The following is a 56,014-nucleotide window of genomic DNA, read 5'->3' on the forward strand; positions in this document are numbered from 1 at the left end:
TGGATCGTCGGCGCCGGCCTGTCGGGCGACTTCCTGTCCGCCGACTCGTTCACCACCGCGTCGCTGGACCTGTCCGAGGTCGCGCTGATGGCGCTGCCGATGGCACTGCTCGTCGTCGCGGCGGAGATCGACCTGTCGGTCGCATCGATCCTCGCGTTGTCCAGCGCCTGCATGGGCGAGCTGTGGAACAGCGGCCAGACGATCGAGATCATCTTCCTCGAATGCATCCTGATCGGCGCCGCGTGCGGCGCGATCAATGGCTTCCTGGTCACCCGCCTGGGCCTGCCGTCGCTGGCGGTCACGATCGGCACGCTGTCGCTGTTCCGCGGCCTGGCGTTCGTCGTGATCGGCGACCAGTCGGTCACCGACTTCCCCGCGACCTGGACCGACCGCGCGTTCGGCAACTTCGGCTCCACCGCGATCCCCAACACGATGGTGTTGTTCGGGGTCCTCGCCGTGGTCTTCGCGGTGCTCCTGCACGGCACCGGCTTCGGGCGCAAGATCTTCGCGATCGGCGCCAACGAGGAGGCCGCGCGCTTCAGCGGCGTCCGCGTCAAGCGCATCAAGTTCTGGCTCTTCGTCTTGTCCGGCGCGATCGCCGGCCTGGCGGGCGTCGTGATCTCGCTGCGCAACTCGACCGCGGCCGCCAACGTCGGCACCGGCTTCGAGCTGACGGTCGTCACCGCGGTCGTCCTCGGCGGCGTCTCGATCTTCGGCGGCAAGGGCTCGCTGGGCGGCGTGATCCTCGCGCTCGTCCTGCTCGGGTCCATCAACAAGGCCTTGACCCTCAGCGACTCGATCTCCAGCTACTGGATCCAGATCGTCACCGGCACGCTGCTCATCGGCTCCGTGCTGGTCCCCAACCTCGCGGTGCGTGCGCGGGAGGCGCGTGCCCACAGCTTCCACGGACGCCGGCAGTGGCCCTGGCGTACGCGGGTCGACACGTCCAGGCCACAGGAGGAGAACGCATGACCCTGTCACGAGCCACCCGGCTCACCGCCACCACGGCGGCCGCATTGGCGCTGTCGGTGTTCGCCGCGGCCTGCGGCGAGTCCAAGGACGACAACTCGTCGTCGGGCTCGTCGGCCGCAGCGTCCACCAACAGCAGCTCGAGCGCGGCCAACCCGAACGCGGAGATCAAGAAGGGGATCAAGGTCGTCCAGATCCCCAAGCAGCTCGGCAACCCGTACGAGGACATCGAGGACAACGGCACCAAGGAGGCCATCACCTCGGTCGGCGGCACGTTCACCCGCAAGGGCCCGACCGACGCCGGCGCCTCCACGCAGGTCCCGATCATCCAGTCCACGATCCAGCAGAAGCCCGACGCGATCATCATCGCGGGCAACGACCCGGACGCGGTCGCCCCGGCGCTGAAGCAGGCCGCCCAGCGTGGCATCAAGGTCGTCACGCAGGACTCCGACGTCGCCAAGGACGCCCGGACGCTGTTCATCAACCAGGCCTCGGTGCAGACGATTGGCGCCGACGAGGTCGCGATGCTGTCCGAGCAGATCGGCGGCAAGGGTGACATCGCCATCCTCTCCGCGACGGCCAACGCCCCGAACCAGAACTCCTGGATCGAGGTCATGAAGACCGAGCTGAAGAAGCCGGAGTACTCCGGGATGAAGCTCGTCAAGGTCGCCTACGGCGACGACGACGACCAGAAGTCCTTCCAGGAGACGCAGGGCCTGCTGTCGGCCTACCCGAACCTCAAGGGCATCATCTCGCCCACGACGGTCGGCATCTCGGCGGCGGCGCGCTACCTGAGCAAGTCCCCCAAGAAGGGCAAGGTCGCGCTGACCGGCCTCGGCACGCCGAACCAGATGCGCAAGTTCGTCAAGGACGGCACGGTCACCGAGTTCGGCCTGTGGAACCCGGCCGACGTCGGCTACCTCGGCGGCTACGCGACCGCGGCGCTGGTCTCGGGCCAGATCACCGGCAAGGAAGGCGAGAAGTTCAAGGCCGGCAAGCTCGGTGAGCGCACGATCGGCAAGGACGGGGAGATCATCCTCGGCCCGCTGACGCGCTTCAACAAGGACAACATCGACGACTTCGACTTCTAGTCGAACGCCGCGACCGGGGTGGGCGCCGAAGAGGCGCCCACCCCACCGCGACCCGATGTCCGCCGTCCTCACCACATCCCTCTCCGTCGACCGCGACGTCCCGATCGCCATGCGCGACGGCGTCACGCTCGCCGCCGACGTCTGGCGCTGCGCCGACGCGCACGAGCCGCGCCCCGTGCTGCTCCAGCGCACGGCCTACGACAAGGGCGAGCTCGTCGTCGCCGCGCACCACGCGGGCCTCGACCCGCTGCGCGCGATCGCCGCCGGCTACGTCGTGGTCATCGCCGACGTCCGGGGCCGCTTCGCCTCGGAGGGCGACTTCGAGCCTTTTGACCAAGAGACCGCCGATGGCGCGGACGCGATCGCGTGGGTACGCGATCAGCCGTTCTGCGACGGGCGCGTCTTCACCTACGGCACCTCCTACAACGGCGCGCTTCAGCTGCTGGCGCCCGACGCCGACGCCGCGGCCGTCATCGAGGTCGCCTCGCCGTTTCATGACGGGCTGACGCGCGTCGGCGGGGCAATGTCATTGAGTTTCCTTGCGGCGTGGAGCGCGAACGACCTCGCGCCGGCCGAGCTGGCACGGCGCGAGCTCGCGTTGCACGACGTCCCCCGCAACGCCGTCGCCACGCTGCGCGATGACCTGGCGGCGCGCCGCCGCCGCCCCCTTGCCGCCGCGCGTGCGCTGGCGGCCCACGACCTCGGAGCGCTCGGCGAGCTGGTCCCTTCTCTCTCCCGCTGGCTCGCCGAGCCGCCCCGAGGCGCGTTCCCGCGCGCCGACCGCCCCGTGCTGCACGTCGGCGGCTGGCACGACCTCTTCCTCGACGCGACGCTCGCGTGCTTCGCCGACGGCGGCCCGCGCGACCGGCTGGTCGTCGGGCCGTGGGCGCACGGCGTCACCGGCTCGCGGGTCGGCGAGCGCGACTTCGGCCCCGACGCGCCGCAGGCGCTGGCCGACACCATCTTGTCGTTCTTCGCCGACCCCGACGCGACCCCGCGCGTGCGCGTGTTCGTGATGGGCGCGAACGCGTGGCGCGAGGAGTCCGAGTGGCCGCCCGCCCGCGCCCGTGAGCAGCGGTTGGCGATCGCCCCTGGCGAGTACGCGCACGACCCTTCCGACCCGGTCCCCACGCGCGGCGGCGCGATCGTCTGCGACCCCGCGCTCGGCGTCCCCGGACCGTGCGACCGCGCCGCGCTCTCCGCCCGCCGCGACGTCCTGACCACGACGAGCGCGCCGCTCGCCGCGCCGCTCACGCTCATGGGCCCGGTGCGCGCGGAGCTCAACGCTTCAACCTCCGCGCCCGAGACCGACTGGTGCGTCGCCCTGGCCGAGGTCCTCCCCGACGGCCGCGCGCTCGGCATCGTCGACGGCGTCTGCCGGACCTACGACGACCGCCCCACCGTGCAGCTCGGCCACACGGCGATCACGATCCCGGCCGGCCACCGGCTGCAGGTGCAGATCTCCTCCTCCAACTTCCCGCGTGTCGACGTCCATCCCGAGCCCGCGCGCCAGCGGGTCGCGGAAGGCTCCACGCTGGTCCTGCCCGTCGTCGAAGGAGCGCTCTCTTGACCCGTCTGACCACCCGTGCCCGCATCGGCGTCTTCGGCATCGGCCTGGACACCTACTGGCCGCAGTTCGACGGCCTCCTGGAGCGCATCCAGGGCTACCAGGCGCGGGTCGAGGAGCGGCTGTCGACCGAGTTCGGCGCCGACGTCGTCTCCGCCGGCCTGGTCGACGACGCCCATAAGGCGCGCGCAGCCGGCGACCTCTTCGCCCGCGAGCAGGTCGACCTGGTGTTCTGCCATGCGGTCACCTACGCGACGTCGTCGACGGTGATCCCGGTCTTCCAGGCCGCGGGCGTCCCGGTCGTGCTGCTCGGCCTTCAGCCCACCGCGACGATCGACTACCCCAACACGGGCACCGGTGAGTGGCTGGCCAACTGCGCGGCCTGTTGCGTGCCGGAGATCGCCGGCGCGTGCACGCGCGCAGGCATCCCCTATGACACGGTCGCGGGCCTGATCGACGGCGACGACCGCGCGTGGGGCAAGATCGGCGCGTGGGTGCGCGCGGCCGCCGCGGCGCGCGACCTCAAGCGGTCGCGGATCGGCTTCCTCGGCCACGTCTACCCGGGCATGTTGGACATGTACGCCGACTTCACCGCCGTGCACGCCCACACCGGCGCCCATGTTGAAGTCCTGGAGATCGACGACCTCGGCGCGCGCGTCGCGGCCGCCGACGACGGCGCGGTCGCCGCCAAGCTCACCGAGATCCGCGACATGTTCGACTTCGCCGATCCGTCCTCCGACCCCATCGCAGGGCCGATCGAGGACACCGACCTGGACTGGTCGGCGCGCGTGGCCGTCGGCCTGGACCAGTTGGTGGAGGACTTCCAGCTCGACTCCTTGACCTACTACTACCGCGGTGTCGACGGCAACGAGGCCGAGCGCCTCGGCGCGGGCGTGATCGTCGGCAACTCGCTGCTGACCGCGCGCGGGATCATCACCTCGGGCGAGGCGGACATCAAGACCAACATCGCCCAGGTCCTGCTGGACCGCCTCGGCGCGGGCGGCTCGTTCACCGAGTGGTACGCCATGGATCTCGCCGAGGACTTCACCTTGATGGGCCACGACGGGCCCGCGCACATCGCGATCGCCGAGGGCCGCCCCACGCTGCGCAACCTGAAGCTCTACCACGGCAAGTCGGGCTCGGGCCTGAGCGTCGAGACCAAGGTCAAGTACGGCCCGGTCACGATCCTCGGCTGCACCCAGACCGCCGAGGGCAAGTTGAAGCTGATCGCCGCCGAAGGCGAGTCGGTGCCCGGCGACACGATGCGGATCGGCAACACCAACAGCCGCCTCGTCTTCCCGTTGGGCCCCGCCGAGCTGCTGGAGCGCTGGTGCGCCGAGGGCCCAACGCACCACGTCGCGCTCGGCGTCGGCCACGTGCTGGCCGAGGTGCGGGCGACAGCCAAGTTGATGGGCTTGGAGTTCGCGGAGGTGAACGCCTGATGGAGCGCGTCTGCTTCCTGCTCCAGGTCCGCGCCGACCGCCTCGACGAGTATAAGGCCCGCCATCGCGCCGTGTGGGACGACATGCAGGCCGCGCTGGCCGCGACCGGCTGGGGCAACTACTCGCTCTTCCTCCGCGACGACGGCCTGCTGGTCGGCTACCTGGAGACCGAGGACTTCGCCGCCGCGCAGGCCGGGATGGAGGCCACCGAGGTCAACGCGCGCTGGCAGGCGTCGATGGCGGAGTTCTTCGAGCTGCCCTCCGACGAGCGGCCGGACACCGGCTTCACGCGACTGGAAGAGGTGTTCCACCTTGCCTAGCCGCTTTGCCGCGATCGACTTCGGCGCATCGAGCGGCCGCGTCCTGACGGGCGCGCTGCAAGATGGTGTCCTCGACCTCCGCGAGGAGGCCCGCTTCGCCAACCGCCCGCAGCGGCTGCCCAGCGGCCTGCACTGGAACCTGATGGACCTGTTCGCCCAGGCGCTCGACGCGCTGCGCGCCGCCGGGCCGCTGAGCGGCGTCGCGGTCGACACCTGGGGCGTCGACTACGGGCTGCTCGACGACCACAACAGGTTGCTCGGCCTCCCCTACCACTACCGCGACGGCCGCTCCGACGCGATGGTCGAGCGCGCGTTCGAGCGCGTCCCCTCCGCCGTGCACTACGCGGCGACCGGCATCCAGACGATGCCGATCAACACGGTCTTCCAGCTCCTGGCCGACGAGGGCTCCGCCGCCTTCAACGCCGCGTCGCGCTTGGCGATGATCCCCGACCTGCTCGCGCTGTGGCTGTCGGGCGAGCTGGCCAACGAGCGCACCAACGCCTCGACCACCGGCCTGCTCGACGCGCGCACCGGCGAATGGGCCTATGACTTGATCGACGGCCTCGGCCTGCCCAAGCGGTTGTTCTGTGACTTGGTCGAGCCGGGCACGCGCCTGGGCACCGCGCTGCCGGGCCACGGCCTCGGCGCGCTCCCGGTCTACACCGCGCCCTCGCACGACACCGCCTCCGCGTTCGCCGCCGCGCCGATCACGGGCGAGGGCTGCGCGATCCTCAGCTCCGGCACCTGGTCGCTGCTCGGCCTGGAGCTGCCGGAGCCGGTGCTGACCAACACCGCCCACGGCTTCAACCTCACCAACGAGCGCGGCGTCGACGGCACCACGCGCCTGCTCAAGAACGTCATGGGCCTGTGGCTGGAGCAGGAGTGCGCGCGCACATGGGGCACGAGCGACCACGCCGCGCTGTTCGCGGCCGCCGCCGACGCGCCCGCGCAGACCGCGCCGCTCTTCGACCCCGACGACCCCGCCTTCCTGCCGCCCGGCGACATGCCAGGTCGCATCACCGCCGCGTGCACGGCCACCGGCCAGACGCCGCCTGAAGGCCAGGGCGCGACGATCCGGGCGATCGTCGAGTCGCTGGCCTGCAAGTACCGGCTCGTGCTCGACCTGCTCGCGCAGGCGTCCGGCCGCGAGATCACCAAGATCCACGTCATCGGCGGCGGCGCCCGCGTCGCGCTGCTGTGCCGCCGCACCGCCGAGATCACCGGCTGCGAGGTCTGCGCCGGGCCGGTCGAGGCGACCGCCATGGGCAACCTGCTCGTCCAGGCGCGTGCCGCCGGCGAGTTGTCGTCCTTGGAGGAGATCCGCGCGGTCGCGCTGGCCAGCAGCGACTGCGTCACCTACGAGCCGTCGGCCGACCGCGCCGCCGCCGACGCGACCTACGAACGCTTCCTGGACGTCACCGGCCTCGTCGCGCCGGCCGCCGCCTGAACCCCCAACGAATCCGAAGGACCTGTTGTGACACCCGCACCGTACGACCTCCTCTCCTCACAGCTCGCCGACGCAGGCGTGGACGTCGCCGCCGTCGAGAACGCGCTCGCCGAGCTGACGATCGAGACCCCGTCCTGGGGCTACGGCGACTCCGGCACGCGCTTTGCGACCTTCCAGCAGGCGGGCCGTCCGCGCGACGTCTTCGAGCGTGTCGACGACGCCGCCGAGGTCCACCGCCTCACGGGCACCGCGGGCTCCGTCGCGCTGCACTTCCCCTGGGACGAAGTCGAGGACTACGACAAGCTGCGGGAGCACATCGAGGCCGCCGGGCTGGCGGTGGGCGCCGTGAACCCCAACCTGTTCCAGGACGCCGACTACAAGTTGGGGTCGATCACGCACCCCGACGCGTCGATCCGCTCTAAGGCCGTCGCCCACCTCAAGGAGTGCGTGGAGATCGCCACGGCGCTCGGCTCCACCGCGCAGTCGCTGTGGTTCGCCGACGGCACCAACTACGCCGGCCAGGACGACCTGCGCGCGCGGCGCCGCCGCCTCACCGAGGCGCTGAGCGACGTGTACGCCATCCTCCCGCAAGAACAGGAGCTGCTGGTCGAGTACAAGTTCTTCGAGCCGGCGTTCTACGCCACCGACTTCGCCGACTGGGGCTCCTCGCTGCTGGTCTGCCAGAAGCTCGGCGAGCGCGCCAAGGTGCTCGTCGACCTGGGCCACCACGCCCAGGGCACCAACGTGGAGCACATCACCGCGATCCTCGCCGACGAGAACCGCCTCGGTGGCTTCCACTTCAACAACCGCAAGTACGCCGACGACGACCTGATCGTCGGCTCCGTCAACCCGTTCGAGCTGTTCCTCATCTTCTGCGAGCTGGCCGCGGGCGAGGGCCCGCTGCCGCGGCTCACCATCGACCAGGCGCACAACGTCGAGGCGAAGGTGGAGGCGATGGTGCTGAGCGTGGTCAACCTGCAGGAGAGTTACGTGAAGGCCCTGATCGTCGACCGCACCGCCCTCGCCGAGGCCCAGCAGGAGGGCGACGTCCTCCGCAGCCACGAGCTGCTGCTCGACGCCTACAAGACCGACGTCCGCCCGCTGGTCGCCAAGGTGCGCGAGCAGGCCGGCGCGGCCGCCGACCCGGTGCAGGCGCTCCGCGACGGCGGCTACGTCCAGAAGATCACCGACGAGCGAGGAGCCGCCGCCGGCGTGGCCGGAGGCTGGGGTCGATGAGCACCGTGTCGAACACCCCGATCGTCGCGTCCGTCGAGGACCGCTGGCCGTCTGAGGGCCTGCCCGCCGAGGCCACGCCGCTCGACGCGCTCGTCCTGGCCTCGCACCTGCTCGGCGAGGACCGCCGCGTCGCAAACTTCGGCGGTGGCAACACCTCCGCCAAGGGCACCGTCACCGACCACGTGGGCCGCGAGGTCCGCGTCATGTGGGTCAAGGGCTCGGGCTCGGACCTGGCGACCATGGGGCCGCAGCACTTCACCGGTCTGCGCATGGACGAGATGGAGCCGCTGATCGAGCGCGCCGAGATGTCCGACGAGGACATGGTCGCCTACCTGGCCAAGTGCATGGTCGATCCGGCGATGCCGCGCTCCTCGATCGAGACGTTGTTGCACGCCTTCGTCCCGGCCGACCACGTCCACCACACCCACCCCGACGGCATCAACGTGATCGCGGGCGCCGCCGACGGCGAGAAGATCATCGCCGAGATCTTCGGTGACGAGGCCGCGTGGATCCCCTACATCCGCCCGGGCTTCACGCTGGCCAAGCAGGTTGGCGAGGCCGTCCGCGACAACCCCGGCCTCAAGCTGGTGGTGTTGGCCAAGCACGGCCTGGTCGTCTGGGGCGACACCGCCGAAGAGGCCTACAAGAAGACGATCGAGGTCATCAACCAGGCCGTCGCGTGGGTCAACGAGAAGACGGCGGGCACGCAGCGCTTCGGCGGGCCGCTCACCGACACGCCGGCGCTCGACGACGACGCGCGCGCCGCGGTCCTGTCGGCGATCCTGCCGTCGCTGCGCGGCGCGGTGTCGAGCGAGACCCACAAGCTGCTGACGGTCGACACCTCGGCCGCCGCCGTGGAGTTCGTCTCCTCGCGCGACGCCGCCAAGCTCGTGACCGTCGGCGCTGCCTGCCCGGACCACCTCGTGCACACCAAGCGCGTGCCGATGTGGGTGTCGTATGACCCGGCCAATGACTCCACCGCCGACCTGATCGCCCGCATCCGCGAGCGCGCCGAGGCGTTCCGCGTTGACTACCGCGAGTACGTCGCGAAGTTCGGCGACGCGACGACGGTCCCGGCTGACCCCGACGCGCGCGTCGTGCTGATCCAGCACGTCGGCCTGGTCAGCGTCGGCGCCACGACCAAGGCCTCCAAGTTGGCCCGCGACCTCTACCACCGCGCGATCGAGGTCATGGCCGGCGCCGAGGCGCTGGGCGAGTTCGTGTCCTTGGACGATGAGGAGTCGTTCGCGATCGAGTACTGGCCGCTGGAGCTCTACAAGCTCTCGCTCGCGCCGACGCCCGGTGAGCTCCAGGGCCAGGTCGCGTTCGTCACCGGCGCGGCCGGCGGCATCGGCGCGGCGATCGGCGCGCGCCTGGCGTCCGCGGGCGCGGTCGTTGTCGGCTTCGACCTCGACGAGGCGGGCGCCGCGGAGGCGCTGAGCGCGCTCGGTGAGGACAACGGCCTGGCCGTCGGCGGCGACGTCACCAACGAGGACGCGGTCGCCGCCGCCTACGCCGCGGCGGTCGCCAAGTTCGGCGGCGTCGACATCATCGTCTCCAACGCCGGCATCGCGTCGTCGTCGCCGATCGAGGACACGTCGTTGGCCGAGTGGCACCGCAACCACGAGATCCTCGGCACCGGCTACTTCCTCGTCGCCCGCGAGGCGTTCAAGGTCCTGCGGGCGCAGGACCTCGGCGGCGGGATCATCTTCGTCGCCTCCAAGAACGCGCTCGTGGCCGGCAAGAACGCCTCGGCGTACTCGTCGGCCAAGGCCGCCGAGCTGCACCTGGCGCGCTGCCTGGCCGAGGAGGGCGGCGCCGCGGGCATCCGCGTCAACACCGTCAACCCCGACGCGGTCCTGTCCGGCTCGCGGATCTGGGGCCCGGACTCGACGTGGCGCAAGGAGCGCGCGGCGGCCTACGGGATCGCCCCCGAGGAGCTCGAGGAGCACTACCGCCAGCGCAACACGCTGAAGGTGCACGTGCTGCCCGAGGACATCGCGCAGGCGACGCTGCACTTCGCGTCGGAGTCGCGGTCCGGCAAGTCGACGGGCAACGTGCTCAACGTCGACGGAGGCGTCGCCGCGGCCTACAGTCGCTAGCGCGTCATGGAGGTCGCCCTCTTCATCACCTGCGTCAACGACACGCTGTTCCCGCAGACGGGCCGGGCGACCGTCGAGCTGCTCGAGCGGCTGGGGTGCGAGGTGCGCTTCCCGCTCGAGCAGACCTGCTGCGGGCAGATCCACGGCAACTCGGGATACGGCCATCAGGCGCTGCCGCTCGTGCGGCGGTTCGTAAAGGCCTTCGGCGAGTACGAGCACGTGGTCTGCCCGAGCGGCTCGTGCGCGGCGATGGTGCATGAGCAGTACGAGCGGCTGGCGCGCGAGTCGGGCGACATGGGGCTCTTGCGCGAGGTGGAGGCCTTGGTCCCGCGCGTGCACGAGTTGTCCTTGTTCATCACCGACGTGCTCGGCGTCGAGGACGTCGGCGCCTATTACCCGCACCGCGTCACCTACCACCCGACCTGCCACGCGCTGCGGATCGAGCAGGTCGGCGACGCGCCGCTGCGGCTGCTGCGCGCGGTGCGCGGGATCGACCTGGTGGAGTTGCCCCAAGCGACCACGTGCTGCGGCTTCGGCGGCACGTTCGCGGTCAAGAACGCCGAGACCTCGGCGGCCATGTTGTCCGACAAGCTCGCGGCGGTGCAGCAGACCGGCGCCGAGGTCTGCACCGCGCTGGACAACTCGTGCCTGATGCACATCGGCGGCGGGCTCTCGCGGCTCCAAGCGGGCGCGCGGCCGGTGCACCTGGTCGAGATCCTGTCGGCGACGGAGGATCGGGCGTGAGCGGCTCCCCCGCCGCGCGCGGCTTCACCGACGCCGCCCGCGAGGAGCTGCGCAACCCACAGCTGCGCCGCAACCTGCGCAAGGCAACGACGACGATCCGCGCCAAGCGCGCCGCAGTCGTCGGCGAGGTCGACGAGTGGGAGGCGCTGCGCGACGCGGGCGAGAACGTCAAGCAGCGCGCGATGGCCGACCTGGCGACGCACCTGGAATTGTTGGAGGCGTCGGTCACGCGCGCCGGCGGCACCGTCCACTGGGCACGTGACGCCGCCGAAGCGTGCGCGATCGTCGGGCGACTCACCCGCGCGGCGGGCAGCGACGAGGTCATCAAGGTCAAGTCGATGGCCACCGACGAGATCGGACTCAACGGCGCGCTGGCCCTACAAGGCATCACCGCGCACGAGACCGACCTCGCCGAGCTGATCGTCCAGCTCGCCGACGGTGATCGCCCGTCGCACATCCTCGTCCCCGCGATCCACCGCAACCGCTCGGAGATCCGCGACCTCTTCCGCGCGACGCTGCCGGACACGGCCGGGGTCAGCGACGACCCGCGCGACCTGGCCGAGGCCGCGCGCCGTTACCTGCGCGAGAAGTTCTTGTCCGTGAAGGTCGGCGTGTCCGGCGCGAACTTCGCCGTGGCCGAGACGGGAACCGTCGGCGTCGTGGAGTCCGAGGGCAACGGGCGCATGTGCACCACCTTGCCCGAGACGCTGATCACGGTCATGGGCATCGAGAAGGTCCTGCCCACGTTCGCCGACCTCGGGATCATGTTGGAGCTGTTGCCCCGCTCCTCGACCGGCGAGCGGATGAACCCCTACACCTCGCTCTGGACCGGCGTGACGCCCGGTGATGGGCCGCAGGACTTCCACTTGGTGTTGCTCGACGCGGGCCGCACCGCGACGCTCGCCGATCCCGTCGGCCGCGACGCGCTGCACTGCATCCGCTGCAGCGCCTGCCTCAACGTCTGCCCGGTCTTCGAGCGCACCGGCGGCCACGCCTACGGGTCGACCTACCCCGGGCCGATCGGCGCGATCCTGACGCCGCAGCTCTCGGAGTTGAAGTCCGGGACCGACCTGCCGTGGGCCTCATCGTTGTGCGGCGCCTGCTACGAGGTCTGCCCGGTCAAGATCGACATCCCCTCCATCTTGGTCCACCTCCGCGGCCGCGTGATCCGCGAGACCGGCGGCCACAAGAGCGAGTCGCTAGCGATGGAGGCCCTGGCGCGCACGTTCACGCACCGCCGCCGCTACGAGGCCGCGCAGAAGGCCGCGCGCCTCGGCGCGCTGCCGCTCTCCAAGGACGGGCGCATCGAGCGCCGCCTGCCCGGCCCGCTGAAGGGCTGGACCGCCGTCCGCGACCTGCCCGCGCCGCCGAAGCAGAGCTTCCGCGACTGGTGGCGGGAGAACCGCGGATGAGCGACGCCTCCGCCACCGCGCGCGCCGAGATCCTCCAGCGCATCCGCTCCGCGCTGAGCGACGCGCCCGCCATCCCCGCACCGCTGGCCGTCGAGCGCCCGCCGCGCGAGGCCGATGTCGGGCTGTTCGTCGAGCGCGTCGCCGACTATCGCGCCACGGTCACGCCGTGCGGCCCTTCGGATGACGAGGTGCGCGACGCGATCGCCGCCGCTTTCGCCCGCCACGGCGCCCGCGCGATCGCCGTTCCCCACGACCTCCCGGCCGCATGGCGACCCGCCGACCTCATGTACTACGAGGATCCGGCCGACCCGCGCGCGCTCGGCGTCCTGGACGGCGTGCTCACCGCCTCCGCGCTGGGCATCGCCGAGACCGGCACGATCGTCCTCAACGGCGGTCCCGGCCAGGGCGCGCGGCAGCTCACGCTGCTGCCCGACCTGCACGTCTGCGTCGTCGACGCAAGCACGATCGTCGCGGGCGTCGCCGAGGCCACGCCGCTCATGCACGCCGCGGTCGCGCGAGGCGGCCGGCCCCTAACGCTGATCTCCGGCCCATCCGCGACCTCCGACATCGAGCTTGACCGCGTCGAGGGCGTCCACGGCCCGCGGCGGCTGGAGGTCGTGGTGCGCCAGGAGGCCGAACTCGGGGTGTAACGTCTGGCCCGCTGGGCAGGACGGACCCCGATCATGACGGTCACGGACACCGCCACCCTCACGGAAGATCTCGCCGCCGCGCGGCAGCGCACGTTGGACCTCGTGTCCCACCTGCCGCGCGCGGACCTGGAGCGCCAGATCGCGCCGATCATGTCGCCGCTGGTCTGGGACCTCGGGCACATCGCCGCCTACGAGGACCTCTGGCTCGCGCACCGACACGCCGGGATGGAGCTGCTGCGCCCGGACCTCGCGGCGCTCTACGACGCCTTTGAGACGCCGCGCGCCGTGCGCGGCGACCTGGAGATCCTCGGCTACGACGACGCGGTCGTCTACCTCGCCGAGGTCCGCGACCGTACGCTGGCCGCGCTGGAGCGCTTCGGCCCCGACCCGGTCCTGCACGAGCTGGTCCTCCAGCACGAGCTGCAGCACACCGAGACGATGCGCCAGGCGATGGCGATCGCCGGGCTGCTGCCGCCGGGCGAGCCACGGCTGCCGTCGCTGGGCGCTTCCGCCAGCGTGGACGAGTGGTTGTCGGTGCCCGCCGGCACGTACGCGCTCGGCGCGCCCGAGGGCGACCGGTTCTCCTACGACAACGAACGCCCGCTGCACGCGGTCGAGATCGCCGACTTCTCGATCGCCCGGCGCCCGGTCACCAACGGCACGTGGATGGCGTTCGTCGAAGGCGGCGGCTACGTCCGTCGTGAGTGGTGGTCCGACGAAGGCTGGGCGTGGAAGGAGGAGTACGACATCACCCACCACGCAAGCGTGGCGGCCGGCGATCCTGACGCTCCGGCCTGCCACGTGTCCTGGTTCGAGGCAGAGGCCTTGGCCCGGTGGCGCGGAGCACGGCTCCCCACCGAGGCCGAATGGGAGAAGGCCCGCGAGCGCCTCGACGGTGTCGGCCTTGTCTGGGAGTGGACCGCCTCGCCGTTCGGCGGTTACCCCGGCTTCGTCGCGCACCCCTACCGCGAGTACTCCGAGGTCTTCTTCGGCGACCGGTACCGCGTCCTGCGCGGCGGCTCCTGGGCGACGCACCCGCGCGTCGCCACCACCACCTTCCGCAATTGGGACCTCCCCGAGCGCCGGCAGATCTTCGCTGGCGTCCGCCTCGCCCACGACCCCGAAGGATCTCCCCGATGAGCACGAAGGCCCTTGCCCTCACCGACCGCATCGTCGTCGAGTCGTTCCTCGACGGCGGCGACCACCGCACGCTGGCCGATGACGTCCTCGACGGCCTCACGCGGCCGTTCAAGGAGCTACCGCCCAAGCACTTCTACGACTCGGTCGGCGCGGAGCTGTTCGACCAGATCTGCGAGCTGCCCGAGTACTACCCGACGCGCTGCGAGCGCGAGATCCTGGCGACCCGGTCGGGCGAGATCGCGGCGCTCACCGGCGCGGGCGAGCTGGTCGAGCTGGGCTCCGGTACGGCGGCCAAGACGTCGTTGCTACTGGCCGCGATGCACGAGGCCGGAACGCTGGAGCGCTACGTGCCGATCGACGTCACCGAGTCGATGGTGCGCGCGTCGGCCCAGCGGCTGGTCGCGGAGTTCGACGGGCTGCACGTGCACGGGATCGTCGGGGACTTCGAGCGTCACCTCGACCGCGTGCCCCCGCCGCGTGACGGCGTCCCGCGGATCGTCGCGTTCCTGGGCGGGACGATCGGCAACTTCACGCCGGGCTCGCGACGGCGGTTCCTGCGCGGGCTCTCAACGCTGCTCGGCCCAGACGACTTCCTGCTGGTCGGCACCGATCTGGTGAAGGACCCGGCGATCATCGAGGCGGCTTATGACGACTCCGCGGGCGTCACCGCGGCGTTCAACCGCAACGTGTTGAAGGTGGTCAACCGCGAGCTCGACGCCGACTTCGTGCCGGAGTCCTTCGACCACGTCGCGTTCTTTGACCGCGACCGCGAGTGGATCGAGATGCGCTTGCGCGCGCAGCGTCCCCAGCGGGTCACGGTCGGCAAGCTCGGGCTGCGGTTGACGTTCGCGGCGGGCGAGGAGCTACGCACCGAGATCAGCGCGAAGTTCACACGCGAGCGGGTCGAGGGCGACCTCGCGGCGGCTGGGATGGAGCTGGTCGAGCAGCTGACCGATCAGAACGGGCTTTTCGCGTTGAACGTGGCTCGCATCCGTACCTGACCAAACGTTCATAGAGCTGCCCTTCCCAGAAGGTCGTTTCACTTCTATTCTGTGCTGTCCCCGGCCATGCCGCGCCAGGCACGGATGACCTGAAGTCCGCGGCGGCCGTCTAGAGCAGAAACGAACCTGGATGCAGCAGCGGCTCTTGCAGAGCGTCGAGCGGCTTGCGCGTCTCGCCCAGCGCGACGCGGGTCTCCCTGCGGTCCAACGCGCCCTCGGCGAGGAGCTGGTGCGGATCTGCGAGGTCGACCAGGCGCACGTGATCGTGCTCTCGGGCGGCCATCCGGCCTACGGCGTCGTGGTGCTGGGCGAGGGCGGCTCGGCCGAGTACGTGCTGCGGCGCGAAGAGCGCCAGGACGCGCTGCGCTGGGTCGCCGACGCCGGGCAACCGGTGACGATCGCGGACGCCAGCGTCGACGGCACGCTCCCGACGCAACTGGTCAAGAACTACGGGATGACGTGCGCGGCGGTGCTGCCGCTGCGCGCGGGCGACGCGGTCCGGGCGATCGTGGTGCTGGGCTCGCGCGCGCCCCGGGGCTGGACGCCGGAGTGCCTGCACGCGGCGTCGGCGCTGGCCGACCTAGCCGGGACGGCGATCGCGTTGAGGGACGCGCGGCTGGCGGCGGCGATCGACCCGCTGACGGGCTGCCTGAACCACGGCGCGATGCGCGAACGGCTGGCCGAGGAGATCGCGCGCGCCCGGCGCCAGCAGACGCCACTGGCGGTGACGATCCTCGACCTCGACGACTTCAAGCGCGTCAACGACACCTACGGGCACCCGACCGGCGACGCGCTGCTGCGACACGTGGCCGAGGCGCTGCGGGCGGAGTACCGCTCGTTCGACCAGGTCGCGCGCTACGGCGGCGACGAGTTCGTAGTGATCCTGCCCAACGTGCGCGGGCCGCGGGCCGACATCGCGGCCGCGCGCGCGCTGACCGTCCTGCGCGAGATCCACATCGAGCGCCCGGACGGCGGCCACGAGGGGATCACGGTGTCCTGCGGCGTGGCGGAGTGGGTCGAGCCCGAGGGGCCGGCCGAGCTGCTGGAGCGCGCGGACAAGGCGCTGCGCGGCTCGAAGGCGGCGGGCAAGGACGGGCTCGTGCGCGCGCCGACGCCGACGCCCTGAGCGACCGCCGCCTGCTCGCCGCGTAGCATCGCCGGCGTGGCCCTCTTCCCCGCTCCAACGCCGCTGGAGCCCGCGCCCCGCTTCTCCGAGGCGATCGGGCGTGAGGTCTGGATCAAGCGTGATGACGTCGGCTCGGTCGGCTACGCGGGCAACAAGATCCGCAAGTTGTCGCGGTTGGTCGCGGAGATCGAGGCGCAGGCTGCCGACACGCTGGTCATCGTGGGCGCGCGGCAGTCCAACGCAGCGCGGGCGACGGCGGCGCTGTGCGCGGCGCGCGGGTGGTCGTGCGTGGTGGTCGTGCCGGACGATCCGCCCGTGTCTGGTGCGGTCCCCGAGGCCAACGCGCTGCTCGGGGAGCTCTTCGGCGCGCGCTACGAGTACCTCGGCGCGGGGACCGTCTGGGCCGAAGCCGAGGCCGCCAGCCAGGACATCTCCGGCAACACCTACGTCTTGCCCGCGGGCGCCTCTTCCCCGCTTGGCGCGCTCGGCTTCGTCGACGCGCACCGCGAGCTGCTCGACCAACTCAATGCTGTTGAGTTGATTCCGGCCGCGATCGTCCACGCGTCGACCAGCGGCGGCACGTCCGCGGGACTGCACCTCGGCCGCGCGCGGCACGGCGGCCCGCCGATCGTCTCGATCGACGTCGGCCGGCTGTACGGCGAGGACACGCTCCCGCGTCTTGCCGCGCTGGCGACCAACGCCTCCGCCTTGCTCGAGGCGCCGCCGCACGCCTTCACGGCCGACGACCTCACGGTCTCCTTCGCGCACGTCGGCGACGGGTACGGCGTCTACACCGAGGCCGGCCTCGCCGCGATCCGCCTCCTGGCACGCACCGAGGGCATCGTTTGCGACCCGGTCTACTCCGGCAAGGCCCTCGGCGCGCTGGTGACCGGCGACCCGCTGATCCCCGTCGGCGACGACCCGCTCGTCTTCTGGCACACCGGCGGCGCGCAATCGGTCTTCGCCGACAAGCCGGCGGGAGCGCTCCTTGCCGCCTGAGATCCGCGCGGCCCGCATCGACGACCTCCCCGCGCTCCGGTCCCTACTCGCCGAGCTGCACCCCGATGACCCGTGGGATGACGCCGCCGCCCGCTTCACCTTCGACGCGATCCTCGCCGACACGCGGCGCCGCCTGCTCCTGGCCGTCGCCGACGGCGCGCCCGCGGGCACGATCGACGTGATCGTCGTCCCGAACCTCACCCGCGGCGCGCGGCCCTACGCCGTCATCGAGAACGTGGTCGTCGCGGCGCGCGCCCGACGCCTCGGGATCGGCCGCGCGCTGCTCGACGCGGCGGTCGCTCACGCCCGGAGCGAAGGCTGTTACAAGCTCCAGCTGATCTCGGCGGGGCGCCGCGGCGAGGCGCACGCGTTCTACGAAGCGTGCGGGTTCTCGTCGGCGTTCCAGGGCTACCGCCTGTACCTCTAGCGCGACCTGCTATTCTTCACTGAGTCAATGGGTAACGACAGCTCACCTATCGGATGTCCGCGCTCCCACGGCTCGACGACCCCGCGCGACTACAGGAGCTCCACGGCCGCATGGTCGAGGCGCTCCTCGACGGCGGCGGCCTCCACGCGATAGCCGAACTGGCCGCGCGCGTGGCGAACGGCCGCGTCGTGGTCGACCTCGCCCGCGACGGCCTGGCCGCGACCGGCGGTGCCGGCGACGGCACGCCCGTGCGCGTGCCGATCGTCACCGGCGGCGAGGTGGTCGGCACCGTGAGCTTCCACGGCGAGCCCTCCGCCAGCGCCGCCGACGCCCTGCACGCCGCGGCGATGGCGACGCTGACCTACGTCGCGCTCCTGCGCGACGAGGAGCCCCGCGACGACACCGGCGCCCGCCTCGTCGAAGCGGTGCTCGACGACGCCCCCGACGCCGCCGCCCGCATCGCTCACCTCACGGGCGGCAGCGCCCTCGTCGCCCTCCTCGGCGAGGCCCCGACCGGCCGCATCATGGCCGCCCTCGCCGACCACGCACCGGGCGCCGCCCGCACGATCCGCGACGGCCGCATCTACGCGCTCGTTCCGCCTGAGGTCGACGCCCTCGCCCTCGCGAGCGCCCTCCACGAGCGCCTCGGCGTCGCCGCCGCCGCGGTGCCGACGGCTGCCCCACGGCGCGCCGCCACCGCCGCCGCCGCGCCGCCCCTCGCCGCCGCGCACGCGGCCGACGGCGCCGCGGCGCTGCGCTTCGGGCTGTCGGTCGCGTCGCTCTCCGCGGCGCTGGTCGCCGACGGCACGGTCACGCCGGACGCGATCGCCCGCGGCACGTGGCGGCTGTTGGTCCGCGACGCGATCCGCGCGCCCGGCGACGTCCTCGCGCTCGCAGGCGCGCTCGGTCCGCTGCTCGACGACGAGGGCGCCCAGGCCGCCCAGCAGCGCCGCACGCTGGCGACTTACCTCGCCAACGACTGCAACATGAACGCGACCGCCGCCGCGATGCCGTCGCATCGCCACACGGTCGCGTATCGGTTGGAGCGCATCCACGAGCTCACCGGCCTCGACCCTCTGAAGGCCGAGGACCGCGAGCAGCTCGGCGTCGCGCTGAAGGCCCGCGCGGTGGCGAAGGTGACGCAGGCGTCAGCCGGATAGATTCCGCGCATGGACATCTCAGGGAGTGGGGCGCTCGTCGTCGGCGGCGCGTCGGGACTGGGCGAGGCGACGTCGCGGCGGCTGGCCGAGCAGGGCGCCAACCTGGTCATCGCCGACATCAACGCCGAGCAGGGTCAGAAGGTCGCCGAGGAGCTCGGCGCGCGCTTCGTTCAGGTCGACGTGCGCGAGGAGGAGCAGGTCCAGGCAGCGGTCGACGCCGCAGCCGAGGCCGACGGCGGCCTGCGCGTCGCGATCACCTGCGCGGGCACCGGCTGGGCGCAGAAGACCGCGAACTCCAAGGGCCCGCACCCGTTGCAGCCCTTCGAGATCATCATCGCCATCAACTTGATCGGGACCTTCAACGTCCTGCGCCTCGCGGCCGCCAAGATGATCCCCAACGAGCCCAACGCCGACGGCGAGCGCGGCGTCCTGGTCAACACCGCCTCCGTCGCCGCCTACGACGGCCAGATCGGCCAGGTCGCCTACTCCGCCTCCAAGGGCGGCGTCGTCGGCATGACCTTGCCCGTCGCCCGCGACCTCGCCCAGTACGGCATCCGCGTCAACACCATCGCGCCGGGCCTCTTCGACACCCAGCTCCTCGCCGCCCTCCCCGAAGAAGCCCGCGAATCCCTCGGCAAGACCATCCCCTTCCCACCTCGCCTCGGCCGCCCCTCCGAGTACGCCCTCCTCGCCGAGCAGATCATCATCAACCCCATGTTGAACGGGGAGACCATCCGCCTCGACGGCGCGATCAGGATGGCGCCGCGCTAGGACGGCGGCGCCAGCTCGTCCGGGAAGTCGCGCAGCAGCGCAGGCGACACGTCCCCCGCGAAGATCCGCTCGACCACCTCGAGCCAGCGGCCCGGTGGGCGGAACTCCATGCGGATGCGGGTCGGGCCGTCGGCGGCGTTCCAGGCGAGATGGGTGGTGCCGGGTGGAACCACCACGATGTCGCCCGGAGAGGCGATGTGCTCGGGCGTGTCGCCGACGGCGAAACCGGCCAGGCCCTCCAACACCTCGAAGCGCTCTTCCAGCTTCGGGTGGACGTGCGGCGAGGCGCGATGGCCGGGGCGTGGCCAGAGCGCCTCGAGCACGAGCACGTCAGGGCCCTCGGAGATCACCGTCACCTCCTCGCCGGTCGCGGCATTGACGAGGAGGTGCGGTGCGTCGCTCATAGGCCTACAGGATGGTCTTGATCCCGCCGATGGCGGCGGCGTTGCCCTTGATCAGCGCCGGCTTCAGGAACGACGGCGGCGCCGGCAGGCCCTTGATCCCGATCGCCATCGTCCACGTCAGCCGGGTCGCTGCCCCGCCGCGCAGCGGCTCCAGCAGGAAGTCCTCCGCCAGCCCGTCGAGCATCGGCCGGGTCTGGTGCGTGACGCGGAAGGTCGCCCGCTGGTTGGTCTCCCAGCGGTAGAACTCCTCCTCGATCACGTTGGCCTTCAACATCCGCAGGCGGCGGATCGACCCCGCGGCGTGCGGCCGCGGGGTGATCCACTCCACCTGGTCGATGATCGGCGCCCACGACCACATCGCGTCGGAGCCGAGCGCATCCCACACGCGCTCGACGGGCGCGTCGAGCTCAACCGCGGCGGGGACGACGAGCGGCGCGGTCTCGAACCACTCGTCGCCGATCGGCTTCAACGCATAGGCCATGACTAGTTCAGGCGCTCCACGATGAGCGCCTCGCCCTGACCCTGGGCGACGCACATGGTCTCGAGGCCGACCGTCTTGTCGAGCGTCTCGAGGTCGTTCAGCAGCGTCGTCATGATCCGGACGCCGGTCATGCCGAACGGGTGGCCCAGCGCGATCGCGCCGCCGTGCGGGTTGAGCGTGTCGAGGTCGATCCCGACCTCGGACGCGATCGGCAGCACCTGCGCCGCGAACGCCTCGTTGAGCTCCGTGACGTCGATGTCGGAGGCCGACATCCCCGCGCGGTCCAGCGCCTTCTTGATCGCCCCGATCGGCGCGACGCCCATGTACTCGGGCTCGTTGCCCCACGTGGCGGCCGTGATGACGCGGGCGCGCGGCTTCAGGCCCAGCTCGGCGGCCTTCTCGGCGGACATGATCAGCGCCGCGGCGGCGCCGTCGTTCAGCGGGCAGGAGTTGCCGGCCGTGACCGTGCCACCCGGCTTGAACGCCGGCTCCAGCGTCGACAGCTTCTCGTAGGTCGACGAGGCGCGCGGACCGTCGTCCTTGGAGACGACCGTGCCGTCGGCGAGCGTCACCGGGACGATCTCGCGGTCGAACACGCCGGCCTCCTGGGCGGCCACCGCACGCTCCTGCGAGCGCTGCGCGTAGCGGTCCTGGTCCTCGCGCGAGACGCCGTAGCGCTCGGCGACGTTCTCGGCCGTGAGGCCCATCGCGATGTACGCGTTCGGCTGGCCGTTGTTGCCCTGGAGGTTCTCGTTCTGATCCTCGGGGTGGGCGGCCTCCTGCGCGGCGTTGTAACGCGAGACGAACTCGACGCCGCCGGCGATGTAGATGTCGCCCTGGCCCGCGACGACCGCGTTGGCGGCGTTGCGGATGGCGTCGAGGCCGGACGCGCAGTAGCGCGAGACCGTCGAGCCGTTGGTGCTCTGGCCGAGCTTGTCGCTCAGCAGGACGGCGATGCGCGCGATGTTGTTGGCCTGAAGGCCCTGCGGCAGGCCGCAGCCGGCGATCAGCTCTTCGATCTGCGAAGGATCGACGTCGGGGTTGCGCTCCAGCAGCTGGTCCACCACGAACGCGAGGGTCTCGTCGGGGCGCAGCGAGGCAAGCGAGCCCTTGAAGGCTCGGCCGACGGGCGTCCGGACGGCGTCGACGATGACGGCTTCGGGCATTTGAGTATGGGTCCTCTCGGAGATGAAGCCCGGCGGTCGCACACCACGGGCAGGTTTATCCCCCGGCGGTCGCACTCCACGGGGCCTACGTATCCCGATGAAGGATAGAGGATCGATAGCCCGATCGGGCTACGAGGCGCGGTACTCGTCCCAGTACGCGCGCGCGACCATCCGCCGCGTGAAGACCGTCGCCGGCGACGGCAGCGCATCCCACCGCGCCCAGCAGACCGCCTCGATCTCGGCCACCGACGGCGTTACCGCCACCCCCGGCGCGACGTCGACCGCGAACACGTTGATCCGCTCGCGCTTGTGGTCAAAGCGCGACGCCACCTCGGCGATCGGCGTGATCGTCGCCGGCTCGATCCCGAGCTCCTCCTCCAGCTCGCGCGCCAGCGCGACCTCCAGATCCTCGTCCGGCCGCACGAACCCGCCCGGCAGGTCCCACAGCCCGCGCCGCGCGTAGGTGTGCTTGACCAACAACACGTCCTCGCCACAGCGCACGACGACCTTCATCCCGTACGTGTGCGGCCGCGTGACGAACCACCACGGGCGCAGCACGCGGTAGCCGACGCGGTACGCGGCACGCAGGGCGCGGGGCGAGACGTGGCGGCGCAGCTGCGCCTCCACGGCTTCGACCACGCGCGGGGTGAGGTCCTCGCGATCGGCCATGCGGAAGAGCGCTGAAGGCTACGGATTTCCCCACGCCGCCTTCGCCAGTCGCCCTCATGGCGCGACGCCGCCGCGCCGGTCATGCTCCGTTCAGTCGTGTTGCGCCGCATCGTCCAACTCCCCCTCACCGCCACGCCGTGGAAAGACCTGGCCTACGTCTCGCTCGGCCAGCTCTCCGGGATCTTCGGCCTGACGTGGTTCTGCCTCGGGCCGATCACGTCGCTGGCGTTGATCATCACCTTGATCGGGATCCCCAAGTTGTACGGGGATCTCTGGGTCACGTGCTGGTGGGCCGACCTGGAGCGGATGCGCGGCGCGCTGGCCGGCGTCCCGCTGCCGCGCTCGACGCGTCCGTGGCGCGGCGACGGCTTCCTAGCGCGCCTGCGCTCCGCGCTCACCGACCCGATGACGTGGCGCGAGATGGTGTGGTTGGTCCTCTCGTTCGGCGTCGGGACCGCGTGCTTCGTGGCGGGCCTGACCGCCTGGTCGATCGGCCTCGGCTTTCTAACCGTGCCGCTGTGGGGCTGGGCACTGCCCGAGGGCGTCGAGTTGGGCGTCACGACGATCCACTCGATCGGATGGCTGATCCTCTTCGCCGTGGTCACCGGCCCGCCGCTGACGATCCTCGGCGCATGGGGCCTGCGCGGCAGCGCCTGGGGACAGGCCAAGCTCATCGAGGCCCTGCTGGAGGGCCGCGAGGAGGAGCGGATCGCCGAGCTGCAGGTCTCCCGCGCGGGCGCGGTCGACGCCGCCGCCATCGAGCTGCGCCGCATCGAGCGCGATTTGCACGACGGCGCGCAGGCGCGCCTGGTCGCGCTGGCGATGGAGATCGGCATGGCGCGCGAGCAGATCGAGCGCGACCCACAGGCCGCTGCGCAGATGCTCGCCGACGCCCATGAGGACGCCAAGACCGCGTTGGTCGAGCTGCGCGACCTCGCGCGCGGCATCCACCCCGCGATCCTCACCGACCGCGGCCTCGACGCGGCGATCAGCGCGCTGGCCGCCCGCTGCCCGGTGCCGTGCACGGTCGCGATCGACTTGCCGGATCGGCTGTCGGCGGCGATCGAGTCCGCCGCCTACTTCACGGTCGCCGAGGCGCTGGCGAACGTCGCCAAGCACAGCGGCGCGTCGCGCTGTGAGATCAGCGGGAGAATCGAGCAAGGCATGTTGGTGGTCAAGGTGCACGACGACGGCGCGGGTGGCCTGGACGAGACGCGCGGCACCGGCATCGGTGGCCTGCGCGGGCGCGTCGAGGCGCTCGACGGCAAGCTGCTGGTCGCCTCGCCGAAGGGCAAGGGCACGCTGCTGCGCGCGGAGCTGCCATGCGGATCGTGATCGCCGAGGACCTCGTGCTGCTGCGCGACGGGCTCGTACGGCTGCTGGTCGCCCACGGCCATGAGGTCGTCGCCGCGGTCGGCGACGGACCGTCGCTGGTCGAGGCGATCGACGAGCACCGGCCCGATATCGCGATCGTCGACGTGCGCCTGCCGCCGTCCCAGCGCGACGAGGGGCTGCGCGCGGCGCTGGAGGCCCGTCAGCGCGTCCCCGGCACGCCGGTGCTGGTGCTGTCGCAGTACGTCGAGGAGTCCTACGCCGCCGAGCTGCTGGCCGATGGCGCCGGCGCCGTCGGCTACCTGCTCAAGGACCGCGTCGCCGACCCGTCGGACTTCGTGGCACAGGTCGACCGCGTCGCGGCCGGCGGAACGGCGATCGACCAGGAGGTGGTCAGCCAGTTGCTCGCACGCCGCCGCGCCGACGACCCGCTCCAAGAGCTGACCCCGCGCGAGCGGGAGGTCATGGAGCTGATGGCCCAGGGCCTTTCCAACTCTGCGATCGCTCAGAAGCTCGTCGTGACCGACGGCGCGGTCGAGAAGCACGTCACGAACATCTTCGGGAAGCTCGGCCTGCACACCGCAGCGGGCGGCAACCTCCGCGTTCTTGCCGTGCTGGCATGGCTTCGTTCTGAAAACGGGACCGCACAGTAACGCTTAGAGCCGTTCAGCGCTCTTCTCTGGTTTCTGGTGGCCGATTCTGCCCTTGACTCAAGACTTGCGTTGTCCTTACAGTCGAACCGAATCGATGAAACGCCTTGGACGAACGTGTCGCCCAAGAGCAACTAGGACCACCAGGACGGGGACTCGCAATCCCGCGATGGGCACTGGGCGGCCGCGGCCTTGCCGCGATCCACCAGCGCGACGAGGCGGTGCTCGCCGGACGCGGAAGCCGGCGAGCACATATACACGTAGGACTTGATCACGGATCCGGGAACGGCAGGATTGGAAGGCCTGTCGGGACCTCCCGCATCCCCAGCTCATAGGTGCCGCCGTAAGCGGTACGCAGCACCTGCGAGGTGCGGCCGTCGGGGATGACGACGGCCTCCAGGTCGGCAATCGAGCAGTTCGCAACGTGGTGCTCATGGCCGTCGGGGTCGGCGTAGCGCCAGACCGCGATCTGATCGCGCGGGCTGTGCGCGGTGAGGCGCAGCTGCGCGTCAGGGCCGCCGACGCGCAGGTCCAGCGCGCTGGGCTGCTCGTGCACGCGCGGGAGCGTCGCCACGCCGCCGATCCGCAGCCGCTCGCCGTTCAGCGAAACCACCCCGTTGGCGACCCACGGCGTCTGAACCGGGCCGATGCGCACGCGGCCGAGCGCGATGTCCAGCCAGTCGTCAGGACGATCCTCGAACAGGGTGCCGTGCAGCCAGATCCAGCGCTCGGCGTGCTGGGCGCCCCAGTTGTGCCCCACCATCCCCGGCCAATCGTCAAGGGTCACGGTGGTGTTGTTGATGGTGACGCGGCCGGACACCTTGACGGCCGGATGCGGCGACTCGAGCTTGGTCTTCGGCAGCGGCGCGCTGTACATGAAGGACTTGGGCAGGTGCCGCAGGACCGGCTCGTCGCCGCGCCAGTCGAGGTCCCACTCGGCCGGGCCCGCGGAGCCGTGGACACCCGACGGGCCGAAGACGCTGTCGCCGACCTTCAGCCAGCCGTCTGTGCCCGGCTCGGTCTCCGAGGCCTTGTAGGCCAAGGGCTCAGGCCTGGAGGCGTCGAAGATCGTCAACCAGGTCGAGCCGATCGGCGGACCGTTAGGGGCCTTCAGGACGGTGTGGCGCAGCCACACCGAGCGCGGGCCGTTCGGGTCGACGGCGCGGACGTAGAACGACTCGTACCCGCCGTCGTCACCGAACGACGGGAAGCGCGCCGTTAGTCCCGGCCGTGTCGCAGACCCAGCCATAGCCACAGAGGATAGGTGGCGAAGGCCGCGCCGGAAAGCAGATGCGTCGGCGTGCCGGCCTTGTCGGGGTCGAGCTTGAAGACGCCCGAGTTGAGCATCCAGTCGCGACCGGACCGCGCGCGGCAGAGGCGCCAGATCGGCTTGGTCCAGCGGGCGTCGAGGTAGAGGCTGACGCTGGTCACGATGAAGACGCCGAGGGTGGCGGCGGCGAGCTTGTCCCGCTGGGACGGCTCGACGTGCTCGGCGAGGATCCGGCCGTTGGCGTACAACCAGGGCGGATCGATCAAGAACGACATGTCGGTGCTCCTTGTCTCAGGCGCTCGGCCAGCCTGAGGGCGAGCGCGTAGATCGTCATCTGCGGGTTGACGCCGAGCGGGCCGGGAACGGCCGAGCCATCGGCGACATGAAGGCCTTCGACGCCGCGGACCGTGCCGTGGACGTCGGTTACCCGGCCCATCTGCGCGGTGCCGAGCGGGTGGAAGGCCATCAACTTGAGGTCACGGGGCCTCACCGACGCGTCGCGGAGCGGGGCGAGGTCGCCGTCGCACAGCTCCGGAACCGTGGCGATCGGGAGGATCACGCGCTTGGCGCCCGCGGCGAAGAGCAGCTCGGCGAGCCGTTCGACGCCGCGCTTGACCGTCTGGGCGTCGCGGTCGTTGAGGTCGTAGCGGACCAGCGGGCGACCGCCGCGGCGCGCCAGCGCACTGGTCGCGACGTGGCCGCGCGAGGTCTCTTTGAGCATCAGCCCAAACTGCGCGACGTTGCGGTAGCTGAGCATCAGCTCGCGGTGGGCGTCGCCGCTGAAGGGCACCGCCATCGCCAGGTAGTCGGGCGGCCCCGCGATGCCTTCGAGCATCAGGCCCTCATCGGCGAACTCGTCGATGCCGTAGGACTGCGGGACGCCGCGGGCCATGTCGACGACCTCGTCCATGATCGCCCAGGCAGCGGTGCACGGGTGGATCGTCAGGTGGCGGCCGAGGTCGGGGTGCGTGACGCCGGAGGCGGCGAGCAGGAGCGGGGTGTGGAGGGCACCGGCGGCGAGGACGACCTCGCTCGCAGTGACGCTGACGCGGCCGCCGGCGCGCGTGCGGGCCTCGACGCCGCGGGCACGGCCGTTGTTGATGATGACGCGCGTCGCGCGCGTGCAGGCGTAGGTGATCGCGCCAGCCGCGTGGGCGTCCTCCATGTAGGCGGCGCCCGCGTGCTGCTTGGCACCGGTTGGGCAGCCGAAGGCGCAGACGCCGGAGCCGACGCAGCCGCGCGCGTTGCGATGCAGGAAGTCGCCGGACCAGCCGAGGGCCTCGGCGCCGCGCTTGGCGATGCGGGCGTTGGCGCCGGCAAGTTGTTCAGGAACTTGCGCGACGTGGAGCGTCTGCTCCGCGCGCTCGTAGAACGGGGTGAGGTCGTCTTCGAGTCCTAGCTCTTGCTTCCATTGCCGTTGCAGCGCGTCGGGCGCGCGGAAGCAGGTGCCGGAGTTGATCAGCGTCGTGCCGCCGACCGCGCGGCCGGTCGGGAGCATGATCGGAGGCGTGCCGAGGGTGGAGAACTGGCCGGCGTCGCGGTAGAGCGTCGCGGTCATGTCGCGCGGGCGGGCGGTCAGCTGCGCGGTGTGGAAGGCCTGGCCGTCTTCGAGGACGACAACCTTGGCGCCGGCTTGCGCGAGCAACGCCGCGACGGGCGCGCCGCCCGCGCCGGAGCCGATGACGCAGACGTCGGCGCGCAACCGGCGCTCGCCGGTGAGGTGGCGGCCGTCGATGACGCCGCCGGCCGGGGCTCTGGGCTCGGCGATCAAGGTCATGGCGTAGGCCTTGGCTCGTAGCCGAGCAGCGCGGCGACGCGGGCGTCGCCGTAGTAGGAGACCGCGGCGGCGGCGCGCAGCGCTTCGACGATCCCGCGGCCGGCCGGACCACGCTTGGCCGTGCGCTCGATCCCCGCGAGCCGCTGCGCACGCGGCTTGCGCGGCCAGCGCGCCGCGGCCAGCGTCAGCAGCAGGGCACGCGCGCCAAGGCGGTTCAGGCGTGGCGCCTTGGTGAGCCAGCGGTCGAACGCCTCGACGGCGTCGGTCGCAGTGATCGGCGGCAACGGCGGCAGCGGCGCCAGAAGGGTGTCGGCCAGGCACGCGAACGTGCGCGCCTCCCAGCGCGAGAGCACCGCGCTCATCCGTCCGCCTCGACCATGCGGCGTTCTTGATGGGCGGAGAGCTTCTCGATCGCGTTTGCCGCGCGAGTGGCGTCGCCGTTGTCGATCGCCTTAGCCACGCGGCGATAGAGCGGCAACAGCTCCTCGCGATCGACGACCAGCGGCCGGAACCGCTCCAAGTTGGACAGGTACAGCTCGCGGATCGAGTTGAGGATCAACGAGAACACCAAGTTGTCGGACGCGTCGATGACCGTCGCCATGAACATCAGGTCGGCCATCTGCGCCGCACCATCGTCCGGCGCGTTCTCGACCCCGTCCGCGAGGCTGTTCAAGGCCTTGACGTGCCCATCCGTCCGCCGCTCCGCCGCCAGCCGCGCCGCCTCCACCAGCAACAGCCGCCGCGCCTCGAACAACGCCTTCGTCAGCGCCGGATCGACCGTCACCGCATGCGCGAGGACATCAAGCCCCGCCGACACCTTCCAGTCGGTGACCCGCATCGCATCGCCATGGCGAACCTCGACCAACCGCAGCTGCTCCAGCCGCTTGATCCCCTCGCGCAACGACGCCATGTTGACGCCGAGATCCTGCGCGAGAGCGCGCTGCGGCGGCAGCCGCTCCCCCGGCTCATAGCGACCGTCGAGGACGGCGGCGACAAGCTGACGGAACACCTGCTCGGGAACATTCGAGCGCTCGACCGGCATGCGACGGGAGTGTTCCGGTGTTCAGAACAGTTGTCAAGCGGTGCCGGCTCAGGAGCCAGCGATGAGCGCGGCGCGCGTCTCGATGACGTCGACCACGGCGTCGACGACCGGCGCCCACCAGCCCTCCTCGCGCGCCACCACTCGCAGCGCCGCGGCCTCCAACAACACCCGTCCCGCCAGCTGGCGTCGCCGGCGCTCGAACGCCACCGGGCGCAGACCCAGGTCCTCGGCGAAGTCCGACCACGCGAGCGGGTTCAGCTCCTCGACCGCGAACGCGGTGCCGATGCCCAGCGCGAGGTCTTGGTTCAGGTCCGGGTAGACGGCGGTCGAGACGACGTCGTACAGCGGCGCGAGACGCACTCCGTCCTCGACGTGAAGCAAGGACATGTTCTTGGCGTGTGCGTCGGCATTGCCCACGAGCAGGTGGAAGACGGCGTGGTCAGCGACCGCCAGGCGATCGCGACCAGGCTGCACAGCGTGAGCGTCGAGCAGCCGCGCGAGGCCTTTTCATGCGTTCGTCGGCCATATGCGTGTGCGCGATCGCGCATGCGATTGCTCAATCCAGCACGATCGCGCGCGATATGCGTGATCGCGCACAATGTACGCGATCGCGCGGAAATACCCTTTGACATGCGCGATCGCGCACGCGTTCGTGCGTACGCCGTGCGTGTGAAGAACGCGCGGGTCGCGTGCGGCTACAGCCCCAGGTCCCGAACGCCCAGCTCGTCGAACCCGATGTGATGCGCGAGTTCGTGGCGGACGGTCACGGTGACCTGGTGGCGGAGGAGGTCGGCGTTGTGGCCGAAGTCGCGACGGAGGGTGTCGCGGAAGATGATGATCTTGTCGGGGTAGTCGTCGCGGGTGGCACCGTCGCCGTTGTAGAGGCCGTAGGCGTTGTGGCGGCGGCCCTGGTCGCTGATGACGACGGCGACGTTGCGGTCCAGCGCGGCGCGCAGGAGGTCCGGAAGGTCGTCCATCGCGTCGCGGACGAGCTCCTCGAAGTCATCGTCGTTGTACGGGTCCAGCTCGAGGAACTGGTCCTCGGTCGGCTCGGCGGCGGTGCCGTCGCGGGCGAGGCGCTCGGCGCGCATCACGACGCGGTCGAACTCGGCCTCGCTCTCGGGCTCGGTCCAGCCGGCCATCTTCACGCCGACGATCGCCATGGCGCCGAGCAGCGCCGCGGCCGCGACGATCAAGATCCCCACCGCCTCGAGGATCCGGAACATCCGGATCGTCGAGAACCGGCCTTCCAACAGGACGATCACCGTGAGCCCGAGGCTCGTGGCGATCACAGCGGCGAAAAGCGTGCGGCGCAGGGGCATGGGCGTCTTCGCCCAGCTTAGTGCCCCGCGCACCGCAGCTCGCGACGACTACTTGGCCAGCTGGCGCGCAATGACCACGCGCTGGACCTCGTTGGTGCCCTCGTAGATCTGGGTGATCTTGGCGTCGCGCATCATCCGCTCGACCGGATACTCGGTCACGTAGCCGTAGCCGCCCAGCACCTGGACCGCCTCGACGGTCACGTACATGGCGGTGTCGGAGGCAAACAGCTTGGCCATCGACGAGTACATCGCCTTGTCCGCCTCGCCGCGGTCCATCTTCGTGCAGGCCTTGTAAAGCAGCTCGCGCGCCGCGGCGGTCCGCGTCTGCATGTCCGCGAGCTTGAACTGGAGGCCCTGCAACTCGAGGATCGGCTTGCCGAACGCCGTGCGCTCCTTGGCGTACTGGACCGCGTAGTCGACCGCACCCTGCGCGATCCCGACTGCCTGCGCGGCAGCCCCCAGCCGGGTCCGCTCCAGCGTGCCCAGGGCGACGCTCATGCCGCGCCCGACCTCGCCGATCACGTTCTCCGGCGGGACGCGGACGTCCTCGAAGACCGGCTGGCCCGTCGGCGACCCGTGGATCCCGAGCTTGTGCTCGTACTTCGGCACCGAGAACCCTGGACGGTCCTTCTCCACGACGAACGCCGTCACGCGCCGGTTCTCGCGATCGGTCACCGCGAACACCACGTAGAAGTCGGCGATCCCCGCGTTCGTGATCCAGGACTTGGTCCCGTTGATCACCCACTCGTCACCATCCAGCCGCGCGGTCGTGCGCATCGCCGCGGCGTCGGAGCCCGACTCGGACTCGCTCAGGCAGAACGCCGGCGACCACTCGCCCGTGGCGCACCTGGGGAGGAACCGCGCCTTCATCTCGTCGCTTCCGAACAGCGCGATCGGCAGCGACCCCAGCTCCTGGACCATCAGCATCAGCGCGACCGACGCGCTCTGCTTGGCCAGCTCCTCGACCGCCATCTGCAACATCAACGTGCCGGTTCCGGTCCCGCCGAACTCCTCGGCGTAGGGCAGCGCCAGGATGTCGTTCTCGGCCAGCAGCTCCCGCAGGTCCCACGGGTACTCGTCCTTAGCGTCGATCTCGGCCGCTCGCGGGCCCACGCGCTCGACGGCGATCTGCCGGACGAGGTCGCGGAAGTCCTTCAGCTCTTGGGGGATGTCGTAGACGTCGCTCACGGTCGCGCTCATAGCGCGTTGAAGCGTATTGATCGTGGGGTACACCCGGCTCTATGGGCATCGGAACGTCCCTCTTCCTGATCGCGGCCGGCGCGATCCTCAAGTTCGCGGTCACGGACTCGATCAGCGGCGTGGACCTCACGACCGTCGGCTTGATCCTGATGATCGTCGGCATCATCGGGCTGGTCCTCTCGCTGGTCCTGCTGCTCGCGCCGCGTCGATCGGAGACCGTCGTGACCCGCGACCGTTACCCGGACCCGCCACCGCCGCGATACTGAGCCCGCTGGGCTAGATTCCGGCCGGTGCGGCTTGCCTCGGCCATCCGACCGGCCATGGACCGCGAGGTGCCCCTCGCGGTCGATGTCCTGCGCCGTGCTGGGTTCGGCTCCCAGGTCGCGCGGCTGCTGGAGTACCCGCGCAACGCGCCCAACGGCGCGATCCTCGTCGCCGAGGGCCCGGGCAACTCGGTCATCGGCGTCGCCTGCACCGCGGCGTTTGCGACCTCCGGCTGGATCGGCGCGGTCGGCGTCGCCCCTGAGGCCCGCCGTCGCGGCCTCGGGACCGCGCTGACCGAGGCCGCCGTGCGTTGGCTGCGCTCTCACGGCGCCGCGACCGTCCTGCTCTACGCGACCGAGGCTGGGCGCCCGGTCTACGAGCGCCTCGGCTTCGTCAGCGAGGAGCGCGCGGTCGCCTGGCGCGGCGTGGCCGGCGCGGCGCCGCCGCTGGACCTCCAGCGCCTGGCCGACATCGACCGCTCCAAGATCCGCGCGCTCGACCTCGCCGCCACGGGTGAGCGACGCGACGCGGTCCTGGACGCGATCCACCCGCTGGCGGGCGTCGGCGCGCCCGGGGGCGTCCACGGCCTGGCGGGCTACGCGATCGCCTCGCCCTGGGGTGCGGGGACCGCGATCGCGGCGAGCTCGCCCGAGGTCGGCGTCGCGCTGATGGCCGCGGCGACCTCCGGCCCGGCCGCCGGGACCCTGATCGTCCCCGACGGCAACCTCGCCGCGACCGACGCGCTGCACGCCTGGCGGTTCGTGCGGCTCAACGACGCGCTGCGCATGCGGCTCGGCCGCGAGGTCGCGTGGAGGCCCGAGCAGCAATTCGGGCTTTTCAACCTGTTTTGGGGTTGAGGATCGGAGTCCACCGCTCAAGAGTCATGTCCGTTTGCCGACGACCGGGATATGACCGAGGTGGAGGGGACCCACAAGGTCAGTCGTTTCGCGTCCACGCGGACGCGAATCGTGCTGGCCGTTATCGCGCTGCTCGTATTCATGAGCGCGGAGATCACGATCGTGCTGGGGAAGATCTCCAGCATCGACCCGAAGCACCCACAGCCGGGTATTGACGCGGCTCAGAACTGGTTCCTGGGCGGAACCGTCTTCTTCCTAGTGGGCGTCGCCGCGATGGCGCTGTGGTCGCAGCTGGAGATCAAGAAGCGGCTGAGCGCGATCTCGCGCGCCGCGAACTCGATCGCCGACGGCGACCTTCAGCCCGACGTCGCGCTGCTCGTCCACGACTACGACGAGGTCGGCCGCTCGGCCGGCGCCGTCGAGCGCATGCTCGTCGAGCTGCGGGTGATCGCGGCCCACGCCGGCCGTGTCGCCGAGGGCGATCTTTCTGAAGAGCTGCCGCCGCGCTCCGACCGCGATGAGCTGCGTCGCTCGCTCGCCGCGATGACCGCCGGCCTGCGCCGGATGGTCACGGACCTGACGGTGGCCGCTGAGACGGTGGCAAGCGTCTCCGGCCGAGTGGTTGTTGATGCTGATGAGGCTGGCCGCGCGGTCGACGAGATCGCCCGGGCCGTGGCCGACGTCGCGTCGGGCGCCGAGCGCCAGGTGTCGGCGGTCGTGGACGTCCGCGGGCTGTCGTCCGACGTGGCGACCGCGACGGGCGAGTCCGCCCGTGGCGCAGCCGAGGCTGCCGGCCAGGCCGGGCGCGCCCGTGAGCTGGCGCATGCCGGGGCCACCGCGGTGGGCGCGGCGTCTGAGGCGATGATGGCCGTGAGCGGCGCGTCCGCCGAGGTCACCGCGACGATCCGCTCGCTGGGCGAGCGCTCCTCGCGCATCGGCTCGATGGTCGACACGATCGGCGGCATCGCCGAGCAGACCAACCTGTTGGCTTTGAACGCGGCGATCGAGGCGGCCCGTGCCGGCGAGCAGGGCCGGGGCTTTGCCGTTGTGGCCGAAGAGGTTCGCAAGCTGGCCGACGAGTCGCAGCAGGCGGCGTCGTCGATCGCGGGGCTGATCGCCGAGATCCAGACCGAGACCGACCGCGCCTTGACGGTCGTCGAGGACGGCGCGGCGCGCACGTCTGAGGGCGTCGCGACGGTCGAGGCCGCCCGCGCGTCCTTTGCCGAGATCGGCGAGGCCGTCGAGGTGACGTCCGGTCGCGTGGCGGAGATCGCCGCGTCGATCGGCGCGATCGCCGAGGGCTCCTCGAAGGTCGACGCGGACGTCGGCGAGGTCGCCACGGTGGCCGAGCAGTCCTCCGCCGCCGCCCAGCAGGTCGCGGCGTCGTCTTCGCAGACCGTCGTCTCCACCAAGCAGATCGTCGCGTCGGCCCAGGAGCTGACGCGATCCGCCGAGGAGCTGCACCGCCTCGCGGGCCGCTTCGTGTTGGCGAAGCCGTAGGGGATTCTCCACCCGCGCGCCGGAGTTTCTAGACTCCGGCGCGTGAGCGAGAACGAGATCGAAGTCACACCCGCCGAGACCCAGCGCCGCTTCGAGGCCGGTGAGGTCCAACTGGTCGACGTCCGCGAGCAGTCCGAGTGGGACACGTCGCACATCCCGGGCGACGTGAAGCACATCCCGATCGGCGAGCTGCAGTCCCGGGCTTCGGAGATCGAGCAGGACAAGCCCGTCGTCTTCCAGTGCCGCGTCGGCGGCCGCTCCCTGATGGCCGCCCAGGCCTTCCGCGCCGCGGGCTTCGAGGCCTACAGCTTGGCCGGCGGCCTAATTGACTGGAGCGAGCAGGGACTACCGGTGGAGCCTGACGGCGCGCCGGTCGCCGACCACTAGGCGGCCCACCAGTCGCGCCGGCCTTCGACGTCCTCGCGCTGCGCCTCGCCGAGGCTGGGCGCGCCGATGACGAGGATCTCAAGGCCCTCGGGTCCGGCCTCATAGCCGCGCCACACACCGGGCGGGACGCGCACCGCGTCCCACTGCTTGAGCTCGACGACCTCGTCATCGAGCTTCATCCGCCCACTCCCGCCCACGACCACGAACACCTCTTCCTGCGTCTTGTGCGTGTGGCCGTACGGAAAGCGATAGCCGGGCGGGATGGACTGGTAGCTCAGACCGGACTGCTCCAGCCCGAGCGCATGGGTCGCCATGCGGAACTCAAGGCCAGGCGCGCCATCGAAGTTGGACCCGACGTCGTCGAGGTCCTGCTTGAGGTTCTTGTGCGTGAACGACACGGCGCGATCCTAAGCGCGGCGCGTGGTCAAGAAAGTGGAGTGGTACTCGGCGTGACGATTTGAAGGCAGGGGTAGACCGAGTCCATGTACATCGGACTCGGCACCCTGTTACTCATCATCATCCTCGTGATCCTGCTCACGTAGAGCAGGACGAGGCCGGCGACCTACTAGCTGCGCTGGACGTTGATGGCCTTGGGACCCTTGTCCCCGGCCTCTTCCTCGTAGGTCACCTGCGCGCCCTCAGGGAGGGAGCGGTAGCCATCGGCGATGATGGCGGAATGGTGGACGAACAGGTCTTTGCCGCCCTCGTCGGGCGTGATGAAGCCAAAGCCCTTGTCGTCACTGAACCACTTCACGATTCCGCTGGCCATGTCAGCGAGTTCCTCCAACTACCTGCTTACGCCGGATCTCATCCCCGGCCGGTCGCCGGGAACGTACCAGGAACGCGCCGGTTCGTCAGTGAATGGACCGTGAAGCTCAGCGCTCGGGCGCCCGAAAGGGCGCCCTTACGCTGTTCAGTGGACCGACTTATGCAGTATCGGCCTTCGCCGGCACGTCGATCTCGCGCTTGAGGATCTTGCCCGTCGGGCCCTTGGGCAGCTCGTCGACGAACCAGATCGAGCGCGGGTACTTGTAGGCCGCGACGTTCTCCTTCACGTACGCCTGGAGGTCTTCGGCGCTGACCGACTCACCGTCCTTGAGGACGACGGCAGCGCCGACCTCCTCCCCCAGATCGTCGTGCGGCACGGCGACGACCGCGGCCTCGCGCACAGCCGGGTGCTCGTACAGCACTTCCTCGATCTCGCGCGGGTACACGTTGTAGCCGCCGCGGATGATCATGTCCTTCTTGCGGTCGACGATGAAGAAGTAGCCGTCGTCGTCCACCTTGGCCATGTCGCCGCTGTGGAACCACCCGTCCTTGATGGCGTCGGCCGTCGCGTCCGGACGGTTCCAGTAGCCCTTCATGACGTTGTGGCCCTTGATGACGATCTCGCCGACGTCGCCGAGCGGGACCTCCTTGCCGTCCTCATCGACGACCTTCATCTCGACGCCGTTGATCGGCGTGCCGATCGACCCGGGCTTGCGCTCCTTGTCAGGGTGGTTGAACGACGCCACCGGCGACGTCTCGCTCAGCCCGTAGCCCTCGAGGATCTTGCACTCGAACGCCTCGTCGAAGCCCTTCAACAACTCGACCGGCAGCGCGGCGCCGCCCGAAGCGCACAGCGACAGCGACGACGTGTCGTACTTCTCGCGATCCGGCAGGTGCAGCATCGCGCCGTACATCGTCGGCACGCCCTCGAAGACCTGGACCTTGTCGCGCGCGATGATCTCCAGCGCCTTGGCCGGGTCAAAGCGCGGGATCAGGGTCAGGCAGCCGCCGCGCGAGATCGTCGCGTTCATCCCGCACGTCTGCCCGAAGGAGTGGAACAACGGCAGCGCGCCGAGCACGACCGCCGTCTCCTTCAAGTCGAAGAGGTTGGCCGCCTCTTCCGCGTTGCGCTTCAGGTTGGTGTGGGTCAGCTCGGCGCCCTTGGGCTGCCCGGTCGTCCCCGACGTGTACAAGATCACCGCGGTGTCGGACTCCTCGACCGCGGCCACGTCGAAGTCCGGCTCGTGCTCGAAGATCAGCGGCTCGATCTCGCCCGGCTTGACGTTGATGATCTCGGCGCCGGCCTCTTCAGCTCCGACAGAAGCGGCGTCAAGGAAGTCGTGCCACGCGAACAGGATCTTCGCGCCCGGATCCTTCAGGTAGAACCCGACCTCGCGCGCCTTGAGCAGCACGTTCATCGGGACGACGACGCCGCCGGCGCGCAGCACGCCGTAGTAGGCCACCGGGAAGTACGGGACGTTCGGGAGCATGATCCCGACGCGATCACCGGGCTGAAGTCCCTTGGCCTTCAGCATGGCCGCCACCCTCGCGGCGGCCTGGTCGAGCAACTCGTAGTTGAACTCGACGTCGTCGAGCTTGATGGCCAGGCGGTCGCCGAACTGGGCGGCCGAATCGGTCAGGATCGAGGCAAGGTTGCCGCTCATGGCAAGACCCTATCCCGAACGACCTGAACGGGAACTGACTGGTTCGTCACCAGGCGGCGGGTCAGACGTCGCCGCGCGCCGCCGACAGCTTGGCGATCGCGCCGCGGATGATCCGCGAGACCTGCATCTGGGAGACCCCGACGATCTTGCCGATCTGCTCCTGGGTCATGTCCTCCTGGAACCGCAGGCGCAGCACGTGCTGCTCGCGCTCGTCCAGCCGCTCGAAGAGGCGGGCGATCGTCGCGCGATGCTCGGCCCGCATCAGCTCAGGATCGAAGCTGCCGTGCGCGTCGGCCAACGTCGCGTCGTTGTCCTCGCCGCCCCCGCGCGGCGCATCCAACGACGCGGCGCGCATGCCCTGCTGGGCCTGCAGCGCCTCCAGAACCTGCTCGTCGTCGAGCTCGAGGGCCTGGCCGATCTCGCGCACCGACGGGGCGCGCCCAAGGCGCGTGGTCAGCTCGGAGCGGTACTTGTCGACCTCCAGCGCGCGCTCTTGCAGCTCGCGGGGAGGTCGGACCGACCAGCAGCGGTCGCGGAAGTGCCGACGCAGCTCGCCGACGATCGTCGGCACGGCGAAGGACGAGAACGCGATGCCGCGGTCAGGATCAAAGCGGTCGACGGCCTTCAACAGCCCGAGGCTCGCGACCTGCAAGAGGTCGTCAAACGGCTCTTCCGCCTTGCGGTAACGCTTGGCGATCGAGCGAGCTAGGGGCATGAACCGCTCGACGAGCGCCGCCCGCAGCTGCGGGTCGCGGGACTCGGCGTACGCGGCGAGGAGCTGGGCATCGGTCCGTGGCGCGTGGGTGACTGCCGTCATGCGATTCATGTTCCCGCGCGGACGGACCGGTAAACGGTGTTGGCAAGTGTCCGCACCCAGTCATCGCTGCTCAAGCCTCCCGGCCCTGGCGACGATGCGTCCTTTTAGCCGTGCCGTCGGGACCCTCCACCCCACGCGCGCTCTCGCCGGAGGGCCGCACCGCCGCGCTCGCCGACCTGTTGCGCCAGGCGACGCAGGCCAGCCTCGACCCGGACGCGGTCCTGGAGGTCGCGGTCCGCTGGTGCGTGCGCGTGCTCGGAGACCGCGCCACGGTGTGGACGTTCTCGCACGACCACGAGACGCTGCGAGCAGGTCCTCGCGCGCACGCGCGCGAGGACGACGAGCGCGACGCGGGGCTGGACGGCACGCTGGCCGAGCGTGCGATCGAGCGCCACACGGCGGTTGCCGACGGCGGCCGGATGGTGGCGCCGCTGCGCAGCCGCGGCCGCATCCTCGGCGTCTTGGCCGTCGAGCACGAGAACCCGACCCGCGCCTACCGCCGCGAGGACCTCGAGCTGCTCGGCGAGGTCGCCGCGCGCGTCGGCCTCGTCCTCGACAACGCCCGCCTCTACGACCGCGTGCGCGTCCAAGCGACGACGCTGGAGCACGTCGACGCCGCCGTCTGCGCGATCGACGCCGACGGCCGCATCACCTCCTTCAACCCGGCCGCCGAGCGGATGTTCGGCTACAGCGAAGCCGAGGTGCTCGGTCATTCGCCGCTAGACCTGCTCAACGCCGAGCCGCACCAGCGGATCGAGGCCGCCCGCGACGCGGTCGTCGCCGATGGCCGCCACGCCTCCCCGTGGCGGCTGCGGCGCAAGAGCGGCGAGCAGTTCGACGGGCACATCCACACGGTCGCCGTCGCCGACGACCACGGCGGCATGACCGGCATGGTCGCCGTCTACCAGGACCTCAGCGAGCGCCTCGCGCTGATCGCCGCGCTGGAGCGCAAGGCCGCCCAGCAGGCCGCGGTCGCCGCGCTCGGCGAGCGTGCGCTGGAGGCCGAGCACCCGACCGCGCTGGTCGACCGCGCGGTCGAGATGGTCCGTCAAACCCTTCAGGTCGAGTTGGTGGCCTTGTTCGAGCTGGTCGACGAGGGTCGCATGCTCGCGCTCGCCGCGGGCGCCGGGTTCCCGGACAACTACGTCGGCCACACGACCGTCCCGGGCGGCTGGGCCGACGGCCAGGAGGGCTTCACGCTGATTCGCCGCGAGCCGGTGATCGTCGACGACGCCCGTCGCGAGCGCCGCTTCGTCCAGGCCGCGCTGGTCGGCGACCTCGGCGCGATCTCCGGCGCGAGCGTCGTCGTCCAGGGCCACGGCGGCACGCACGCGGTGCTCGCCGCCTACTCCGACCGCCCCGGCGCGTTCACGCCCGACGACGTCACGTTCCTGCAGTCGATGGCAAACGTCCTCGGCGACGCGCTGGATCGCTTCGCCGGCGAGGAGGAGATCCGCCACCGCGGCCTGCACGACCCGTTGACCGAGCTGCCGAACCGGACGCTCGTGCTGGAGCGTCTCGCGCAGGCCGTCGCCCGCATCGACCGAAGCGGTCCCACCCAACCCCGCATCGCCCTGCTGTTCCTCGACCTCGACCACTTCAAGAACATCAACGACGGGCTCGGCCACCGCGCGGGCGACGACGTGCTCTGCCAGGTCGCCGACCGGCTGCGCGCCGCGGTCCGGCCGGTCGACACCGTCGGGCGCTTCGGCGGCGACGAGTTCGTGGTGCTCTGCGAGGACGTCATCGACGAGGCCATGGCGCGCGCGATCGCCGAGCGCCTGGCCGAGGCGTTCGAGAAGCCGTTCCGCGCGGGCGGCGACGACCACGTGCTGGGCGCGTCGATCGGCGTCGCGCTGATGGACACCGGCGCCGACGCCGTCCTCGATCCCGACGCGCTGCTGCGCGACGCCGACGCCGCGATGTACCGCGCCAAGGAGGCCGGCCGCTCGCGGATCGAGGTCTTCGACATGGGCATGCGCGCCTGGGCGGTCGACCGCCTGGCGACCGAGGCGGCGCTGCGCCGCGCGCTGGAGACCGAGGACGAGATCGTCGTCCACTACCAGCCGATCGTGGACCTGGGCGACGGCTCGATCGCCGCGGTCGAGGCGCTCGTGCGCTGGCAGCATCCCGAGCGCGGGCTGCTCGGGCCGGACGCGTTCGTCGGCGTCGCCGAGGACAGCGGGCTGATCGTGCCGCTCGGCCGGCGCGTGCTGGAGCTGGCGTGCGCGCAGGCAGCCGCCTGGGCGGCGGGACGCGGGGACGATCGCGCCGTGCTGCCGGTGCACGTGAACCTCTCACCACGGCAGCTGCACGACCAGTGGCTGGTCGACACGGTCGTGGCGGCGCTCGGCGACGCGGTGCCCGGCTCGCTGGCGCTGGAGATCACCGAGGGCACGCTGATCGACCGCGGCGTGGACCGCGTCGCGTTGTTGGAGCAGTTGCGCGACCGCGGCGTCGCGCTCGTGCTCGACGACTTCGGGACCGGCTGGTCCTCCTTGGCGCGGCTGGCCGAGCTGCCGATCGGCGGGCTGAAGGTCGACCGCTCGTTCGTCGCCGACATCGACGGCCGCGGCGGGCCGATCGTCGACGCGATCGTGCGCCTGGCGCGCGCGTTCGACCTCCCGGTCGTGGCCGAGGGGATCGAGACGACCGAGCAGCTCGAGGCGCTGGGCCGGCTGGACTGCGGCCTCGGCCAGGGCTTCTTGTTCGCGCGACCGCTACCGGCCGAGGCGCTGACGCCGCTGGTCCTGGGGCGAGAGCCCGCGTACGGCGAGATCGTCGCGCGCGCTCCGCGCGTCTAGTCGTCGCCGCTGCTGGGCCGCCGCCGGTCGCGCTTGACCGACGAGCGCTGCGACTTGGCCTCCAGGCGGCGCTTCTTGGAAGCCTTGGTCGGCTTGGTCGCGCGGCGCGGGCGCGGGACGTGCAGCGCCTCGGCGAGGCGCTCCTCGAGACGGCGCAAGGCGAGCTCGCGGTTGCGGATCTGGCTGCGAGCGTCCTGGGAGATCGCGCGGACGACCGGGCCGGTCTTGGCCATGACGCGGCGCTTCTGGTCCTCGCTCAGGTGCTCGGAGGCCGCGACGTCGAAGGACACCTCGATGCGCGACGCGGTGACGTTGGCGTGCTGGCCGCCCGGGCCTGAGGAACGCGACGCGCGCACGACGACCTCGTCGAGCGGGATGCGCACGGAGCGCGTGGGATGAAGGGCGTCCTCGGGCATGGGCGTGAGCGGCGGCGTGTCAGGCTAGCGCCGAACGTCCTCGCAATCCGAGGCCACGCGGTCGGCACCGTCGGCCAACACGGTGTCCTTGCCCGATCCGCAGCGCACGACGTCGACCTCGCCGCGGACCACGTTGATGCGGTCGTTCCCGGAGCCGCCCGCGACGACGTCTGGCCCGAGGTTGCCGAACAGCGCGTCGTCACCGGCGCCGCCGGAGATGCGATCGGCGCCGCGGTCGCCGGTGATGCGGTCGTCGCCGTCCTCTCCGAAGATGCGGTCGTCGCCGGAGCGGCCGGCCATCGTGTCGTCGCCGGCCCCGCCGTGCAGCTCGTCGTCGCCCCACTCGCCGTCGACGTAGTCGTCGCCCCCGCCGCCGAAGAGCTTGTCCTTGCCCTGCTTGCCGAAGAGCGAGTCGGGGCCGTCGGTGCCGCGCAAGATGTCGTTGTTGGGCGTGCCACGGATGATCGAGGTGGTGGTGTCGGTCGTGGCCATCTCCGGCGGGATCGGGATCACGGACTCGCAGGAGACGAGGCGGTCGCGCGTCGGCGAGGTCGACTCGACGTAGACGGTGTCGTTGCCCTCGCCGCAATCGACCTCGTCGGCGTTCTCGTCCGCGACGCGGACGGTGTCGTCGCCGGCGCCCGCGTCGACGAGGTCCTGCCCGGGGCCGGCGGTGATCGTGTCGGCGCCGTCGCCGCCGACGAGCTGGTCGGTGTCTGCGCCGCCGTCCAGGACGTCCGCACCCGCGCCGCCGTCGAGGTCGTCGTCGCCGGTGCCACCGGCGATCGTGTCGCTGCCGTTGTTGCCTTCGAGCAGGTCGCGCGCGGCGCCACCGTCGATCAGATCGTCGCCGTCGCCGCCGAGGATGTGCTCGGTGCCGGACTCGCCGTAGAGCTTGTCGTTGCCGTCGTTGCCCTTGATCAGGCGGTCGGAGCCGCGACCGCCGTGGATCGTGTCGTCGCCCGCGCCGCCGTAGAGGCGCGCGTCGTTGCCGAAGGCGCCGCCGTTGATGATGTCGTTGCCATCCTCGCCGTAGATGCGATCGTCGCCCTCGCCGCCGTCCAAGTTGTCGTCGTCGGGCCCGCCGTGGATCGAATCGTTCCCCGTGCCGCCGCGCGTGGTGTCGGCGCCGGGCCCGCCCTGGACGCGGTCGTTGCCGGACGAGGCGTTGATGATGTCATTGCCTTGCTCGCCGTCGAGCCGGTCGTCGTAGGGACCCCCGTTGAGCGTGTCGTCGCCATCACCGCCACGCAGGATGTCGTTGTCGCGACCGCCGTCGAGGACGTCGTTGCCGGCGGCGCCTTCAAGGAGATCCGGGCTGCGCGTGCCGAGCAGGTGATCCGGGCCGTCGGTGCCCAGCACGAGCGCCAGGCCCGGCTGCACGACGACCTGCGCGGCCGCGTAGGCCAGCGTGCCGGTGCGGTGGTGGGAGAACGCGGAGACGAGCGAGAGCGTGCGGCCGTCGGCGACGTAGACGCGCCCGCCGTCGGGCGACCACGCCGGGTGGCCCGGACCGGAAGAGGAGCGAAAGGCGTGGACGTCCTGGGTGGCGAGATCAAGGATCGCGCCGCGCCGGCTACCGCCGACCGCGAGGTGCGCACCGTCCGGCGATGGCGCGAGCGCGCCGCCGGCGAAGGGCAGCTTGAGGCCCTTGGTCGCCTTCTTGGCGCCGTCGGGGATCGTGCGCAGCCGGTGCTTGGCGGCTGTGACCCACGCGCGACCGCCGGCGAACGCGACGCCGGTCGCGCCGGGGACACGAACGCGCCGGGTCAGGCGCGGTCCACGCAGATCGACCATCGCGACACGGCCTCGGAGCACGACCGCCGCCCGCGTCCCGCCGCTCGACACCGCCAACGCGCGCGCCGGGCCGTGCAGCGCGATCGACCGCCGCACCGCCAGCGTCGCCGCGTCGAGGACGTAGAGGCGCGTGCCCGACGTCGCGTAGAGCGTGCCGCCCTGCGGCGAGACCGCCAGGCCGGAGATCGGCGCGCCCGTGCCCAGCCGCTTCGCCGCGCCCACGCCGCCCGCCGCGGGTCCCGCGGAGACGCCGCCGCCCGGCGCCACGACGCCCTCAGGTGCGACGGCCGCGCGCAGATCGACGGCGACGAGCGCGCCGCCGCCGGCCACGAAGCCCGCGCGGCCGTCCCGCGTGACGGCAACCGCGGTCGTCGGGCCGGGCAGCGTGACCTTCCGCACCACCTTGCCCGTCGCGACGTCGACGAGCAGCGCGTCATTTGCGTTCGTCGCGACCAGCGCCACGCGCGCGGAGGCGGCCGGCGCGAGCGCGAGGCACGCAAGCAGGGCGAAGAGCGCGCAGCGCGCGGAGGGCATGCCCTCCGGGTTCTCTACGCCGCGGGCTGCTCCTGCACATCGCGGGCCGCGCACACCGCGCGGACGACCGCGTCAGGGTCGTCGGTGACCATCAGCAGGCGGCCTTCCTCAGGCCTGGCCATGCCCTCGGCGATCAGCCGGTCGCGGATCCAGTCCAGCAGCCCGCCCCAGTACTCCGTGCCGAACAGGACGATCGGGAAGTCGCGGATCTTGTCGACCTGCTCCAGCACCAGCGCCTCGAAGAGCTCGTCGAGCGTGCCGAAGCCGCCGGGCAGGACGACGAAGGCGGTCGCGTAGCGCACGAACATCATCTTGCGCGTGAAGAAGAACGAGAACGTCAGCGCGATGTCCTGGTAGGGATTCGGCGCCTGCTCGAACGGCAGCTCGATGTTCAGCCCGACCGACGTCACGCCCGCGTCTTGGGCGCCGCGGTTGGCGGCCTCCATCAGCCCGGGTCCGCCGCCGCTGATGATCGAGAAGCCCGCCTCCCCCACGCGCCGCGCCAGATCGCGGCCGGCGGCGTAGCGCGGGTCGTCCTCGGGCACGCGCGCCGAGCCGAAGAACGTCACCGCCGGCCCCAGGTCGCGCAGCGCGGCGAACCCCGCCGCCAGGTCGCGCTCGATCCGGTCGATCCGCTCAGCCTCCGTGCGCTGCGCGATCACCGCGCGGCGTTTGGTGCCGAGCAGCTCCTCGTCGGGCGTGGCGGGCGGATGCGGGCGTTTAAGTGGCTGATGCGGCGTCATCTTCGACGCCGCATCATGCCGCACGCACCCCTGCGTGAAGTTGGTGCTCTAGAGCCCGGGCGGGTGCACGACCGTGTACCCGCTGGAGGAACGCGACGAGGTGTGCCAGCGCGAGCCGTCCTCGGCGCGACCGGAGGTGTCGAAGCGGATGCCCGCGACGACCGCGTACATGTGGCTGCCCTTGGCGTAGAGCGTGATCCACTGGCCGGGGCCCTTCTCGCCCCAGGACATGAAGTTGCCGGACGGCAGCGGCGCGTCGAGCAGGCCCGCGGCGTGCAAGCCGTAGGACACGCTGCCGGAGCAGTCATAGCCCTTGTCTTCCCACTTGCCGTGACCGCCGCCGTAGATGTAGGGCTTCTTGGCGATCGCGTTGCCGGCGGCGATGAACTGCTTGACCGCGTCGGGCGCGTCGGCGGGCGCGACCGCGAGGCCGTCAGCGCCGACCGTGGCCTTGGAGCCCGGCGTGGTGGCGGCGGGCGTCGAGGCGCCCGCGGTGGTGTCCTCGCCGTCGACCAGCGAGCGCAGCAGGTCGATGTCGGCCGCGTCGATGACGCCGTCGGTCGCGACCTGCTGGTCGGTCTCGAAGAGCTTGACCGACTTGACGGTGCCGGTGCCGTACTCGCCGTCGACCGACGTGTCGAACCCGGCGCGCTCGAGGTAGTCCTGGAGGATCTTGACGTCGTGGCCGCTCATGCCCTTGCGCAGCGGGATGCGGTCGCCGAGGTGGTGCGACGACGTGCCGGTCGCGCGGACGTCGTAGCCGCCGGACGTGTTGGACGCCGCGGAGCCGTCGGTCGCTGCCTTCAGCGCGATCAGCGTCTTGGCGTCGGCGACGCCGCTGGCCTTCAGGTTCGCGGCGCGCTGGAAGCGCTTGACGACCGCGACCGTCGAGGAGCCGAACTGGCCGTCGCTCGCCGTCTTGAAGCCCGCGGAGGTCAGCAGCGCCTGCAGCGCCTTGACGCGCGTGCCGCGCATGCCCTTACGCAGGGTCTTCGTCCCCACCTGCTTGGCGGCGGCGGTCGTCGCGGCGGCTGTGGTGGTGGTGCTCGTGGAGACCGCGGTGGTGTCCGCCTCGGCGAGCGCGGGGACAAACAGCGTGGCGGCAGCCGCGAACGTGGCCGCGACACCTACCAGGGACGAACGGAACGACAGCAAAACGGTGGAGCCCTCTCTTTTCAGGCGCCTACGGGGTTAGCTGTCGGGCTCGCGCCAAGAGAGTGGCGCTACTCCGCCTGGATGACAGGCGGTGATTCGCCCCTGGTCCGGTCTCCCAGACCCATGGGTCCCCCGCTCCCTGACGATGGCTCGCCAAGGATTCGGCTGTGCAAAACGACGGCGGAAGCGTAGCGAAGGCGACGGACTTATGTCGTCCTAACAGTGGTCCGCACGCTTACCGAGCCGCTGTCAGAGCGGCAAGGGCGAGCGCGAGCGCGACTTCCGCCCGGGTTTGCAGCGACGAGACCAGCACGAACTCCCCAGGGTTGTGCGCCGCGCCACCGCGCGGGCCCAGGCCGTCGACGGTCAGCGGGATCGCCGCAGCGAAGTGCGAGGCGTCGGACGCGCCGCCGCGGTTGGCGGCCACGATCGGGCGTCCGAGCAGGCTGGACGCCTGTTCGAGCAGCGGCGCCGTGGCGACCCGTGCGTCCATGCCTGGCCACTCGCGCGCGAGGCGGGAGGTGAGCGTGGCGCCGCCGACCTCGTCCGGGATCGCGTCCAGCACGCGCGCGAACGCGTCCAGGCGATCCGCGCGGACGTCGGCGATCAGCGTCCCGTCCGCCGGGACCACGTTGAAAGCATCGCCGGAGCGCACGACGGTCGGCACCGCGGTGAGGTGGTCCTCGCCGTCGGGGTCATGCTGGGCGGCGACCGCCTGCGCGGCGGCGGCCAGCGCCAGCAGCGCGTTCTTGCCCTTGTCCGGCGCCGCGCCCGAGTGGGCCGCACGCCCGTGTGCCGTGACCTCGATGGTCCCGGCCGCCTTGCGCTTGACCACGACCGCGTCGTCTCCGTCCGGAGTGAGCTCGCCGGCCTCGAAGCACAGGCACGCGTCGAAGCCCGCGAAGCGTTCGACGTGCGCGAACGGCCCGACGCGCCACTCCTCGTCGACGACGAGCAGCAGCGCGACCTCCGCGAACAGCTCGGGCCGTTGGGCGAGCGCGCGCAGGACGCCGAGCGCGAGGACGTCGCCGCCCTTCATGTCGACCGTGCCCGACCCGTACAGCTTGTTCGCGTTCTCGGGATCCGGCGTCAGCGGCCGGTGGGACTCGTGCGCGACGACCGTGTCGAGGTGGCCGAGCAACAGGATCCGCCCGCTCCCGGATCCGGTTACGCGCGCCAGGAAGTCAGGCGCGTGATCGGGCGATGAGCACTCCGGCCGCTCGACGACCGCGTGGTCGGGCAGCAGCGCCCCGGCGATGGCCGCGGCCTCGTTGGCGCCCTCGACATCCCCGGACGGCGTCGACACCCCGACCAGCGCTTCAAGCTCGCGCACGGCGCGGTCGGCGATGGCAACTGAACTTTCGGCGATCCACTTCTCCACTGGCCGGGTAGATTGGCACGTCATGGCCAAGGGACCGCGCGTCGGCGATATCGCCCCCGATTTCGAGCTGGACGGCACCGAGGGGCGCTTCAAGCTCTCTGAGCATCGCGGCAAGCGCGTCGTGCTGCTCTTCTACCCCGGCGACGAGACCCCGGTCTGCACCCGCCAGTTCTGTTCTTATAGGGATCGTTCCGACGAGATGTCCGCCTTGGACGCAGTCGTCGTCGGCATCTCCGGCCAGGACGTCGAGTCCCACCGCGACTTCACGACCAACCACGGCCTCACGGTCCCGCTGCTGGCCGACCCCGACAAGGCCACCGCCCGCGCCTACGGCGTCACCCGCCCGGTGCTCGGCACCCAGCGCGCAACGTTCATCGTCGACGAGAACGGCACCGTCGCCTGGTGCAAGATTCACGCGCTCGGCCTGGACTACGTCGACGTGGACGAGCTGAAGACGACGCTGACGGCGCTGAGCCCCGCGACCGCGGGCTAGGCGGCGAGCGTGCGGCGGTCTTTGCTGGCCGTCGTCACGCTGCTGGCGGTCGCCGTCGCCGCTCCCGCGCGCGCCGACGTCAGCGGGCCCGACATCGTCTCGTTCCTCAACGCCCAGCGCACGGCCAACGGCATCCCGGCCGGGATCGTCGAGGACCCGACGCTCTCAGACGGCTGCGTCAAGCACAACAACTACGGCGCGCTCAACCACGTGTTGATCCACGACGAGGACAGCACGAAGCCCGGGTACACGGCCGCGGGCAAGCAGGCCGCGGAAACGTCGGTGCTCTACGCGGGCGGCGGCCCGTGGACGGCCGCGCGCAATCCGTTTGAGACCGCGCCGATCCACTTGCATCAGCTGCTCGCGCCGCGGATCGATCGCATGGGCGCGGCCGAGACCCAGGGCTACGGGTGCGCAACGACGCTTGCCTCCCGCAACCGCCCGGCGCCGCCTGTCGACATCACCTACACCTACCCGGGCGCGGGCGCGACCGGCTGGGTGACCGCGCAGACCGCGGCCGAGGGCCCGTACACGCCGGGCGAACAGCTCGGGATCCCGGCCGGGACGCAGACCGGGCCGTACTTGTACGTGATGTTCGACGGTCCGGACATCGCGCCGTGGAGCAGCGCGCACGCGACCGCCGCGTCGCTGACCGGCCCGTCCGGACCCGTTGACGTCGCGATCGCCGACAACACGACCAACGGCCTCGTCAACTACCTGCCGCCCGGGATGGAGCTGATCCCGCGCGCGCCGCTGGCCACCGGGACGACCTACACCGCCGCGGTGACCGCCGACGTCACGCCGGGCGGCGGCGGGCCCGCACGGGCGTTCTCCTACACCTGGTCCTTCACGACCTCCGGCATCCGCGACAACAAGGTCAAGGTCACGTTCGCGCAGGCGCTCGGGCGCGCGGTCGCGATCTCGGTGACCAGCGACGCGCCGGGCGCGGTGGTCGAGGCCACGGGGCCGGGCGCGACCACGTCCGCGGCCGTCGGCGCTGACGGCTTCGCGCGGATGGTCCTGCCCGCCGACGGCACGTGGCAGGTCTGCGCGCGCTCGGGCGGCGGCGCGACCGGCTTCACCGCGGTGTCGGACTGCACGAGCGTCAGCGTCGCGGCGCCGCCCCCGATCGTCGGCGGCGGCAACGGCCCTGGCGACGGCAACAGGACGACGACCGGCGTCGCCTACACGGCGAGCGCGGCGCTGAAGGGCCACACGGTGCGCGTCACGGTCAAGTGCCAGGCGGCGTGCCGCGTCCGTGCTTCGGGCACCGTGCGTCGCGGCGGCCTGAAGGTCACTCTGCCGGCCAAGCGCGCCACGCGCAGCAAGGCGGGGACCGTCGCGGTCGCGCTGACGATCGCCAAGAAGCAGGCCGCGCGCCTGGCCCGCCGCTCCGGCAAGCGCGTCATCACGATCAAGCTGACGGTGGCCGACGCCAAAGGCGCCGGCGGCAAGACCAAGACGCTCACGCTGCGTTCGCGCTGAGAACGACGACGGCCGCCCCGCGAGGGACGGCCGTCAAAGCGAAGCGGTGGTGCGCGACGGTGGGTGTTACGCAAGCACCTCGGTGAGGCGGTGCTCGATCGCCTCAGCGATTGCGGTGCGGATCGGGCCCTCGTCGTAGCGCTCGACGATCGCGCCGAGGAAGCCCTCGACGATCAGGCGGGCCGCGGTGGACTCGCTGAGGCCTCGGGAGCGCAGGTAGAAGACCTGGTCCGGGTCGATCTGGGCGATGGCCGCGGCGTGGGTGCAGCGGACGTCGTCGGCGAGGATCTCCAGGCCGGGGATTGCGTCGGCGTGGGCCTTCTTGCCGAGCAGGAGGTTGCGCGCCTCCTGGAAGGCGTCGGTGCGCTGGGCGCCCTCGTCGACCTTGATCATGCCGCGCCAGACCGTGGAGGACCGGCCGGCGATCAGGCCGCGGAAGGCGAGGTCGCTGACGGTGTCGGGCGCTGCGTGCTCCTGCAGCGTGTCGTAGTCGACGTGCTGGCGGCCGCGCGTGGCGTAAGCGCCGGTGACCTTGGCGGTGGAGCCCTGGCCGTCGAGCGTCGACTCCAGGAAGACCTTGCCGTTGGCGCCGCCGAAGGCGAGCGTCGTCCAGTCCAGCTCGGCGTCGCGGGCGACGACCGCGCGCTGCGCGCCGAAGACCCACGTCTTCTCGTTGACCGACTGCGCGCCGATGTACTTCAGGTTGGCGTTGTCGCCGACCACGATCTCGACGACGCCGTTGATCACGGCCTCCTCGTCGTGCGCGGAGGAGACCTGGTCCCAGACCTCGGCCTCGGCGCCCTCCTCCAGCACGATCAGCGTGCGGTGGTGCAGCGTCGTGCCGGGCTGCTCCTGCACGGTCGTGATCAGGATCGGCGCGTCGACCTTGACGTTGCGCGGGACGTAGACGAGCGTGCCGTCGGTCCACTGGTCGGCGTTGGCCTTGGCGAAGAAGCCCGGGCGCACGACGGTCCCGAAGTGGCGGCCGACGACGTCGGCGTGGCGCTCCAGCGCAAGCCGCAGCGGCGCGACGATCGGGCCTTCGGACGTCATCTCGCCGGCAGACGCGATGACCGCGCCCTCGGGCGAGAAGAGGCCGTCGACCTCACCCGCGGCGGCGGGCGCCGCGGGGAACTTCTCCAGGTCGAGCTTGTCGAGCGGCGTGAACTCCCAGCCGGGAACGCCCTTGTGCTGCGGCAGCTCGACCGAGACCTGCGGCACCGAGGCCGCCGTCGCGACGGAACTAGCCAATGGAGCCCTCCATCTGGAGCTCGATGAGGCGATTCATCTCGATCGCGTACTCCATCGGCAGCTCCTTGACGATCGGCTCGATGAAGCCGTTGACGATCAGCTTGCCCGCCTCTTCCTCCGTGAGGCCGTGGGCCATCAGGTAGAAGAGCTGCTCGTCGCCGACCTTGGAGACCGTGGCCTCGTGCCCGACGTCGACGTCGTCCTCGCCGATGCGGATCGTCGGGTAGGTGTCGCTGCGCGACTGCCCATCGAGCAGCAGCGCGTCGCAGACGACCTTGGACTTCGAGCCGTGCGCGCCCTTGGCGACCTCGAGCAGGCCGCGGTACGAGGAGCGCCCGCCGTCCTTGGAGATCGACTTGGCGAAGATGTTGGACGTCGTGTTCGGCGCCGCGTGCACGATCTTCGCGCCCGCGTCCTGGTGCTGGCCCTCGCCCGCGAAGGCGATCGACAGGACCTCGCCGTGGGCGCGCTCGCCCATCAGGTAGACGGCCGGGTACTTCATGGTCAACTTGGAGCCGAGGTTGCAGTCGACCCACTCGACCGTCGCGTCGGTCTCGGCGATCGCGCGCTTGGTGACCAAGTTGTAGACGTTGTTCGACCAGTTCTGGACGGTCGTGTAGCGGATGCGCGCGCCGGGCTTGGCGATCAGCTCGACCACCGCGGAGTGCAGCGAGTCCGACGACCACGTCGGCGCCGTGCAGCCCTCGACGTAGTGCACGTAGGAGCCCTCGTCGGCGATGATCAGCGTGCGCTCGAACTGGCCCATGTTCTCCGTGTTGATGCGGAAGTAGGCCTGTAGCGGCATCTCGACGTGGACGCCCGGCGGCACGTAGACGAACGACCCGCCCGACCAGACGGCGCTGTTCAGCGCGGCGAGCTTGTTGTCGTTCGGCGGGATGATCGTGGCGAAGTACTCGCGGACGAGGTCCTCGTGCTCACGCAAGCCCGTGTCCATGTCCATGAAGATGACGCCCTGCTCCTCCAGGTCCTCGCGAACCTGGTGGTAGACGACCTCGGACTCGTACTGGGCGCCGACGCCCGAGAGGAACTTGCGCTCCGCCTCCGGGATGCCCAGGCGGTCGAAGGTGCGCTTGACGTCGTCGGGGACGTCGTCCCACGAGCGCGACGGGCGCTCCGTGGAACGCACGAAGTAGTGGATGTCGTCGTAGTCGACCTCGGCCAGCATTGGCGAGCCCCACGTCGGCTGCGGACGGTCGAGGAAGTTCTGAAGCGCCTTGAGACGGAACTCGAGCATCCACTCGGGCTCGTTCTTCATCCGGGAGATCGTCTCGACGACCTCGCGGTTGATCCCCTTCGGCGCCTTGTAGAGGTAGTTGTCGGCCTCATGGAACCCGTAGCGCTCGGTGTAGTCCGAACCCAGGGTGCGCAGCGCCGCCTCTTCAGGCGTGAGGATCTTGGTGCTTTCAGGTGTGGCGGCCAATCTAATCCCTACTCTCGCAGTCGGTGTTGTCAGTCTAGCGAGGCGGACTACCGGACCTCCCTCCGGCGGCACCTAGGTCGTGGGGTACGCGGAAATGCGTACCGGGGCAGGACGTTCACCCGCTGAAGTCTCCGCACCGGCTTACGGTGCCTCGCCATGCGCCCTTCTGCCGTCGCCCTGCTGTTGACCGCGTCGCTCGTGGCCGTCGCACCAGCGTCCGCCGCCACCGTGGCCCCTGGCGCGGCTCCGGACGCCGCACCCGAGCTGTCGTCGCCAACGGTCCTCGTCAAGACCTCCTCCGAAGAGGTCGCCGAGGCCGTCGCGCGCCGCCACGACCTGACCGTCTCCCGCGGCTTCCCGTGGATCGGCTGGTACGAGCTGGCCACCGCTCCGGGCACCACGGACGCCGGCGCCGCCCGGACCGCGCTGGCTCAGGACCCGGACGTCAAGGGCACGGACGCGATGACCTCCGACGAGGACGTCGTCCTGGCCTACCAGCCGAAGGACCCGATCTGGAACGGCGGCACGCTGGCCACCGGCGAGCAGCTGCCGTGGCACCTGTCCAAGACCAACCTCCCAGCCGCGTGGGACCGCACGACCGGCGCGGGCGCCCAGATCGGGATCATCGACTCGGAGTTCGACACCCAGCACCCCGACCTGCAGGCGAAGGTCCGCAATCCCTACAACACGGCCAGCGGCACGCCGAACTACCACACGGGCAACGTGCGGGCTGCCGACTCCGACAGCCCCAACGTCCTGCACGGCACGCACGTCGCGGGCATCGCGGCGGCCTCGACCGACAACGGCCTCGGCACCTCCGGCGCCGGCTTCGACGCGACGTTCGTCCCGGTCCGGATCAGCACGTCGTTCACGCCCGGCGGCGGCAACCCGGTCGACGCGCAGTTCGTCGGCGACCTCACCGAAGCGCTGGGTTACATGGCCACCCAGAGCGTCGGCGTCGTGAACATGTCGCTGGGCACGACGCGCAACCACCCGCCGCTGGAGGCCGCGATCGCCCAGCTGCGCGCCAAGGGCGTCACGATCGTCGCCTCGGCCGGCAACTTCCAGGAGTCCAACCCCAACGCGCCGATCTACCCGGCCTCCTACAACGGCGTCATCGCGGTGGCCAACACGCAGAACAACGACACGGTCGCGCCGTCGTCGTCGAACGGCAACTGGGTCGACATCGCCGCGCCGGGCACGAACATCCTGTCGACGTGGGACACCCGCAACTCGCAGGGCAGCTTTCCCAACAACGACGTCGGCTACAACGTCATCAGCGGCACGTCGATGGCCTCGCCGCTGGTCACGGGCATCGTCGCGCTGATGAAGGCGGTCCGCCCGGACCTGTCGCCCGACGAGGTCGAGACGATCCTCAAGGGCACGGCGCGCGACCTCGGCTCGCCGGGCGCCGACCCGCAGTTCGGCGCGGGCCTGATCAACGCCGCGGCGGCGGTCAACGCGGCCGCGTCTTACGTGCGTCCCGCCCCGCCCGCTCCGGCGCCGGTCCCGGTCCCGGTCCCGGCCGCGCCGCCCGCCGACACGCTCGCGCCGAAGGTCTCGATCAAGGGCCTGGTGACCGTCGCCGGCCGCAGCGTGACCGTGCGCTTCGCGTGCGCCGAGGCCTGCAAGGGCACCGCGCGGCTGCGGTCGACCAAGCGCAAGCTGCTGGCGTCTAAGTCCTTCACCGGCAAGGCGGGCAAGTCCGTGACCGTGCGCCTGAAGACCAAGAAGAAGCTGAAGGCGCGGTCGACGGTGATCGTCGAGATCGCGGCGCGCGACGCCGCCGGGAACCTGGCGACGAAGGCGGAGCGCCGCAAGCTGCGCAAGTGAGCCGACGCTAGTCGACCTCGACGCGGATGACCCCGTCGTCGCCCACGGCGACGGGGAAGACTTCGATCGGCTCGTAAGCCGGGAGCGTGATCGGCTTGCCGCTGGTGAGGTCGAACAGCGAGCCGTGCCGCGGGCACTCCAGCGTGCACTTGGCCTGGTCCAACTCGCCCTCCGCGAGCGGCCCGTCGTCGTGCGAGCAACGGTCCTCGATGGCGTACAACGTGCCCGCGCAGTTGACGACCGCGATCTCCAGGTCCTCGTGCTCGAAGACCTTCATCGCACCGGGCGGAAGCTCGCTCAGCGGACAGACGTCAACGGTGTCGGCCATGGGACGGACAGTACGCGAGCAGTCTGTTCTAGGCCCGACCCCCTACCCTCCCCTGCCGCATGCCCGCCTCCGCCACCAAGAACACCGCTACCCGCGAAGACCTCCGCAACGTCGCGATCATCGCCCACGTCGACCACGGCAAGACGACGCTGGTCGACGCCATGCTGCGCCAGTCCGGCGCTTTCCGAGAGGGCGCGGCGCTCACCGACCGGGTGATGGACTCCATGGACCAGGAGCGCGAGCGCGGGATCACGATCCTCGCCAAGAACACCGCGGTCCAGTACGGCGAGACCAAGCTGAACATCATCGACACGCCCGGCCACGCGGACTTCGGCGGCGAGGTCGAGCGCGGGTTGACGATGGTCGACGGCGTGCTGCTGCTCGTCGACGCGTCCGAGGGCCCGCTGCCGCAGACGCGCTTCGTGCTGCGCAAGGCGCTGGAAGGCAAGTTGCCGGTCGTGCTGGTCGTCAACAAGATCGACCGGCCGGACGCGCGCATCGACGAGGTCGTCCACGAGGTCGAGGAGCTGTTCCTCGACCTCGACGCCGACGAGGACCAGCTCGAGTTCCCGATCGTCTTCACCAACGCGAAGGCCGGCACGGCCTCGCTGGACCAGACGACCCCGGGCGAGTCCTTGAAGCCGCTGCTGGACCTGTTGGTGGAGACGGTGCCGCCGCCGTCCTATGACCCGGAGCATCCCGCGCAGGCGCTGGTCACCAACCTCGACGCCGATCCCTACCTCGGCCGTCTCGCGATCTGCCGCGTGCGCCAGGGCACGATCCGCAAGGGCGACATCGGCTGGTGCCGCCACGACGGCGAGACCGTCGTGCGCGCGAAGATCGGCGAGCTGTACGTCACCGACGGCCTGCACCGCGTCTCCGTCGAGGAGGCGGGCCCGGGCGAGATCTGCGCCGTCGCCGGCATCCCCGAGGTCACGATCGGTGAGACGCTCGCCGACGTCGACGACCCGCGCCCGCTGCCGGTCATCCACGTCGACGACCCGTCGATCGGCGTGACGATCGCGACCTCCACGTCGCCGTTCGCCGGCCGTGATGGCAACAAGCTGACCGCGCGACAGATCCAGGCGCGCCTGGACCAGGAGCTGATCGGCAACGTGTCGATCCGCGTCGTGCCGACCGAGCGCCCGGACGCCTGGGAGGTCCAGGGCCGCGGCGAGCTGCAGCTGGCCGTCCTGGTGGAGACGATGCGCCGCGAGGGCTTCGAGCTGCTCGTCGGCCAGCCGCGCGTGGTCACGCGCGAGATCGACGGCACCGTGCACGAGCCGATGGAGCGCATGTCGATCGACGTGCCCGAGGACTACGTGGGCGCCGTCACCCAGATGCTCGCGCTGCGCAAGGGGCGCATGGAGCAGATGTCCAACCACGGCACCGGCTGGGTTCGCATGGACTACCGCGTGCCGGCTCGTGGCCTGATCGGCTTCCGGACCGAGTTCCTGACCGAGACGCGCGGGACGGGGATTGCCCACAGCGTGTCCGATGGCATGGAGCCGTGGCACGGCGAGCTGCGCACGCGGCCGAACGGCGCGTTGGTCGCCGACCGCCAGGGCGCGGTCACCTCGTACTCCTGCTTCCAGCTCCAGGAGCGCGGCACGCTGTTCGTCGCGCCCGGCGACGAGGTCTACAACGGCATGGTCGTTGGCGAGAACGCGCGCGCCGAGGACCTGGACGTGAACATCGTCCGCGAGAAGCACCTGACCAACGTGCGGTCGGCGACCGCCGACGAGCTCGAGCGCCTGGTGCCGGCGCGCATCCTGTCGCTGGACCAGGCGATGGAGTGGCTGCGCGAGGACGAGTGCGTCGAGGTGACGCCCAAGGCCGTGCGCATCCGCAAGTGGCTGCTGGACTCCAACGAGCGCACGAAGGCCGCCCGCCGCGCCAAGGCCGGCGCGGCGCCGCGCTAGGGCCGGCGCGGGCTACTTGTAGCCCTTGATCCGCGCCGCCGTGCCGAGCACGGCGAGCGCGGTGCGCTCCAGCGGCGCGGGGATCGCGAGCTGGAACTCCGCTCGGTGGCGCTGGAGGATCGGCGCCACCGCGACCGGCGTCAGCACCCCGCCCTTCCCGGTCGGCCGCACACGCCGCGCCGCATCCATCGCCCGCCAGAAGTCGAGCGTGCGCTGGGCGGGCACGGTCTGCCACGTGGCTCTCGCGGTCGTCGCGCCGGAGTTCCACATCCGGTGCGCGGTGCCCTTCGGGATCTCCAGCGTGTCGCCGGTCTCGAGCGTTCGCTGGTCGCCATCGAGCTCCACCGTCAACTGACCTTCGAGGATCGTGAACGTCTCGTCCTGGCTCGGGTGCAAATGCGCCGGCGGCGCCTTCGCCCCGGCGTCCCAGGACGCCTCGACCTCCAACAGCTCATACGTGTCGACCGTGACGGTCAGCGTCTCGTGGCCGGTCAGCTGCAAGGTCTCGGGCATCGTCCCGCGATCCTTCCAGCGGCGCAGGGCGAGCGCGGTGGTGCTGGCTCTACCTCCGTCGGGCGGCAGGCGAGGTGGCGAGCTCGCGGAGGATCTCGGCGCGCTGGTCGATGAGCTCGATGACGCGTTCAAGAACAGGGGCGTCCCAGCCGTCCGCCTTGAAGGCATCGCGCACCTCTCGACCAACGCGCGGGGCGGCCTCGGCGTGCCCGAGTAGCCGGCGGCGAGCGGCAGCCGCGCCGAGACCGGCGTCGGCGAGCAGGCGGTCCAGGTGGCGCGGGGCGAGGTAGTCGGGGCGGTACTCGCCGCCGATGCTCATCGCCATCTTGCGCGAGAGGTTGTGCTTGCGGTGGTAGGCGAACGTGCTCAGGACGTCGTAGGCGGGCGCGAGGACCGCGCTGGCGTCCTCAGGCAGGTAGAGCAAGGAGTAGTTCTTGCCGTGGGCGTCGTGATTGCCGACCAGGAAGCTGAGCGCGATGGCGTCGAGGAGCTTGACGATCTCGCGGGCGGGAACGGCGGCGGCTGAGCGCAGCAGCGCAAAGCAGTCGGCCAGCGACGGGCCGCCCTCGGCCTGGTATTTGCGTTGGGTCGGGATCCCGAAGGCCTGGCAGAAGTCCTCCTGGTGCAGACGCAGGACGCCGGTCTCGTCGTCGCGGCGGTCGTAGCGCGTGACCAGGAGGAACTCACGGCCTCTGACCCGGCGAGGCGTCGCGGTCGCCACGTCGAGGCCTAGCGCTCGCCCGA

At 71.1% G+C, this 56,014-nt stretch carries 55 protein-coding genes and 1 riboswitch (2 of these 56 running past the window's edge); of the genes, 29 read left to right on the forward strand and 26 right to left on the reverse strand.

Annotated features, from left to right (window positions below; genetic code table 11):
• The 18 genes from ACT01A_RS09295 to ACT01A_RS09380 all read left to right on the forward strand — a co-directional run.
• Window positions 1-972, forward strand: partial view of an ABC transporter permease gene (locus tag ACT01A_RS09295; RefSeq protein WP_445151963.1) — the 3' portion only. The gene continues 78 nt to the left of window position 1, outside the view; 972 of the gene's 1,050 nt are visible here — the last part of the coding sequence; its start codon lies off the left edge, out of view; the stop codon is at window positions 970-972.
• A complete protein-coding gene (gene rhaS / locus ACT01A_RS09300) occupies window positions 969-2,060 on the forward strand; it encodes a rhamnose ABC transporter substrate-binding protein (protein WP_445151964.1) in 1,092 nt (363 codons plus the stop codon). The genes ACT01A_RS09295 and rhaS overlap by 4 nt, the downstream gene beginning before the upstream one ends.
• A gap of 55 nt (window positions 2,061-2,115) precedes the next feature.
• On the forward strand, window positions 2,116-3,630 hold the full coding sequence (locus ACT01A_RS09305; RefSeq protein WP_445151965.1) for a CocE/NonD family hydrolase: 1,515 nt from the start codon (window positions 2,116-2,118) through the stop codon (window positions 3,628-3,630).
• Entirely contained in the window at window positions 3,627-5,069 is a 1,443-nt protein-coding gene (locus ACT01A_RS09310; RefSeq protein ID WP_445151966.1) for an arabinose isomerase, read from the forward strand. The genes ACT01A_RS09305 and ACT01A_RS09310 overlap by 4 nt, the downstream gene beginning before the upstream one ends.
• On the forward strand, window positions 5,069-5,389 hold the full coding sequence (locus ACT01A_RS09315) for an L-rhamnose mutarotase (protein ID WP_445151967.1): 321 nt from the start codon (window positions 5,069-5,071) through the stop codon (window positions 5,387-5,389). Before ACT01A_RS09310 ends, ACT01A_RS09315 begins: the two co-directional genes overlap by 1 nt.
• Entirely contained in the window at window positions 5,382-6,836 is a 1,455-nt protein-coding gene (locus ACT01A_RS09320) for a rhamnulokinase (RefSeq protein ID WP_445151968.1), read from the forward strand. The genes ACT01A_RS09315 and ACT01A_RS09320 overlap by 8 nt, the downstream gene beginning before the upstream one ends.
• A 27-nt stretch (window positions 6,837-6,863) precedes the next feature.
• Complete coding sequence (gene rhaI, locus ACT01A_RS09325) at window positions 6,864-8,072, forward strand: L-rhamnose isomerase (protein WP_445151969.1); 1,209 nt, start codon at window positions 6,864-6,866, stop codon at window positions 8,070-8,072.
• A complete protein-coding gene (locus tag ACT01A_RS09330; protein ID WP_445151970.1) occupies window positions 8,069-10,174 on the forward strand; it encodes a bifunctional aldolase/short-chain dehydrogenase in 2,106 nt (701 codons plus the stop codon). Before rhaI ends, ACT01A_RS09330 begins: the two co-directional genes overlap by 4 nt.
• Window positions 10,175-10,180: 6 nt before the next feature.
• A complete protein-coding gene (locus ACT01A_RS09335; RefSeq protein WP_445151971.1) occupies window positions 10,181-10,918 on the forward strand; it encodes a (Fe-S)-binding protein in 738 nt (245 codons plus the stop codon).
• Window positions 10,915-12,330, forward strand: a complete 1,416-nt coding sequence (locus ACT01A_RS09340; RefSeq protein WP_445151972.1) for a LutB/LldF family L-lactate oxidation iron-sulfur protein — start codon at window positions 10,915-10,917, stop codon at window positions 12,328-12,330. The genes ACT01A_RS09335 and ACT01A_RS09340 overlap by 4 nt, the downstream gene beginning before the upstream one ends.
• Complete coding sequence (locus ACT01A_RS09345) at window positions 12,327-12,980, forward strand: LutC/YkgG family protein (protein ID WP_445151973.1); 654 nt, start codon at window positions 12,327-12,329, stop codon at window positions 12,978-12,980. The genes ACT01A_RS09340 and ACT01A_RS09345 overlap by 4 nt, the downstream gene beginning before the upstream one ends.
• Window positions 12,981-13,013: 33 nt before the next feature.
• Window positions 13,014-14,120: an SUMF1/EgtB/PvdO family nonheme iron enzyme gene (locus ACT01A_RS09350; protein ID WP_445151974.1), complete on the forward strand. Its 1,107-nt coding sequence runs from the start codon at window positions 13,014-13,016 to the stop codon at window positions 14,118-14,120.
• Entirely contained in the window at window positions 14,117-15,121 is a 1,005-nt protein-coding gene (gene egtD / locus ACT01A_RS09355) for an L-histidine N(alpha)-methyltransferase (protein ID WP_445151975.1), read from the forward strand. The genes ACT01A_RS09350 and egtD overlap by 4 nt, the downstream gene beginning before the upstream one ends.
• Window positions 15,122-15,251: 130 nt before the next feature.
• The gene (locus tag ACT01A_RS09360) at window positions 15,252-16,247 is read left to right on the forward strand and encodes a diguanylate cyclase domain-containing protein (protein ID WP_445151976.1); all 996 of its coding nucleotides are present in this window, start codon (window positions 15,252-15,254) and stop codon (window positions 16,245-16,247) included.
• 36 nt (window positions 16,248-16,283) lie between these two features.
• Window positions 16,284-17,246, forward strand: coding sequence for a pyridoxal-phosphate dependent enzyme (locus ACT01A_RS09365; protein WP_445151977.1), 963 nt, complete (start codon window positions 16,284-16,286; stop codon window positions 17,244-17,246).
• Window positions 17,236-17,673: a GNAT family N-acetyltransferase gene (locus tag ACT01A_RS09370; protein ID WP_445151978.1), complete on the forward strand. Its 438-nt coding sequence runs from the start codon at window positions 17,236-17,238 to the stop codon at window positions 17,671-17,673. The genes ACT01A_RS09365 and ACT01A_RS09370 overlap by 11 nt, the downstream gene beginning before the upstream one ends.
• Before the next feature lie 53 nt (window positions 17,674-17,726).
• A complete protein-coding gene (locus ACT01A_RS09375; protein WP_445151979.1) occupies window positions 17,727-18,833 on the forward strand; it encodes a helix-turn-helix domain-containing protein in 1,107 nt (368 codons plus the stop codon).
• 9 nt (window positions 18,834-18,842) lie between these two features.
• Window positions 18,843-19,604: an SDR family NAD(P)-dependent oxidoreductase gene (locus tag ACT01A_RS09380; RefSeq protein ID WP_445151980.1), complete on the forward strand. Its 762-nt coding sequence runs from the start codon at window positions 18,843-18,845 to the stop codon at window positions 19,602-19,604.
• Here the strand turns inward: ACT01A_RS09380 and ACT01A_RS09385 are convergent.
• The 4 genes from ACT01A_RS09385 to ACT01A_RS09400 all read right to left on the reverse strand — a co-directional run bounded on the left by ACT01A_RS09385 (window position 19,601) and on the right by ACT01A_RS09400 (window position 22,324).
• Window positions 19,601-20,008: a cupin domain-containing protein gene (locus ACT01A_RS09385; protein ID WP_445151981.1), complete on the reverse strand. Its 408-nt coding sequence runs from the start codon at window positions 20,006-20,008 to the stop codon at window positions 19,601-19,603. The two genes, ACT01A_RS09380 and ACT01A_RS09385, sit on opposite strands and share 4 nt — an antisense overlap.
• Before the next feature lie 4 nt (window positions 20,009-20,012).
• On the reverse strand, window positions 20,013-20,489 hold the full coding sequence (locus tag ACT01A_RS09390; protein ID WP_445151982.1) for an SRPBCC family protein: 477 nt from the start codon (window positions 20,487-20,489) through the stop codon (window positions 20,013-20,015).
• 2 nt (window positions 20,490-20,491) lie between these two features.
• Window positions 20,492-21,655 carry an acetyl-CoA C-acyltransferase gene (locus ACT01A_RS09395; RefSeq protein WP_445151983.1) on the reverse strand — a complete coding sequence of 388 codons (1,164 nt, stop codon included), beginning with the start codon at window positions 21,653-21,655 and terminating at the stop codon, window positions 20,492-20,494.
• A 129-nt stretch (window positions 21,656-21,784) separates the two neighbouring features.
• Window positions 21,785-22,324: an NUDIX hydrolase gene (locus tag ACT01A_RS09400; RefSeq protein WP_445151984.1), complete on the reverse strand. Its 540-nt coding sequence runs from the start codon at window positions 22,322-22,324 to the stop codon at window positions 21,785-21,787.
• Between the two features lie 81 nt (window positions 22,325-22,405).
• Between ACT01A_RS09400 and ACT01A_RS09405 the strand changes: the two genes are divergently transcribed.
• Window positions 22,406-23,659 (forward strand): sensor histidine kinase, encoded by a 1,254-nt coding sequence (locus tag ACT01A_RS09405; protein WP_445151985.1) that lies wholly within the window; start codon window positions 22,406-22,408, stop codon window positions 23,657-23,659.
• A complete protein-coding gene (locus tag ACT01A_RS09410) occupies window positions 23,647-24,309 on the forward strand; it encodes a response regulator (protein WP_445151986.1) in 663 nt (220 codons plus the stop codon). Before ACT01A_RS09405 ends, ACT01A_RS09410 begins: the two co-directional genes overlap by 13 nt.
• A gap of 268 nt (window positions 24,310-24,577) precedes the next feature.
• On the opposite strand, the gene ACT01A_RS09415 is transcribed toward ACT01A_RS09410, so the two are convergent.
• The 8 genes from ACT01A_RS09415 to ACT01A_RS09450 form a co-directional block, all read right to left on the reverse strand.
• Window positions 24,578-25,555, reverse strand: coding sequence for a hypothetical protein (locus tag ACT01A_RS09415; protein ID WP_445151987.1), 978 nt, complete (start codon window positions 25,553-25,555; stop codon window positions 24,578-24,580).
• A complete protein-coding gene (locus tag ACT01A_RS09420; RefSeq protein ID WP_445151988.1) occupies window positions 25,525-25,851 on the reverse strand; it encodes a hypothetical protein in 327 nt (108 codons plus the stop codon). Before ACT01A_RS09420 ends, ACT01A_RS09415 begins: the two co-directional genes overlap by 31 nt.
• Window positions 25,839-27,353, reverse strand: coding sequence for an FAD-dependent oxidoreductase (locus tag ACT01A_RS09425; RefSeq protein WP_445151989.1), 1,515 nt, complete (start codon window positions 27,351-27,353; stop codon window positions 25,839-25,841). Before ACT01A_RS09425 ends, ACT01A_RS09420 begins: the two co-directional genes overlap by 13 nt.
• Window positions 27,350-27,715 (reverse strand): hypothetical protein, encoded by a 366-nt coding sequence (locus ACT01A_RS09430; protein WP_445151990.1) that lies wholly within the window; start codon window positions 27,713-27,715, stop codon window positions 27,350-27,352. Before ACT01A_RS09430 ends, ACT01A_RS09425 begins: the two co-directional genes overlap by 4 nt.
• On the reverse strand, window positions 27,712-28,362 hold the full coding sequence (locus ACT01A_RS09435) for a FadR/GntR family transcriptional regulator (RefSeq protein WP_445151991.1): 651 nt from the start codon (window positions 28,360-28,362) through the stop codon (window positions 27,712-27,714). Before ACT01A_RS09435 ends, ACT01A_RS09430 begins: the two co-directional genes overlap by 4 nt.
• Before the next feature lie 81 nt (window positions 28,363-28,443).
• Complete coding sequence (locus tag ACT01A_RS09440) at window positions 28,444-28,887, reverse strand: HipA domain-containing protein (RefSeq protein ID WP_445152817.1); 444 nt, start codon at window positions 28,885-28,887, stop codon at window positions 28,444-28,446.
• Between the two features lie 203 nt (window positions 28,888-29,090).
• Window positions 29,091-29,717: a metallopeptidase family protein gene (locus ACT01A_RS09445; RefSeq protein WP_445151992.1), complete on the reverse strand. Its 627-nt coding sequence runs from the start codon at window positions 29,715-29,717 to the stop codon at window positions 29,091-29,093.
• 48 nt (window positions 29,718-29,765) lie between these two features.
• Entirely contained in the window at window positions 29,766-30,917 is a 1,152-nt protein-coding gene (locus ACT01A_RS09450) for an acyl-CoA dehydrogenase family protein (RefSeq protein ID WP_445151993.1), read from the reverse strand.
• Window positions 30,918-30,958: 41 nt separating this feature from the next.
• On the opposite strand from ACT01A_RS09450, the gene ACT01A_RS09455 reads away from it, so the two are divergent.
• The 4 genes from ACT01A_RS09455 (at window position 30,959) to ACT01A_RS09470 (ending at window position 33,925) form a co-directional block, all read left to right on the forward strand.
• Window positions 30,959-31,183 carry a DUF6458 family protein gene (locus ACT01A_RS09455; RefSeq protein ID WP_445151994.1) on the forward strand — a complete coding sequence of 75 codons (225 nt, stop codon included), beginning with the start codon at window positions 30,959-30,961 and terminating at the stop codon, window positions 31,181-31,183.
• A gap of 54 nt (window positions 31,184-31,237) precedes the next feature.
• On the forward strand, window positions 31,238-32,038 hold the full coding sequence (locus ACT01A_RS09460) for a GNAT family N-acetyltransferase (RefSeq protein ID WP_445151995.1): 801 nt from the start codon (window positions 31,238-31,240) through the stop codon (window positions 32,036-32,038).
• A gap of 141 nt (window positions 32,039-32,179) precedes the next feature.
• On the forward strand, window positions 32,180-33,538 hold the full coding sequence (locus ACT01A_RS09465; protein WP_445151996.1) for a methyl-accepting chemotaxis protein: 1,359 nt from the start codon (window positions 32,180-32,182) through the stop codon (window positions 33,536-33,538).
• A 42-nt stretch (window positions 33,539-33,580) separates the two neighbouring features.
• A complete protein-coding gene (locus ACT01A_RS09470; protein WP_445151997.1) occupies window positions 33,581-33,925 on the forward strand; it encodes a rhodanese-like domain-containing protein in 345 nt (114 codons plus the stop codon).
• Here ACT01A_RS09470 and ACT01A_RS09475 read toward each other — a convergent pair.
• The 4 genes from ACT01A_RS09475 to ACT01A_RS09490 all read right to left on the reverse strand — a co-directional run bounded on the left by ACT01A_RS09475 (window position 33,922) and on the right by ACT01A_RS09490 (window position 37,174).
• Window positions 33,922-34,323, reverse strand: coding sequence for a cupin domain-containing protein (locus tag ACT01A_RS09475; RefSeq protein ID WP_445151998.1), 402 nt, complete (start codon window positions 34,321-34,323; stop codon window positions 33,922-33,924). The two genes, ACT01A_RS09470 and ACT01A_RS09475, sit on opposite strands and share 4 nt — an antisense overlap.
• Window positions 34,324-34,490: 167 nt before the next feature.
• Complete coding sequence (locus tag ACT01A_RS09480) at window positions 34,491-34,694, reverse strand: cold-shock protein (RefSeq protein ID WP_445151999.1); 204 nt, start codon at window positions 34,692-34,694, stop codon at window positions 34,491-34,493.
• A 157-nt stretch (window positions 34,695-34,851) separates the two neighbouring features.
• Window positions 34,852-36,357, reverse strand: coding sequence for a long-chain-fatty-acid--CoA ligase (locus ACT01A_RS09485; protein ID WP_445152000.1), 1,506 nt, complete (start codon window positions 36,355-36,357; stop codon window positions 34,852-34,854).
• Window positions 36,358-36,418: 61 nt separating this feature from the next.
• Window positions 36,419-37,174, reverse strand: a complete 756-nt coding sequence (locus ACT01A_RS09490) for a SigB/SigF/SigG family RNA polymerase sigma factor (RefSeq protein WP_445152001.1) — start codon at window positions 37,172-37,174, stop codon at window positions 36,419-36,421.
• Window positions 37,175-37,284: 110 nt separating this feature from the next.
• On the opposite strand from ACT01A_RS09490, the gene ACT01A_RS09495 reads away from it, so the two are divergent.
• Window positions 37,285-39,978, forward strand: a complete 2,694-nt coding sequence (locus ACT01A_RS09495; protein WP_445152002.1) for an EAL domain-containing protein — start codon at window positions 37,285-37,287, stop codon at window positions 39,976-39,978.
• Here ACT01A_RS09495 and arfB read toward each other — a convergent pair.
• The 5 genes from arfB to ACT01A_RS09520 all read right to left on the reverse strand — a co-directional run bounded on the left by arfB (window position 39,975) and on the right by ACT01A_RS09520 (window position 46,004).
• Entirely contained in the window at window positions 39,975-40,394 is a 420-nt protein-coding gene (arfB, locus tag ACT01A_RS09500; protein ID WP_445152003.1) for an alternative ribosome rescue aminoacyl-tRNA hydrolase ArfB, read from the reverse strand. The genes ACT01A_RS09495 and arfB overlap by 4 nt on opposite strands.
• A 24-nt stretch (window positions 40,395-40,418) precedes the next feature.
• On the reverse strand, window positions 40,419-42,725 hold the full coding sequence (locus tag ACT01A_RS09505) for a hypothetical protein (RefSeq protein ID WP_445152004.1): 2,307 nt from the start codon (window positions 42,723-42,725) through the stop codon (window positions 40,419-40,421).
• A 14-nt stretch (window positions 42,726-42,739) separates the two neighbouring features.
• Complete coding sequence (locus ACT01A_RS09510) at window positions 42,740-43,468, reverse strand: LOG family protein (RefSeq protein WP_445152005.1); 729 nt, start codon at window positions 43,466-43,468, stop codon at window positions 42,740-42,742.
• A gap of 48 nt (window positions 43,469-43,516) precedes the next feature.
• Window positions 43,517-44,623, reverse strand: coding sequence for a peptidoglycan-binding domain-containing protein (locus ACT01A_RS09515; protein WP_445152006.1), 1,107 nt, complete (start codon window positions 44,621-44,623; stop codon window positions 43,517-43,519).
• A gap of 9 nt (window positions 44,624-44,632) precedes the next feature.
• A riboswitch (cyclic di-AMP (ydaO/yuaA leader) is annotated at window positions 44,633-44,800 on the reverse strand.
• A gap of 58 nt (window positions 44,801-44,858) precedes the next feature.
• On the reverse strand, window positions 44,859-46,004 hold the full coding sequence (locus tag ACT01A_RS09520) for a M20/M25/M40 family metallo-hydrolase (RefSeq protein ID WP_445152007.1): 1,146 nt from the start codon (window positions 46,002-46,004) through the stop codon (window positions 44,859-44,861).
• A 22-nt stretch (window positions 46,005-46,026) separates the two neighbouring features.
• On the opposite strand from ACT01A_RS09520, the gene ACT01A_RS09525 reads away from it, so the two are divergent.
• The gene (locus ACT01A_RS09525) at window positions 46,027-46,497 is read left to right on the forward strand and encodes a peroxiredoxin (protein WP_445152008.1); all 471 of its coding nucleotides are present in this window, start codon (window positions 46,027-46,029) and stop codon (window positions 46,495-46,497) included.
• A 9-nt stretch (window positions 46,498-46,506) separates the two neighbouring features.
• Entirely contained in the window at window positions 46,507-47,982 is a 1,476-nt protein-coding gene (locus ACT01A_RS09530) for an Ig-like domain-containing protein (RefSeq protein WP_445152009.1), read from the forward strand.
• 66 nt (window positions 47,983-48,048) lie between these two features.
• On the opposite strand, the gene sufD is transcribed toward ACT01A_RS09530, so the two are convergent.
• Together sufD and sufB are read right to left on the reverse strand one after the other, a co-directional pair.
• The gene (gene sufD, locus ACT01A_RS09535; RefSeq protein WP_445152010.1) at window positions 48,049-49,233 is read right to left on the reverse strand and encodes a Fe-S cluster assembly protein SufD; all 1,185 of its coding nucleotides are present in this window, start codon (window positions 49,231-49,233) and stop codon (window positions 48,049-48,051) included.
• Window positions 49,226-50,674, reverse strand: a complete 1,449-nt coding sequence (gene sufB, locus ACT01A_RS09540) for a Fe-S cluster assembly protein SufB (protein ID WP_445152011.1) — start codon at window positions 50,672-50,674, stop codon at window positions 49,226-49,228. Before sufB ends, sufD begins: the two co-directional genes overlap by 8 nt.
• Window positions 50,675-50,830: 156 nt before the next feature.
• On the opposite strand from sufB, the gene ACT01A_RS09545 reads away from it, so the two are divergent.
• Window positions 50,831-52,507 carry a S8 family peptidase gene (locus ACT01A_RS09545; protein WP_445152012.1) on the forward strand — a complete coding sequence of 559 codons (1,677 nt, stop codon included), beginning with the start codon at window positions 50,831-50,833 and terminating at the stop codon, window positions 52,505-52,507.
• Window positions 52,508-52,514: 7 nt separating this feature from the next.
• On the opposite strand, the gene ACT01A_RS09550 is transcribed toward ACT01A_RS09545, so the two are convergent.
• The gene (locus tag ACT01A_RS09550) at window positions 52,515-52,835 is read right to left on the reverse strand and encodes a Rieske (2Fe-2S) protein (protein WP_445152013.1); all 321 of its coding nucleotides are present in this window, start codon (window positions 52,833-52,835) and stop codon (window positions 52,515-52,517) included.
• A gap of 59 nt (window positions 52,836-52,894) precedes the next feature.
• Here ACT01A_RS09550 and typA point away from each other — a divergent pair, with 59 nt between their 5' ends.
• Window positions 52,895-54,757 carry a translational GTPase TypA gene (typA, locus tag ACT01A_RS09555; protein WP_445152014.1) on the forward strand — a complete coding sequence of 621 codons (1,863 nt, stop codon included), beginning with the start codon at window positions 52,895-52,897 and terminating at the stop codon, window positions 54,755-54,757.
• Between the two features lie 12 nt (window positions 54,758-54,769).
• On the opposite strand, the gene ACT01A_RS09560 is transcribed toward typA, so the two are convergent.
• Window positions 54,770-55,270 (reverse strand): cupin domain-containing protein, encoded by a 501-nt coding sequence (locus ACT01A_RS09560; protein WP_445152015.1) that lies wholly within the window; start codon window positions 55,268-55,270, stop codon window positions 54,770-54,772.
• A 49-nt stretch (window positions 55,271-55,319) separates the two neighbouring features.
• On the reverse strand, window positions 55,320-56,014 hold the 3' portion of the coding sequence (locus tag ACT01A_RS09565; protein WP_445152016.1) for a type II toxin-antitoxin system HipA family toxin. It continues 595 nt past the right edge of the window; only the last 695 of its 1,290 coding nucleotides appear in the window; the start codon falls outside the window, past its right edge; the stop codon is at window positions 55,320-55,322.

This window comes from Baekduia sp. Peel2402 (genome assembly GCF_052567285.1).

Coding starts and splice junctions, on each gene's coding strand:
- rhaS (WP_445151964.1), top strand. CDS start 969: ATGACCCTGTCACGAGCCACCCGGCTCACCGCCACCACGGCGGCCGCA.
- ACT01A_RS09305 (WP_445151965.1), top strand. CDS start 2,116: ATGTCCGCCGTCCTCACCACATCCCTCTCCGTCGACCGCGACGTCCCG.
- ACT01A_RS09315 (WP_445151967.1), top strand. CDS start 5,069: ATGGAGCGCGTCTGCTTCCTGCTCCAGGTCCGCGCCGACCGCCTCGAC.
- ACT01A_RS09330 (WP_445151970.1), top strand. CDS start 8,069: ATGAGCACCGTGTCGAACACCCCGATCGTCGCGTCCGTCGAGGACCGC.
- ACT01A_RS09335 (WP_445151971.1), top strand. CDS start 10,181: ATGGAGGTCGCCCTCTTCATCACCTGCGTCAACGACACGCTGTTCCCG.
- ACT01A_RS09345 (WP_445151973.1), top strand. CDS start 12,327: ATGAGCGACGCCTCCGCCACCGCGCGCGCCGAGATCCTCCAGCGCATC.
- ACT01A_RS09350 (WP_445151974.1), top strand. CDS start 13,014: ATGACGGTCACGGACACCGCCACCCTCACGGAAGATCTCGCCGCCGCG.
- egtD (WP_445151975.1), top strand. CDS start 14,117: ATGAGCACGAAGGCCCTTGCCCTCACCGACCGCATCGTCGTCGAGTCG.
- ACT01A_RS09360 (WP_445151976.1), top strand. CDS start 15,252: ATGCAGCAGCGGCTCTTGCAGAGCGTCGAGCGGCTTGCGCGTCTCGCC.
- ACT01A_RS09375 (WP_445151979.1), top strand. CDS start 17,727: ATGTCCGCGCTCCCACGGCTCGACGACCCCGCGCGACTACAGGAGCTC.
- ACT01A_RS09380 (WP_445151980.1), top strand. CDS start 18,843: ATGGACATCTCAGGGAGTGGGGCGCTCGTCGTCGGCGGCGCGTCGGGA.
- ACT01A_RS09385 (WP_445151981.1), bottom strand. CDS start 20,008: ATGAGCGACGCACCGCACCTCCTCGTCAATGCCGCGACCGGCGAGGAG.
- ACT01A_RS09390 (WP_445151982.1), bottom strand. CDS start 20,489: ATGGCCTATGCGTTGAAGCCGATCGGCGACGAGTGGTTCGAGACCGCG.
- ACT01A_RS09395 (WP_445151983.1), bottom strand. CDS start 21,655: ATGCCCGAAGCCGTCATCGTCGACGCCGTCCGGACGCCCGTCGGCCGA.
- ACT01A_RS09400 (WP_445151984.1), bottom strand. CDS start 22,324: ATGGCCGATCGCGAGGACCTCACCCCGCGCGTGGTCGAAGCCGTGGAG.
- ACT01A_RS09405 (WP_445151985.1), top strand. CDS start 22,406: ATGCTCCGTTCAGTCGTGTTGCGCCGCATCGTCCAACTCCCCCTCACC.
- ACT01A_RS09410 (WP_445151986.1), top strand. CDS start 23,647: ATGCGGATCGTGATCGCCGAGGACCTCGTGCTGCTGCGCGACGGGCTC.
- ACT01A_RS09415 (WP_445151987.1), bottom strand. CDS start 25,555: ATGGCTGGGTCTGCGACACGGCCGGGACTAACGGCGCGCTTCCCGTCG.
- ACT01A_RS09420 (WP_445151988.1), bottom strand. CDS start 25,851: ATGTCGTTCTTGATCGATCCGCCCTGGTTGTACGCCAACGGCCGGATC.
- ACT01A_RS09425 (WP_445151989.1), bottom strand. CDS start 27,353: ATGACCTTGATCGCCGAGCCCAGAGCCCCGGCCGGCGGCGTCATCGAC.
- ACT01A_RS09430 (WP_445151990.1), bottom strand. CDS start 27,715: ATGAGCGCGGTGCTCTCGCGCTGGGAGGCGCGCACGTTCGCGTGCCTG.
- ACT01A_RS09445 (WP_445151992.1), bottom strand. CDS start 29,717: ATGCCCCTGCGCCGCACGCTTTTCGCCGCTGTGATCGCCACGAGCCTC.
- ACT01A_RS09450 (WP_445151993.1), bottom strand. CDS start 30,917: ATGAGCGCGACCGTGAGCGACGTCTACGACATCCCCCAAGAGCTGAAG.
- ACT01A_RS09455 (WP_445151994.1), top strand. CDS start 30,959: ATGGGCATCGGAACGTCCCTCTTCCTGATCGCGGCCGGCGCGATCCTC.
- ACT01A_RS09460 (WP_445151995.1), top strand. CDS start 31,238: ATGGACCGCGAGGTGCCCCTCGCGGTCGATGTCCTGCGCCGTGCTGGG.
- ACT01A_RS09465 (WP_445151996.1), top strand. CDS start 32,180: ATGAGCGCGGAGATCACGATCGTGCTGGGGAAGATCTCCAGCATCGAC.
- ACT01A_RS09480 (WP_445151999.1), bottom strand. CDS start 34,694: ATGGCCAGCGGAATCGTGAAGTGGTTCAGTGACGACAAGGGCTTTGGC.
- ACT01A_RS09485 (WP_445152000.1), bottom strand. CDS start 36,357: ATGAGCGGCAACCTTGCCTCGATCCTGACCGATTCGGCCGCCCAGTTC.
- ACT01A_RS09490 (WP_445152001.1), bottom strand. CDS start 37,174: ATGACGGCAGTCACCCACGCGCCACGGACCGATGCCCAGCTCCTCGCC.
- arfB (WP_445152003.1), bottom strand. CDS start 40,394: ATGCCCGAGGACGCCCTTCATCCCACGCGCTCCGTGCGCATCCCGCTC.
- ACT01A_RS09505 (WP_445152004.1), bottom strand. CDS start 42,725: ATGCCCTCCGCGCGCTGCGCGCTCTTCGCCCTGCTTGCGTGCCTCGCG.
- ACT01A_RS09510 (WP_445152005.1), bottom strand. CDS start 43,468: ATGACGCCGCATCAGCCACTTAAACGCCCGCATCCGCCCGCCACGCCC.
- ACT01A_RS09525 (WP_445152008.1), top strand. CDS start 46,027: ATGGCCAAGGGACCGCGCGTCGGCGATATCGCCCCCGATTTCGAGCTG.
- ACT01A_RS09545 (WP_445152012.1), top strand. CDS start 50,831: ATGCGCCCTTCTGCCGTCGCCCTGCTGTTGACCGCGTCGCTCGTGGCC.
- ACT01A_RS09550 (WP_445152013.1), bottom strand. CDS start 52,835: ATGGCCGACACCGTTGACGTCTGTCCGCTGAGCGAGCTTCCGCCCGGT.
- typA (WP_445152014.1), top strand. CDS start 52,895: ATGCCCGCCTCCGCCACCAAGAACACCGCTACCCGCGAAGACCTCCGC.
- ACT01A_RS09560 (WP_445152015.1), bottom strand. CDS start 55,270: ATGCCCGAGACCTTGCAGCTGACCGGCCACGAGACGCTGACCGTCACG.